This is a genomic window from Rhizobium sp. 16-488-2b (assembly GCF_017741815.1).
In the GTDB taxonomy this organism is placed as follows: Bacteria; Pseudomonadota; Alphaproteobacteria; order Rhizobiales; family Rhizobiaceae; genus Rhizobium.
This window is the reverse complement of sequence record NZ_JAGHMF010000007.1, coordinates 334,297-391,480: the sequence shown is the minus strand read 5'-3', so window position 1 is coordinate 391,480 and position 57,184 is coordinate 334,297. Positions and strand designations below refer to the sequence as shown.

At 61.6% G+C, this 57,184-nt stretch carries 54 protein-coding genes (2 of these 54 running past the window's edge); 17 read left to right on the top strand and 37 right to left on the bottom strand.

Annotated features, from left to right (window positions below; all coding sequences use genetic code 11):
- On the bottom strand, positions 1–802 hold the 5' portion of the coding sequence (gatB, locus tag J5286_RS08180; RefSeq protein ID WP_209189886.1) for an Asp-tRNA(Asn)/Glu-tRNA(Gln) amidotransferase subunit GatB. It extends 704 nt beyond the left edge of the window; only the first 802 of its 1,506 coding nucleotides appear in the window; the start codon lies at positions 800–802; the stop codon falls past the left edge of the window.
- Between the two features lie 147 nt (positions 803–949).
- Between gatB and J5286_RS08175 the strand changes: the two genes are divergently transcribed.
- On the top strand, positions 950–1,255 hold the full coding sequence (locus J5286_RS08175; protein WP_209189885.1) for a DUF1294 domain-containing protein: 306 nt from the start codon (positions 950–952) through the stop codon (positions 1,253–1,255).
- Here the strand turns inward: J5286_RS08175 and J5286_RS08170 are convergent.
- Positions 1,252–1,758, bottom strand: a complete 507-nt coding sequence (locus J5286_RS08170) for a GNAT family N-acetyltransferase (RefSeq protein ID WP_209189884.1) — start codon at positions 1,756–1,758, stop codon at positions 1,252–1,254. The genes J5286_RS08175 and J5286_RS08170 overlap by 4 nt on opposite strands.
- Positions 1,759–2,065: 307 nt before the next feature.
- On the opposite strand from J5286_RS08170, the gene J5286_RS08165 reads away from it, so the two are divergent.
- Positions 2,066–2,323 carry a YjhX family toxin gene (locus tag J5286_RS08165; RefSeq protein WP_209189883.1) on the top strand — a complete coding sequence of 86 codons (258 nt, stop codon included), beginning with the start codon at positions 2,066–2,068 and terminating at the stop codon, positions 2,321–2,323.
- A 40-nt stretch (positions 2,324–2,363) separates the two neighbouring features.
- On the opposite strand, the gene J5286_RS08160 is transcribed toward J5286_RS08165, so the two are convergent.
- From J5286_RS08160 to J5286_RS08135, 6 genes are all read right to left on the bottom strand, one after another.
- Positions 2,364–3,833 carry an ArnT family glycosyltransferase gene (locus tag J5286_RS08160; protein WP_209189882.1) on the bottom strand — a complete coding sequence of 490 codons (1,470 nt, stop codon included), beginning with the start codon at positions 3,831–3,833 and terminating at the stop codon, positions 2,364–2,366.
- 14 nt (positions 3,834–3,847) lie between these two features.
- Complete coding sequence (locus J5286_RS08155; RefSeq protein ID WP_348529247.1) at positions 3,848–4,942, bottom strand: glycosyltransferase; 1,095 nt, start codon at positions 4,940–4,942, stop codon at positions 3,848–3,850.
- A gap of 146 nt (positions 4,943–5,088) precedes the next feature.
- Positions 5,089–5,358 (bottom strand): hypothetical protein, encoded by a 270-nt coding sequence (locus tag J5286_RS08150; protein WP_209189880.1) that lies wholly within the window; start codon positions 5,356–5,358, stop codon positions 5,089–5,091.
- Between the two features lie 113 nt (positions 5,359–5,471).
- Positions 5,472–6,953 (bottom strand): Asp-tRNA(Asn)/Glu-tRNA(Gln) amidotransferase subunit GatA, encoded by a 1,482-nt coding sequence (gatA, locus tag J5286_RS08145; protein WP_209189879.1) that lies wholly within the window; start codon positions 6,951–6,953, stop codon positions 5,472–5,474.
- Between the two features lie 54 nt (positions 6,954–7,007).
- Positions 7,008–7,295, bottom strand: coding sequence for an Asp-tRNA(Asn)/Glu-tRNA(Gln) amidotransferase subunit GatC (gene gatC / locus J5286_RS08140; protein ID WP_018900164.1), 288 nt, complete (start codon positions 7,293–7,295; stop codon positions 7,008–7,010).
- 121 nt (positions 7,296–7,416) lie between these two features.
- A complete protein-coding gene (locus J5286_RS08135) occupies positions 7,417–8,121 on the bottom strand; it encodes a metal-dependent hydrolase (RefSeq protein ID WP_209189878.1) in 705 nt (234 codons plus the stop codon).
- 119 nt (positions 8,122–8,240) lie between these two features.
- Between J5286_RS08135 and ruvX the strand changes: the two genes are divergently transcribed.
- Positions 8,241–8,735, top strand: a complete 495-nt coding sequence (gene ruvX, locus J5286_RS08130) for a Holliday junction resolvase RuvX (protein ID WP_209189877.1) — start codon at positions 8,241–8,243, stop codon at positions 8,733–8,735.
- Here ruvX and J5286_RS08125 read toward each other — a convergent pair.
- The 5 genes from J5286_RS08125 to J5286_RS08105 all read right to left on the bottom strand — a co-directional run bounded on the left by J5286_RS08125 (position 8,672) and on the right by J5286_RS08105 (position 12,374).
- Complete coding sequence (locus J5286_RS08125; protein WP_018900167.1) at positions 8,672–9,004, bottom strand: DUF6105 family protein; 333 nt, start codon at positions 9,002–9,004, stop codon at positions 8,672–8,674. The two genes, ruvX and J5286_RS08125, sit on opposite strands and share 64 nt — an antisense overlap.
- Complete coding sequence (locus J5286_RS08120) at positions 9,001–9,150, bottom strand: hypothetical protein (protein WP_018900168.1); 150 nt, start codon at positions 9,148–9,150, stop codon at positions 9,001–9,003. The genes J5286_RS08125 and J5286_RS08120 overlap by 4 nt, the downstream gene beginning before the upstream one ends.
- 148 nt (positions 9,151–9,298) lie before the next feature.
- A complete protein-coding gene (locus tag J5286_RS08115) occupies positions 9,299–9,961 on the bottom strand; it encodes a TetR/AcrR family transcriptional regulator (protein WP_209189965.1) in 663 nt (220 codons plus the stop codon).
- Positions 9,962–10,104: 143 nt separating this feature from the next.
- Positions 10,105–10,725 carry a GNAT family N-acetyltransferase gene (locus J5286_RS08110; protein WP_209189876.1) on the bottom strand — a complete coding sequence of 207 codons (621 nt, stop codon included), beginning with the start codon at positions 10,723–10,725 and terminating at the stop codon, positions 10,105–10,107.
- Positions 10,725–12,374, bottom strand: a complete 1,650-nt coding sequence (locus J5286_RS08105; protein ID WP_112941525.1) for an acyl-CoA dehydrogenase family protein — start codon at positions 12,372–12,374, stop codon at positions 10,725–10,727. Before J5286_RS08105 ends, J5286_RS08110 begins: the two co-directional genes overlap by 1 nt.
- Positions 12,375–12,550: 176 nt before the next feature.
- Between J5286_RS08105 and J5286_RS08100 the strand changes: the two genes are divergently transcribed.
- From J5286_RS08100 to dprA, 4 genes are read left to right on the top strand one after another with little or no spacing between them, the layout of a single operon-like run.
- Entirely contained in the window at positions 12,551–13,507 is a 957-nt protein-coding gene (locus J5286_RS08100; protein WP_018900172.1) for an aspartate carbamoyltransferase catalytic subunit, read from the top strand.
- Positions 13,504–14,793: a dihydroorotase gene (locus J5286_RS08095; protein ID WP_113199608.1), complete on the top strand. Its 1,290-nt coding sequence runs from the start codon at positions 13,504–13,506 to the stop codon at positions 14,791–14,793. Before J5286_RS08100 ends, J5286_RS08095 begins: the two co-directional genes overlap by 4 nt.
- A gap of 18 nt (positions 14,794–14,811) precedes the next feature.
- Positions 14,812–15,432, top strand: coding sequence for a glycerol-3-phosphate 1-O-acyltransferase PlsY (gene plsY, locus J5286_RS08090; protein ID WP_112979534.1), 621 nt, complete (start codon positions 14,812–14,814; stop codon positions 15,430–15,432).
- 5 nt (positions 15,433–15,437) lie between these two features.
- Complete coding sequence (gene dprA / locus J5286_RS08085; protein WP_209189875.1) at positions 15,438–16,586, top strand: DNA-processing protein DprA; 1,149 nt, start codon at positions 15,438–15,440, stop codon at positions 16,584–16,586.
- A 4-nt stretch (positions 16,587–16,590) separates the two neighbouring features.
- On the opposite strand, the gene J5286_RS08080 is transcribed toward dprA, so the two are convergent.
- Positions 16,591–16,770 (bottom strand): hypothetical protein, encoded by a 180-nt coding sequence (locus J5286_RS08080; protein ID WP_018900176.1) that lies wholly within the window; start codon positions 16,768–16,770, stop codon positions 16,591–16,593.
- Positions 16,771–17,027: 257 nt separating this feature from the next.
- Between J5286_RS08080 and topA the strand changes: the two genes are divergently transcribed.
- The 5 genes from topA to rpmG all read left to right on the top strand — a co-directional run bounded on the left by topA (position 17,028) and on the right by rpmG (position 24,300).
- Positions 17,028–19,715, top strand: a complete 2,688-nt coding sequence (gene topA / locus J5286_RS08075) for a type I DNA topoisomerase (RefSeq protein ID WP_209189874.1) — start codon at positions 17,028–17,030, stop codon at positions 19,713–19,715.
- Positions 19,712–22,081 (top strand): ribonuclease R, encoded by a 2,370-nt coding sequence (rnr, locus tag J5286_RS08070; RefSeq protein WP_209189873.1) that lies wholly within the window; start codon positions 19,712–19,714, stop codon positions 22,079–22,081. The genes topA and rnr overlap by 4 nt, the downstream gene beginning before the upstream one ends.
- Positions 22,082–22,113: 32 nt before the next feature.
- Positions 22,114–22,575, top strand: coding sequence for a DUF983 domain-containing protein (locus J5286_RS08065; protein WP_018900179.1), 462 nt, complete (start codon positions 22,114–22,116; stop codon positions 22,573–22,575).
- Positions 22,576–22,854: 279 nt separating this feature from the next.
- Positions 22,855–24,039: an MFS transporter gene (locus J5286_RS08060; protein ID WP_047510008.1), complete on the top strand. Its 1,185-nt coding sequence runs from the start codon at positions 22,855–22,857 to the stop codon at positions 24,037–24,039.
- A 93-nt stretch (positions 24,040–24,132) separates the two neighbouring features.
- Positions 24,133–24,300 carry a 50S ribosomal protein L33 gene (gene rpmG / locus J5286_RS08055; protein WP_018900182.1) on the top strand — a complete coding sequence of 56 codons (168 nt, stop codon included), beginning with the start codon at positions 24,133–24,135 and terminating at the stop codon, positions 24,298–24,300.
- Positions 24,301–25,035: 735 nt separating this feature from the next.
- Here the strand turns inward: rpmG and J5286_RS08050 are convergent.
- Positions 25,036–26,403, bottom strand: a complete 1,368-nt coding sequence (locus J5286_RS08050) for a PleD family two-component system response regulator (RefSeq protein WP_112979529.1) — start codon at positions 26,401–26,403, stop codon at positions 25,036–25,038.
- Between the two features lie 18 nt (positions 26,404–26,421).
- Positions 26,422–26,793 (bottom strand): response regulator, encoded by a 372-nt coding sequence (locus tag J5286_RS08045; protein ID WP_018900184.1) that lies wholly within the window; start codon positions 26,791–26,793, stop codon positions 26,422–26,424.
- A 135-nt stretch (positions 26,794–26,928) separates the two neighbouring features.
- On the opposite strand from J5286_RS08045, the gene J5286_RS08040 reads away from it, so the two are divergent.
- From J5286_RS08040 to J5286_RS08025, 4 genes are all read left to right on the top strand, one after another.
- Positions 26,929–27,237, top strand: coding sequence for a DUF3572 domain-containing protein (locus tag J5286_RS08040; protein ID WP_209189872.1), 309 nt, complete (start codon positions 26,929–26,931; stop codon positions 27,235–27,237).
- 2 nt (positions 27,238–27,239) lie between these two features.
- A complete protein-coding gene (locus J5286_RS08035; protein ID WP_209189871.1) occupies positions 27,240–27,908 on the top strand; it encodes a hypothetical protein in 669 nt (222 codons plus the stop codon).
- A 70-nt stretch (positions 27,909–27,978) separates the two neighbouring features.
- Positions 27,979–29,268 carry a DNA polymerase IV gene (locus J5286_RS08030; protein WP_209189870.1) on the top strand — a complete coding sequence of 430 codons (1,290 nt, stop codon included), beginning with the start codon at positions 27,979–27,981 and terminating at the stop codon, positions 29,266–29,268.
- A 95-nt stretch (positions 29,269–29,363) separates the two neighbouring features.
- Entirely contained in the window at positions 29,364–30,599 is a 1,236-nt protein-coding gene (locus J5286_RS08025; RefSeq protein WP_209189869.1) for a L,D-transpeptidase family protein, read from the top strand.
- Positions 30,600–30,866: 267 nt separating this feature from the next.
- Here the strand turns inward: J5286_RS08025 and dnaE are convergent, their stop codons facing one another.
- Complete coding sequence (gene dnaE / locus J5286_RS08020) at positions 30,867–34,364, bottom strand: DNA polymerase III subunit alpha (protein WP_209189868.1); 3,498 nt, start codon at positions 34,362–34,364, stop codon at positions 30,867–30,869.
- Between the two features lie 302 nt (positions 34,365–34,666).
- Here dnaE and J5286_RS08015 point away from each other — a divergent pair, with 302 nt between their 5' ends.
- Positions 34,667–35,242 (top strand): hypothetical protein, encoded by a 576-nt coding sequence (locus tag J5286_RS08015; RefSeq protein WP_209189867.1) that lies wholly within the window; start codon positions 34,667–34,669, stop codon positions 35,240–35,242.
- Between the two features lie 26 nt (positions 35,243–35,268).
- Here the strand turns inward: J5286_RS08015 and J5286_RS08010 are convergent, their stop codons facing one another.
- The 20 genes from J5286_RS08010 to J5286_RS07915 all read right to left on the bottom strand — a co-directional run.
- Positions 35,269–35,952, bottom strand: a complete 684-nt coding sequence (locus J5286_RS08010; protein ID WP_209189866.1) for an ABC transporter ATP-binding protein — start codon at positions 35,950–35,952, stop codon at positions 35,269–35,271.
- Positions 35,953–35,966: 14 nt separating this feature from the next.
- Entirely contained in the window at positions 35,967–37,274 is a 1,308-nt protein-coding gene (locus J5286_RS08005) for a lipoprotein-releasing ABC transporter permease subunit (protein WP_113238568.1), read from the bottom strand.
- Positions 37,275–37,293: 19 nt separating this feature from the next.
- The gene (gene proS, locus J5286_RS08000) at positions 37,294–38,616 is read right to left on the bottom strand and encodes a proline--tRNA ligase (protein ID WP_018900194.1); all 1,323 of its coding nucleotides are present in this window, start codon (positions 38,614–38,616) and stop codon (positions 37,294–37,296) included.
- 576 nt (positions 38,617–39,192) lie between these two features.
- Complete coding sequence (locus J5286_RS07995; protein WP_018900195.1) at positions 39,193–39,474, bottom strand: DUF1467 family protein; 282 nt, start codon at positions 39,472–39,474, stop codon at positions 39,193–39,195.
- A 124-nt stretch (positions 39,475–39,598) separates the two neighbouring features.
- Positions 39,599–40,003 carry a methylmalonyl-CoA epimerase gene (mce, locus tag J5286_RS07990; protein WP_209189865.1) on the bottom strand — a complete coding sequence of 135 codons (405 nt, stop codon included), beginning with the start codon at positions 40,001–40,003 and terminating at the stop codon, positions 39,599–39,601.
- A gap of 4 nt (positions 40,004–40,007) precedes the next feature.
- Positions 40,008–41,678, bottom strand: a complete 1,671-nt coding sequence (locus tag J5286_RS07985) for a ribonuclease J (RefSeq protein ID WP_209189864.1) — start codon at positions 41,676–41,678, stop codon at positions 40,008–40,010.
- Between the two features lie 17 nt (positions 41,679–41,695).
- Positions 41,696–42,460, bottom strand: coding sequence for a biotin--[acetyl-CoA-carboxylase] ligase (locus J5286_RS07980; RefSeq protein ID WP_112941540.1), 765 nt, complete (start codon positions 42,458–42,460; stop codon positions 41,696–41,698).
- Entirely contained in the window at positions 42,460–43,905 is a 1,446-nt protein-coding gene (nuoN, locus tag J5286_RS07975; RefSeq protein WP_209189863.1) for an NADH-quinone oxidoreductase subunit NuoN, read from the bottom strand. Before nuoN ends, J5286_RS07980 begins: the two co-directional genes overlap by 1 nt.
- An 18-nt stretch (positions 43,906–43,923) precedes the next feature.
- Positions 43,924–45,435 (bottom strand): NADH-quinone oxidoreductase subunit M, encoded by a 1,512-nt coding sequence (locus tag J5286_RS07970; protein WP_209189862.1) that lies wholly within the window; start codon positions 45,433–45,435, stop codon positions 43,924–43,926.
- A complete protein-coding gene (nuoL, locus tag J5286_RS07965) occupies positions 45,435–47,429 on the bottom strand; it encodes an NADH-quinone oxidoreductase subunit L (protein WP_047509993.1) in 1,995 nt (664 codons plus the stop codon). Before nuoL ends, J5286_RS07970 begins: the two co-directional genes overlap by 1 nt.
- A 7-nt stretch (positions 47,430–47,436) precedes the next feature.
- Positions 47,437–47,745, bottom strand: a complete 309-nt coding sequence (nuoK, locus tag J5286_RS07960) for an NADH-quinone oxidoreductase subunit NuoK (protein ID WP_018900202.1) — start codon at positions 47,743–47,745, stop codon at positions 47,437–47,439.
- A gap of 29 nt (positions 47,746–47,774) precedes the next feature.
- On the bottom strand, positions 47,775–48,389 hold the full coding sequence (locus J5286_RS07955; protein WP_018900203.1) for an NADH-quinone oxidoreductase subunit J: 615 nt from the start codon (positions 48,387–48,389) through the stop codon (positions 47,775–47,777).
- Positions 48,390–48,525: 136 nt separating this feature from the next.
- Positions 48,526–49,017, bottom strand: coding sequence for an NADH-quinone oxidoreductase subunit NuoI (nuoI, locus tag J5286_RS07950; RefSeq protein ID WP_112973394.1), 492 nt, complete (start codon positions 49,015–49,017; stop codon positions 48,526–48,528).
- Between the two features lie 265 nt (positions 49,018–49,282).
- The gene (gene nuoH, locus J5286_RS07945; RefSeq protein WP_018900205.1) at positions 49,283–50,326 is read right to left on the bottom strand and encodes an NADH-quinone oxidoreductase subunit NuoH; all 1,044 of its coding nucleotides are present in this window, start codon (positions 50,324–50,326) and stop codon (positions 49,283–49,285) included.
- Positions 50,327–50,338: 12 nt separating this feature from the next.
- Positions 50,339–52,420 (bottom strand): NADH-quinone oxidoreductase subunit NuoG, encoded by a 2,082-nt coding sequence (gene nuoG / locus J5286_RS07940; protein ID WP_209189861.1) that lies wholly within the window; start codon positions 52,418–52,420, stop codon positions 50,339–50,341.
- Positions 52,421–52,646: 226 nt separating this feature from the next.
- Positions 52,647–53,288, bottom strand: a complete 642-nt coding sequence (locus tag J5286_RS07935) for a helix-hairpin-helix domain-containing protein (RefSeq protein WP_209189860.1) — start codon at positions 53,286–53,288, stop codon at positions 52,647–52,649.
- 4 nt (positions 53,289–53,292) lie between these two features.
- Positions 53,293–54,597, bottom strand: coding sequence for an NADH-quinone oxidoreductase subunit NuoF (gene nuoF, locus J5286_RS07930; protein ID WP_047509989.1), 1,305 nt, complete (start codon positions 54,595–54,597; stop codon positions 53,293–53,295).
- Between the two features lie 10 nt (positions 54,598–54,607).
- Positions 54,608–55,735 carry an NADH-quinone oxidoreductase subunit E gene (locus J5286_RS07925; protein ID WP_018900209.1) on the bottom strand — a complete coding sequence of 376 codons (1,128 nt, stop codon included), beginning with the start codon at positions 55,733–55,735 and terminating at the stop codon, positions 54,608–54,610.
- A gap of 16 nt (positions 55,736–55,751) precedes the next feature.
- Positions 55,752–56,027 carry a hypothetical protein gene (locus J5286_RS07920; protein WP_111561288.1) on the bottom strand — a complete coding sequence of 92 codons (276 nt, stop codon included), beginning with the start codon at positions 56,025–56,027 and terminating at the stop codon, positions 55,752–55,754.
- A protein-coding gene (locus tag J5286_RS07915; protein ID WP_018900211.1) for an NADH-quinone oxidoreductase subunit D crosses the window boundary here: on the bottom strand, positions 56,027–57,184 show its 3' portion. Its footprint extends 33 nt past the window's final position; only the last 1,158 of its 1,191 coding nucleotides appear in the window; its start codon lies beyond the right edge, outside the window; its stop codon occupies positions 56,027–56,029. Before J5286_RS07915 ends, J5286_RS07920 begins: the two co-directional genes overlap by 1 nt.

The following is a 57,184-nucleotide window of genomic DNA, read 5'->3' as shown; positions in this document are numbered from 1 at the left end:
CGATCACGCCGCCGTCCTCGAGGATGGCGATCTGGCGGCGGGCTTCGTATTCGATCGCCTGGCCGATGAAGCGGATGGAGTTGACGTTCTTGATCTCGCAACGCGTGCCGAAGCCCTCGCCCGGGCGGCGCACGGAGACGTTGACGTCGGCGCGCATGGAGCCTTCGTCCATGTTGCCGTCGCAGGTGCCGAGGTAGCGCACGATCGAGCGCAGCTTGGTCATGTAGGCCTTGGCCTCATCCGACGAACGCATGTCCGGCTTGGAGACGATTTCCATCAGGGCGACGCCCGAACGGTTGAGGTCGACATAGGACATGGTGGCGTGCTGGTCGTGCAGAGACTTGCCGGCGTCCTGTTCCAGGTGCAGGCGCTCGATGCCGATCTCGATATCCTCGAACTGGCCCTGGCGATCCGGGCCGAGCGAGATCACGATCTGGCCCTCGCCGACGATCGGATCCTTGAACTGCGAGATCTGATAGCCCTGCGGCAGGTCGGGATAGAAGTAGTTCTTGCGATCGAAGATCGAACGCTTGTTGATCTGCGCCTTCAGGCCGAGACCGGTGCGGACCGCCTGGGCGACGCATTCCTCGTTGATCACAGGCAGCATGCCGGGCATGGCGGCATCGACGAGCGAGACGTTGGAATTCTGCGGCTTGCCGAACTCGGTCGAAGCGCCGGAGAACAGCTTCGAATTGGACAGCACCTGCGCATGGACTTCCATGCCGATGATGACTTCCCAATCGCCAGTGGCGCCGGGAATGAAGCGTTTCGGATCAGGCGTGCGAACGTCGACAAGGGTCATGGAAATGCTCTTTTGAGGCTATCTTATTCAACTGGTGAGGTAACGGAAATGGCTTGCCGGTGCAAGGCTTTCGGCATGGTCCCGGGCATTGCGACCCGTGCAGCCGGCATTTTTCGGTTGTTAACGGGCCGCCGCTAAACTTCGCCAATGCTTCTCGCCGATATCGCCAAAATCATCGGACTGTTCACAGCCTGGAACGGGCTGGTGTTTACGATCTACTTCGTCGACAAGCAGGCCGCGCGCTATGGGCAGTGGCGCATCAGCGAAAAGACCCTCCTGACGCTTGCCTTCCTTGCCGGAAGCCCCGGCGCGGTGAGCGCCCAGCAACTGCTGCGCCACAAGACCCGCAAGGAGCCGTTTCGCTCGGACCTGATGGCGATATGCGGCTTTCATCTGTTTGCCGTGATCGCGCTCATAGCAGCAATCACGGCGAGGATGCTTGGGCTGATCTAGAAAGCTCCGTAAGGTCCCTCGCCCTGCGATGATACCGGCTTCGATAGTCCGACCGAGGGAACATCGCGGTCGAGCTTGGGATTATAGGCGACCGACAGCCAGTGAATTGAATAGCCGTTCTTCTTGAAGAAGGTGATCGCCTCGTTGTTTTCGGCGTGCGTCTGCATCATCACGCTGTCGAGTCCCTGCTCCGCCACTTCCTTTTCGATCGACTGCAGCAGAGCCGAGCCAAGGCCATGGCCGGTGAATGACGGATCGATCCAGAAGTCGGAGATCGTTTCGTCAAGATTTTCGCGCGCGGCCCATCCGGCCGTGTGGCCGTTCCATTCGATGACGGTGATGGTGAGCCAACGGGTCTCGGCGGAGTTCATGAAGGCGCTGCGGGCGGCCGACGCCATCGCATCCGCCTCGCCGATCGGCGCCATGGCCTTCTGCCAGGCGCGCAGGCCGATCTCGCTCAAAACCTCGGCTTCGCCCTCATGGGCATTGCGAATAGTGATCAATCAGAACCTCCGAAACACCGAGGAAAGTAAACCACCGAATCAGGCCATCTCAAAGCCTTCCGTAACGTCAGGCGAGCCTTGTCCTGCATTGCAGCAGACGGGGCTTGCTCGACGCCGACCTTGACGCCGACGGGGCCGAAGCCTATCAAACCCTCATGTTGAGATCGCAATCAGAGACCCGGTAAAGGCCCTGCCCGCAAGTTTTCTTGCGCGCATGGGCCCGACGAGAACGAAGCCCTGACGTCCAACGCGGACGCCAGATCGTTTTTGTGCGCCTTAAACGGCGCGAGACCGGATCAATATCTCCATGGATATTTCACGCGCGGAACAGCGCATCTTGCACTTGCTGGCCCAAGGCGGCCGCATCGAAATCGAACGCGACGACAAAAAGAAGATCGAAGCCGTCAACTGCCTCACCCGCGACGGCTGGCTCTACCCCGGCTTCGACCTCGAGCTCTTCCGAAGGCTCAAACGGCTGAAGGCGATCAGGTCGCAGACCGGACAGCCGTATCGGATCACCGAACGGGGGCTGCAGCTGGTGCGCTCGCAGCTGGACAACCGATGACAGGGAAACGGCGCCGCTCAGGTGGCGCCGTTTTATCGCCTCAGCGTTGAAGCAGGCGATATTTTGAAAGCTGGAGACCGGTGTCACTGTAACCGGTCACTTTACCGCTGCAGCTATCGTCCACCACGACATGATTGCCGGTGGCGGCGTCCATGGTCGCAAGGCTGATCTTATGCCGACGCTCCAGATAGCTGTAAAGCGCCCAGTCCTCGGCGCTGGCCCCGCAGGCGGTGATCGTACGTTCGCACGTTCCCGATGCCGGGCAAACGTGATCGGCAATGCGCCCAGCGTTGGCGATGGTATCCGCATCCGTCCCGGGGCGACCGATGTTGAAGCCGACGAGAGCGACGCTCAGCGCAAGTGCCACGGCCAAACCTAGCGACAGCCGCCGATATGACCGCGCATTCAGCGCCTGAAGCGCTCGAAGAACGATCGGTGCGCTCGCAATCGCGAATGCCGATGCGAAATAGGCGAGCGATGGATTGAAGTAGAAGCTGGCGACGCGCGGGCTGACGAGCAAGGGAAGCGAGGCGGAAAAACCGATGAGCGCCAGGAAGGTCGCGGTTCTTCGCCGCGCCCGGCTTACATCACGCGGTACTTCGGCACGGCTTCCCCAACGCCGATCGCAGAGCACGATGATGAGCGTGACGATCGCCGGATAGGCGTTGACACGTATGAAGGCACGCACGGCGTTCCAGTTGCCGCCACCGCTGCCGCGCTGACCAGTGAGGCTCGGCAGCAGCTGTATCGAGAGATAGCGCTGGATCGCCTCCCGGGCGTCGTCCAGCTGCCAGAGGACTGCAAAGAAGACGACAACTGTCGCCGTCATAACCACGGTGTCAGCGATGACGGAGATTAGGCTTCGACGACGAAATGCCAGCCACCATATTCCCGGCGTTGCAAGAGGGAACAGGCCGACCAAGCCTTTGGTCATCAGCGCCAACGCCACCAATATGCCTGCCGCGATCATCAGGATCGAACGCAACATGGCCTTCCCGCGATCTGCGCAATCATAGGCAACGATGACGCAATAGGCGGCAAGCGACGTGAAAACGATCAGCAGGTTTTCGAGCATACCGTTGGTGAAGCCCCAGCTGACACGTCCTGCGCCGAGTGCCATGGCCAAAGCCATCGGGCCCGCCAAACGAAGCTCCGGATCGCTCGCGTGAAGCCTTTGCCAAATCTTCAGCAGAATGAAGCCGCTGACGATCAGTGTCATCAGCGAGAAGCATTTCTCGACCGCGATCGTGTCTCCGAACACAAGAAAGCCAATCGCCTCAAGCCACATCATCAAGGGCGGATGTTCAGAGAAGACCGGGAACAGGGTCTCCGAAAACTGCAGCCGCCAAGGGGATCCAACGCCTTCAGCCAAATTGCGGGCGATGCTGGCGTAGATGGCGCCGTCAAAGAACATCGATTGATGCATGAGCTGACGCAGCACCAGCAGGGAGACGACGATGGCAAGAATGATCCAGAGAGGCTTTGCAGCATCCACGGTCTTGGACTGCATGGGGTGCGCCTCGCCTATTTCCAGATGAACTTGTTGGCGATCACGAACTTCCAGACCGTATCGATCGCGATGCCCGCGAGCGTGGCAAGGAAGACAACGTGCACCAGCCGTTCATAGGCAAGGGTTGCGGCCGAAACATTGGCGACGATCCCGACGGAAGACACAAACAGGAACTTCAGATAGCCCCAAAACTTGTTCATGCCGCGCAGCCGGCGATCCTGGAAGGTCAGCAAGTTGTTGAGCAGGAAGTTGCTGGTTGCAGCCACCAGCGTGGCCACTGTCTGTGACGCCATGAAGGGCACGGAAAGCGCCAATGCGCTGTAGAGAACCGCCAAGTGAACGAAGAGGCCCGACCCTCCTACGAACAGGAAGGAGATCAGGTTCGCTGGTACGATGCCGCGGGTCATCTTGCTAAGAAGGAAGGTGACGAATTTCCAGATAACATAGCTGTCGAGCTTGGATTCGCCGCTAAGCCGCGCCTGGAAATCAAAAGGCACTTCGGCGTGGCGCAGTTCCTTGTGTGAATAGAGGATATCGAGAAGCAGTTTGAAGCCTGCGTCTCCAAGCTCCGGTGCCACACGCAGAAACACCTCACGCCTGATAACGAAGAAGCCGGTCAACGGATCGACCAGTCGGCGCCCCAAAACGAAGCTACTCAGCCAGTTGCCAACCTTCGACAAGGTATTGCGCACCGGCGACAAGGCATCCGCCTGACGCTCATCGTCCAATCTGCGGGCGGCGCTGACGATGTGCAGATCATCCTGGTTCAGTCGATCGACCAGTTCCTTGACCACCTCAGGATCATGCTGACCATCGACGTCCATCACGCAGAGCAGTCCGCCCTTTGCGGACAGCATGCCCTGAATGCTCGACTTTGCGAGGCCTCTATCCTTGAGGCGTGTGATTATGCGTATCCTTGGATCATCCGCAGCATAGTCGAATACCTTCTGCGCCGTACCATCGGCGGAGTTATCATCGACGAAGATGATCTCCCAATCCTTGTCACGGAGGGCGACTTTCGTACGCTCGATGAAAGGAATGACGTTTCCCGACTCATTGTATGTCGGCGCGATAATAGAAATACGACTTGCAGGCAAAGCGTGATCCACCAATAGAAAGCAACCGCACCTAGCAGGTCGTTAAGCAAAAATAAAGCGAGATACATCGATGATCGGCGTCGGCAATTTGGATACTTTCGACACCTGTAAAATCGCGGTGGATAACCACTTCGAGGAACGCCGCTGAGGCGCCGTTTTCACCTGGCCAGCAACGCTTGGCGCATGGCGGTCCATTCATCGCCGAACGAACCCCTAGCAACCGGCTGGCCCGCCAGCCGATACCAGTAACCGGCATTCCAGGTATCGCCTTCGATGCGGTGACAAAGTGCGTGGCCCCAATCGAAAGGCTGCTCGCCTTCGTGGGCCTGGCTGATGTCATGCACGGCCTTCCATTCGGCTCCCATCACAAAATCCGCGGCGGCCAGGCGGTCGAAAGCCTCAATGAGTGCTGCAATCTGCGATGCCATAAGCTTCTCCTCCACTTGGCGCATCTAAGAGGCGTGAGACTTCCCTGCCGCAAAACCGACTTCGCCGACCAGCATGTGGTCGGCGATCGTCATGTCTCTGATGTTCAGTCCGCTTACCACCACTTGGCGGGGGTGAAGCGGCCGGCGGCTTGTTCGATGACGTGGGCCGTCTTGAACAGGGTTTCTTCCTCGAACGGCTTGCCGATCAGCTGCAGGCCGAGCGGCAGGCCTTTGTGGTCGAGGCCGGCGGGGACCGCGATGCCGGGAAGGCCGGCCATGTTGACGGTGACGGTGAAGATGTCGTTCAGGTACATCTTGACCGGATCCGATGCCAGGTCCTCATCCGCGATGCCGAAGGCGGACGACGGGGTGGCGGGCGTCAGGATGGCATCGACGCCAGCGTGGAAGGCGAGGTCGAAGTCGCGCTTGATCAGCGTGCGGACCTTCTGGGCCTGGATGTAGTAGGCGTCGTAGTAGCCGGCCGAGAGAACGTATGTGCCGATCATGATGCGGCGCTTGACTTCCTGGCCGAAGCCGGCGGCGCGGGTCTTCTCGTACATGTCGGCAATATCCTTGCCATCGACGCGCAGGCCGTAGCGCACGCCGTCGTAGCGCGCGAGGTTCGAAGACGCCTCGGCAGGTGCCACGATGTAATAGGCCGGCAGCGCGTACTTCGTGTGCGGCAGCGAGATGTTGACGATCTCGGCGCCGGCATCCTTCAGCCATGCGATACCCTGCTGCCAAAGCGTTTCGATTTCTTCCGGCATGCCGGCGACGCGGTATTCGTTCGGAATGCCGATCTTCATGCCCTTGAGCGACTGGCCGAGCACGGCTTCGTAATCGGGAACAGGCAAATCGACCGAGGTCGTGTCCTTGGCATCGACCGAGGCCATGGACTTCAGGAGGATGGCGGCGTCGCGGACGTCGCGGGCGATCGGGCCGGCCTGGTCGAGCGACGAAGCGAAGGCAACCGTGCCCCAGCGCGAGCAGCGGCCGTAGGTCGGCTTGATGCCGACGGTGCCGGTGAAGGCGGCCGGCTGGCGGATCGAGCCGCCGGTGTCGGTGGCTGTGGCGCCGGCGCAAAGATGGGCTGCAACGGCAGCGGCCGAGCCGCCCGAGGAGCCGCCGGGAACCAGCTGCTGGTTCGAGCCTTCAGCGCGCCAGGGGTTGATGACCGCGCCGTAATGCGAGGTCTCGTTGGAAGAGCCCATGGCGAACTCGTCCATGTTCAGCTTGCCGAGCATGACGGCGCCGTCGTCCCACAGGTTCTGCGTGGCGGTCGATTCGTAATGCGGCTTGAAGCCGTCGAGGATATGGCTGCAGGCCTGGGTGTGGATGCCTTCGGTGGCGAAGAGATCCTTGATGCCGAGCGGAATGCCCTCGAGCTCGCCACCCTTGCCGCTGGCAAGACGGGCATCAGAGGCTTCGGCCATCTGCAGCGCCTTCTCAGGCGTCACCTTGATATAGGCGTTGAGCTTGTCGTTGGCCGCCTCGATCGCCGAGATATAGGCCTCGGTGAGTTCGGTCGCTTTGATTTCCTTGGCGCGCAGCTTGGTGCGGGCTTCGGCAATGGTCAGGCTGGTGAGTTCGCTCATGATGGTTCGCTTCAAATCTTGAATGGCAACGAGGTCGGAAAGCGGCGGAAGGCCTTATTCGACGACTTTGGGCACCAGGAAGAAATTCTGATCGGTAACGGGCGCGTTGGAAACGATATCGGCGGCCTTGTTGCCGTCGGTGACGTCGTCGGTGCGCTTCTTCATCAGCATCGGCGTGACCGAGGTCATCGCTTCGACGCCTTCGACATTGACTTCGGAGAGCTGCTCGACGAAGCCCAGGATCCCATTCAACTCGCCGACCATGCGGTTTGCCTCATCTTCGGAGACGGCAATACGGGCAAGGCGCGCAACGCGCTTAACGGTGGCTAGGTCGACGGACATCATATTCTCCGGATGGGATTTTCCCACACGCTATAAAGGCCATGCCCGCTGTGTGCAACGGGCATGGCCTTTCGTTCATTCAGATTTCCGCCCTTTCAAGTCGGGGCGAAGTGCGATTGCGTCAGAGAACGACGCTCTCGCTCGGCTTGATCGCCTTTACCTCGGTCTTCGATCCTTCCATGCCGGCGACGAACTTTTCCGGTGTCTGGTCGATGATCGGGAAGGTGCCGTAGTGGCAGGGGATCGCGGTCTTGAAGTTGAAGTAGCGCTGGCAGGCGAGTGCCGCCACGGCACCACCCATGGTGAAGCGGTCGCCGACCGGGACGAGGCCGATGTCGGGCTGGTGCAACTCGTTGATCAGTGCCATGTCGGAGAAGATGTCGGTGTCGCCCATGGCGAAGATCGAGGCTTCGTCGTCGAAGTGCAGCATCAGGCCGTTGGCACTGCCGAGCGCGTGGGAAACACCGTCCTCGGTGATCTGGGCGGAGGAGTGCAGCGCGTTGGTGAAGGTGGCCGAGAAGCCGCCGAGCGGAACCGTGCCGCCAGTGTTGCCCATCTCGATCTTCGAAACGCCCTTGGTGCCGAGCCAGGAGGCGAGATCGGCATTGGCGAGAACGACGGCACCGGTTTCCTTGGCGATGGCGACGGTGTCGCCGACGTGGTCGCCGTGGCCGTGGGTCAGCAGGATATGGGTGACGCCAGCGGTCACGTCCTTGATGTCCTGGCCGGCGAACGAGCCGTTATGCGTCAGGAATGGGTCGAGAAGGATGGTTGCCTTCGCGGTCTCGATGCGAAAGGCGGAATGGCCTAGCCAAGTGATCTTCATGAAATCTGTCCTTTTATTAAGTGATGCAAAAGCTTGTTTCGATGGGTATGGAGATAACCGATACCGCCGCAAAGAAAAGCGGTCGAGGCTTCAATTTCTTTTGACGGGATGAAACGACGATGACGGTGCTGACGATCGAGGAACTGGCGGCCGCACTTCAGCCGGGACAGGCAATTGCCGGTCTCGACCTCGGCACCAAGACGATCGGGCTTTCGATGTCGGATCTCGGCCGGCGATTCTCGACGCCGCGCCCGGTCATCAAGCGCGAAAAGTTCACCATCGATGCCGAGGTGCTTCTGGGCTTTGCCCAGAAGGAAAAAGTCGCGGCCTTCGTCATCGGCCTGCCTGTCAATATGGACGGATCGGCGGGACCGCGGGTCCAGGCCACGCGCGCCTTCGTGCGCAACATGGAGCAGAAGACGGCCCTGCCCTTCGTCTACTGGGATGAGCGGCTGTCGACGGTTGCCGCCGAGCGGGCGCTGCTGGAAATGGACGTGTCACGCGCCAAGCGGGCTGAACGCATCGATTCGGCGGCCGCGAGCTTCATTCTTCAGGGCGCTCTGGACAGGCTGTCCTTGCTTGGAAGGGCGGCGCTCGAAGAACCGGACGCCTGACGTCCCCGCCACCAGGCGGCGATCTTCTTGCGCCTGCGGAAGGCCATGATGGCGAACACCACGAGGCTATCGACAACGACGGCGCGGGCGACTAGCGGCGGGATGGTTTCGGCCGGAATGCCGAGGATATTGGCGTAGACCTGGAAGGTCAGGTCATGGGCCTGACGCGTGAGCATGAAGATGCCGAAGCTCATGTCGTAGTAGGATAGCCAGTACCAGCCCGCCAGAAACACGATCGGACCGGCCCAGAAGATCAGGAACCACTTCATGCGGTCGCCCCTCTTTGTCGCTTTGCGAATGGCAGATCAAGCGAGACCAGCCATGTCGATAATGCCATCAAACCCAGCACCAGGGCCGGCACCGCGATATCGAGCGCGAGCACGGCAAAGAACATCATCGCGGCAACGAGGAACATGATTCTCGCGATTTTGGTTCGCATGGTTCCAGACAACTCAAACTTTGAAACTGTCTGGTAGCCTGACTTCTTAAACACTCCGGCGCAACGTAAACCATTTGTTAAGGTTAACAGCCAAGCGGGAGGCTGTGGGAAAGTTTCGGCCCAATCAGCCGTAAACGCCGCGAACGATGCGTTTGAGGGCCTGCTCCGCCTTCTCCCAATCCTTCGACGCCTTCAGCGCCAGACCGGCGCACTGCCCGCCGGCCGATGCCGAGAGGACGATGTGCTGGATGGCGGCGATGAGAACCGCGTTGACGGCGACTGCGTCGACGCCCTTGGGCGGTGTAAGCGAGCCGCGCATGCGCTCCAGCCAAGCGGCCAGCGCCTTGGAACGTGCTTCGGAGAGGCGGCGAACCTGCTCGGTGTTTTCGGAGACCTCCCAGGCGACGATTCGGCGCATCAGCGGGTCGTCGCGCAGCGCCTGGAGGAAGAGCAGCGACAGGCGTTCCATCAGGTCGCCATAGGTCAGCAGGAACATGCCGCCTGTGTCCTCGGGAATACGGTCCTTCACCCAAGTGCCGAGATCGGCGCCGATCGCGTCGACAAGGCCATTCAGGCCGCCGTAGTAGCGATAGATCAGCTGCTTGTCACAGCCGGCCTTGCGGGCCACGGCGTTGATGCCGAAGTTCTGGAACCCCTCTTCCGCGAGCAGCGCCTTGGCGGCGTTGAGGATCGCCTTTTCAGTCGCGCCACGGTCACGCACACGCTTTTCCGGTTCGGCCTGCGGTGCGCTCGCGATGGGGGTCAAAGGCATGGGGTCATTCAGCATCAGGGACTCGGGTTTCATGTGTCACTCATCGGTGAGTAACAACACCGCCCCAAACCGGCAACGGCGAACCCCTTGAAAGATTGTGGATTGTTTTCAGGCCATGCGAGCCCCGGCAGCGCAATGTCGCCGATCGGCGACATTGATCAGAGCGTCTGACCGAACCAGACGGTGCGCTCGGATGGTTCGACAAGCGGCGGTCCGAGGCGCGTAAAGCCGCGAGAGCCCCAGAAGCCGATGCCGGCAGCATTCGTTGCGCTGGCGCCGAGATGGACGGATTTCACGCCGGCATCTCTTGCCTGCGAGAGCCACATGTCGAGCAGCTTCGTTCCCATCCCCTGCCCGCGCAGACGCGACAGCAGGTTCATATGGATATGAGCGGGGAAGGCCTCGATGATGGCCGCTGGCGCCGACGAGGGATGATGGATCGCGGCGATGCGTTTCTCGTCGGCATTCCAGAGGTCGGGGTCTCCTTGCGGGTCCGGGTAGGCGCTGCGCAGCGCCGGCCACCAGTCGCGCTCAAGCTGCGCCTGAAAGGCAAGCGTATCGTAGACACCGACGATATAGCCGGCGACGCCTTCGGCATCCTCGGCCACGAAGGCCGTTTCAGGGCTGAGCGTCACGTAAGGCGCGGAATAGATGTGGCCGATGAGCTTGTCGTCACCATGCAGTGACGTTGCGTCCTTGCCCGCGTCGCCGGTAACCAGCGAGATGTTGTAGATCTGATCGAGATCGTCGAACCGTGCACGGCGCAGCGTTGTCGTCATCAGGATGCCGGCGGATAGAGGAGATCGACGATGTAGCTGGCATCGAAACGGCTATCGAGCATGCCGTAGGTGGAGCGCCAGCCGCCGGCGAGACGGGTTTCGATGAAGGCATCGGCGATGCGCCCTGCCCCCAGACGATAGAGTTCGGCAGCGCCGGCTGCGAGCGCCAGCTGCTCGACGAGCAGGCGGGCAGCACCCTCGTCGCGCTCGCAAAGCGCCATGGCGGCGCGGAGCACATCGATGGTCTTCTTGCCGGCCGGGCCGAGATCCCTCGCAAGGCCCGCGAAGACGGTCTCGAAGAGATCCTTGCCGCGGTTCAGGATACGCAAGACATCGAGCGCCATGACGTTGCCCGAGCCTTCCCAGATCGCATTCACCGGCGCTTCGCGGTAGTGGCGGGCGATCGGGCGTTCTTCGATATAGCCGCTGCCGCCGATGCACTCCATCGCTTCATAGATGAGCGCAGGCGCAATCTTGCAGCACCAGTATTTGGCAACCGGCGTCATGACGCGGGCATAGGCCGCCTCTTCGGCGCTGCCGCGCGCGCGGTCGAAGGCGTCGGCGAGGCGGAAGGAGAGCGCTGTGGCGGCGGCGACGTCGAGCGCCATGTCCGCAAGCACGCGTGTCATGATCGGCTGGCTGACCAGCATCTTGCCGAAGACGCTGCGGCCACGGGTGTGGTGCACGGCCTCGGCAAGCGAGGCGCGCATGATGCCAGAGGATGCCAGCGCGCAATCGAGGCGCGTCAGCGTGACCATGTCGAGAATGGTGCGCACACCGGCATCCGGGCCGCCGAGCAGGAAGCCGAAGGTATCGCTGAACTCGACCTCGGACGAGGCATTCGAGCGGTTGCCGACCTTGTCCTTCAGGCGCTGGAACTGCAGACCGTTGGCCGATCCGTCTTCCAGCAGGCGCGGCACCAGGAAGCAGCCCATGCCCTCCTTGGTCTGCGCCAGCATGATGAAGGCGTCGCTCATCGGCGCCGACATGAACCACTTGTGGCCAGACAGGCGGTAGATGCCCTCGCTGACCTTTTCGGCCGACGTCGTGTTCGAGCGGACATCGGTGCCGCCCTGCTTTTCGGTCATGCCCATGCCGATGGTCACGGCGGATTTCTGCATGGCCGGCTTGTTCGCCGAATCGTATTTGCGCGACAGGATCCTCGGCGCCCAGTCCTTCTGGACGGCGGGCGACGCGGAGAGAGCGGCAACGGATGCGCTCGTCATGGTGATCGGGCAGAGATGGCCAGTCTCGAGCTGCGACGACAGATAGAAACGGGCGGCGCGGATCTTGTGGGCCTGATCCTTCGCCTCTGCATCCGCCTGCGGGTCCCAGACGGACGAATGAAGACCGACGGACATCGAGCGGCGCATCAGCGCGTGCCAGGCCGGGTGAAATTCCACGACATCGAGCCGTTCGCCGCGAGGGCCATGGGTGCGCAGCTGCGGCACGCCCTGGTTTGCCATGCGCGCCAGTTCCTGCGCTTCCGGCGAGGTGACGTAGCGACCCATATTGTCGAGATCATCGCGAATGCCGCGCGGCAACGCACCAGTGAGGTCGACGATCAGCGGATCGGACCTGTAGGCGTTGATGCCGGACCAAAGGCTCGGCTGGTTGAGTTCGGCGAGTTTTTCTTCAGCGGATGTCATGAATCGCTTCTAGAGTATGAGGCGGGCAAAGGGAAACCGGAAGTTTGGCACTCCTTGTGCTTTAGCCCAATTGCGACAAAATTGCAGGGGGAGAGCGCGGTTTGCCCACAGCGCATGCTTGCCGCCGCCGCACGCACTCTTTATAGAGCCGCTGACGACAGCATAGAGGCAGGTTCATGGTCTTCTTTCCCCACCGCCACCTCATCGGTATCAAAGGGCTCACAGAGCAGGATATCACCTTTCTCCTCGACAAGGCCGACGAGGCCGTCAAGATCAGTCGACAGCGAGAGAAAAAGACGTCGACCCTTAGAGGTTTGACGCAGATCAATCTGTTTTTCGAAGCATCCACCCGCACGCAGGCCTCGTTCGAGCTCGCCGGCAAGCGCCTCGGCGCCGACGTGATGAACATGTCGGTCGGCAATTCCTCGGTGAAGAAGGGCGAAACGCTGATCGACACGGCGATGACGCTGAACGCGATGCGCCCCGACGTGCTGGTCATCCGCCACTCGAGCGCCGGCGCCGCCGCCCTTCTTGCGCAGAAGGTCTCCTGCTCCGTGGTCAATGCCGGCGACGGCCAGCACGAGCATCCGACGCAGGCGCTGCTCGACGCGCTGACGATCCGCCGCGCCAAGGGCAAGCTCTCGCGCATTATCGTCGCCATCTGCGGCGACGTGCTGCACTCTCGCGTGGCGCGCTCCAACATCCTGCTTCTCAATGCTATGGGTGCCAGGGTTCGCGTCGTGGCGCCGGCGACGCTGCTTCCGGCTGGGATCGCCGACATGGGCGTCGAGGTCTTCCATTCGATGAAGGAGGGCCTGAAGGACGCCGACGTCGTGATGATGCTCCGCCTGCAGCGCGAGCGCATGTCCGGCGCCTTCGTGCCGTCGGTGCGTGAATATTTCCACTTCTACGGCCTCGACGCGGAAACGCTGAAGGCGGCGAAGGAGGATGCGCTGGTCATGCACCCTGGGCCGATGAACCGAGGAGTTGAAATCGCCTCCGAGGTCGCGGACGGGCCGCAGAGCGTGATCGCCGAACAGGTCGAAATGGGTGTCGCCGTACGCATGGCTGTCATGGAAACGCTGCTGATCTCGCAGAACCAGGGTCCCCGCAGCGAAGGAGCCGGCGCATGAGCAACTCGATCGTCTTCAAGAACGTTCGCATCATCGACCCCTCGCGCAATCTCGACGAGGTCGGCGCGATCATCGTCAAGGACGGCGTGATCGTTGCTTCCGGCAAGGATGCGCTGAACGAGGCCGTGCCTGCGGGTGCCACGGTGCGCGACTGCAATGGACTTGTCGCGGCACCCGGTCTCGTGGATGCGCGCGTCCATATCGGCGAACCTGGAGCCGAGCATCGCGAGACGATCGAATCGGCCAGCCGGGCTGCGGCCGCAGGCGGCGTGACCTCGATCATCATGATGCCCGACACAGATCCCGTGATCGACGACATCGCGCTGGTCGAATTCGTGAAGAAGACCGCGCGCGACAAGGCGCTGGTCAATGTCTATCCGGCAGCGGCGATCACCAAGGGTCTCGCCGGCGAAGAGATGAGCGAGATCGGCATGCTGATGGAAGCGGGCGCGGTCGCCTTCACCGACGGCCGCTCCAGCATTCACGATGCGCAGGTTCTGCGCCGGGTGATGACCTATGCGCGCGAATTCGGCGCGGTAATTTCCTGCGAGACGCGCGACCAGCATCTGGCCGCCGGCGGCGTGATGAACGAGGGGCTGTTCGCAAGCTGGCTTGGCCTCAGCGGCATCCCGCGCGAGACCGAACTGATCCCACTGGAGCGTGACCTGCGCATCGCCAAGCTGACGCGCGGCAAGTACCACGCGGCGATGATCTCGGTGCCCGAATCCGTCGAGGCGATCGAACTGGCGAAGAGCCGTGGCGCGACGGTTACCTGCGGCATCTCGATCAACAATCTGGCGCTCAACGAAAACGACATCGGCGAGTACCGCACCTTCTTCAAGCTCTATCCGCCGCTGCGCTCAGAAGACGACCGCGTGGCGATGGTGGATGCGCTGGCGCGCGGAGCGATCGACATCATCGTGTCCTCGCACGACCCGCAGGACGTCGACACCAAGCGCCTGCCCTTCGGCGAGGCTGCCGACGGTGCCGTCGGTCTCGAAACCATGCTGGCGGCAGCCCTTCGTCTGCACCACAGCGGGCATGTGACGCTGATGCGCCTGATCGATGCCATGTCGACGCGTCCGGCGCAGATCTTCGGTCTCGATGCCGGTACGCTGAAGCCCGGCGCCAAGGCGGATATCGTGCTGATCGATCTCGAAGAGCCTTGGATTGTCGCCAAGGACATGCTTCTCTCGCGCTCGAAGAACACGCCGTTCGAAGACGCGCGCTTCAGCGGACGTGCGGTCGCGACCTACGTCGCCGGCCAGTGCGTACATACATTATAAGAAGACAAGTGGGGGAACATGGGCGCTGATCTCATGACGTGGCAGATCACCTGGCAAATCGCGCTGGCGGCCGCCGCTATCGGCTATCTGCTGGGATCCATTCCGTTCGGGCTGATCCTGACGCGTGCCGCCGGTCTCGGCGACGTGCGCAGCATCGGTTCGGGCAATATCGGCGCGACCAACGTTCTGCGGACCGGCAACAAGAAGCTGGCGGCCGCGACGCTGCTCCTCGATGCGCTGAAGGCATCGGCGGCGGCGTGGATCGTCTCCTACTTCTTCGGCCCGGAAGCCGCCGTCATCGCCGGCTTCTTCGCCTTCATCGGCCACCTCTTCCCGGTCTGGATCGGGTTCAAGGGCGGCAAGGGTGTCGCGACCTATATCGGCACGCTGCTTGGCGTCGCACCGCTGATGGTTCTTGGCTTCGCGGCGGTCTGGCTCGGCGTTGCTTTCTTGACCCGTTACTCTTCTCTTTCCGCACTGGTTGCAATGCTTGTCATTCCGGTTGCATTGTGGATACTGGGTGCAGAGAAGGTTGCAGCGATCATGGCGATCATGACCGCGATCTCCTACTGGAAGCACAAGGCCAATATCAGCCGCCTCATCAGCGGCACTGAAAGCAAGATCGGGGCAAAGGGATAGGATAGATGGACGCACGCAGCGCAAGGCCAAAGGGAATTGCGCTGACGGACAGGCAAAGGATTGCCTGGTTGCGTCTCATCCGCTCCGACAATGTCGGCCCGGCCACCTTTCGCGATCTCATCAATCATTTCGGTTCGGCGGAAGCAGCGCTTGCCGCCCTGCCCGGCCTTTCGGCACGCGGCGGCGCAACGCGCGCAATCCGGATCGCCACCGAGAGCGAAGCGCTGAAGGAGCTCGACGCGGCGCAGCGGTTCGGTGCGCGCTTCGTCGGCATCGGTGAGCCGGAATATCCGCAGGCGCTGAAGCAGATCGACGGGGCGCCGCCACTGCTCGCGGTGAAAGGCAATCTCGCGGCAACCGCCCAGCCCGCCGTCGGCATCGTCGGCTCGCGCAATGCCTCGATATCAGGCGCGAAGTTCGCGGCGATGATCGCGAGGGAATGCGGGCGCGTCGGATACGCTGTTATCTCCGGCCTTGCGCGCGGCATCGATACCGCCGCCCACCGCGCCAGCCTCGACACCGGCACGATCGCCGCCATGGCCGGCGGGCTGGACCAGCCCTACCCTCCCGAGAACGCCGGACTGCTCGAGGAAATCTGGGACGGCAACGGCCTCGCCGTCAGCGAAATGCCGTTCGGCTGGGAGCCGCGAGCGCGTGATTTTCCGAGACGCAACAGGCTGATCGCCGGGATTTCGCTTGGGACGGTGGTGGTGGAAGCGGCGACACGATCGGGCTCACTGATCACGGCACGGCTCGCCGGCGAGTTCGGCAGGCTGGTCTTCGCGGTTCCCGGCTCGCCGCTCGATCCACGCTGCCACGGCACCAATGGGTTGCTGAAGGATGGCGCGATGATCGTTACCGCGCCCGACGACGTGATCAGCGCGCTTGCGCCGCTATCGCAGCTCGACCTGTTTACGGCACCGCTTGCCGAGGAGCCGGAACGCGGCGGCGGATCGTCGCTGCTGCCGCCTGACGAGACCGACAGGGCGCGCATCGTCGATGCGCTCGGACCGACGCCCGTGGAGATCGACGACATCATCCGGCACACGGGGCTCAGCGCCTCGGCCGTCTATCTCGTGCTGTTGGAGCTCGACATCGCCGGGCGGCTGCACCGGCACCCCGGCGGGATGGTGTCCATTGCAATGGAGGTGTGACGACTTACATACGAGCCTGGAGATCGCCGGCTTCGACATATGCCATCTCGATCAGATAGCAGAGCATGTCGGCCTTTTCCTTTTCCGCCACCTGACGCAACTCGGCGAGCATCTGGCGGATGAAGGCAATGTTCTCGCGGGAGCCGGATCTGCCGGTATCCTTCTTTGCGTACTTAGCCGTCATGAAAGCACTCGCGCCCCAATTGGGAAGGGTTGATCGTCGCAGCCTGAACCACACGCGAAAAACGATATCGCAATAATCAGAAATTGCAATATGCGGTATATCGTCTTTTGGTTGCAACGCGTTGCAATGCGTAAAAATGCACTCAAAGTACTTGACCGAAACGAATTCCCTGTCCATGTCGGAGAACCGGCGACCGTGACACGGCAGGTCCTCTGTCCTGATATAGGCCGGCTGGCATCCATTTTTAGAGAATCATCATGAATGTTGTAGTGGTGGAATCGCCCTCGAAGGCCAAGACGATCAACAAGTATCTGGGACCCGGATACAAGGTGCTCGCTTCCTTTGGCCACGTCCGCGATCTCCCCGCCAAGGACGGCTCCGTGCTGCCCGACCAGGATTTCGAAATGCTGTGGGAGGTCGATGGGGCCTCGGCCAAGCGTATGAAGGACATCGCCGACGCGGTGAAGTCCTCCGACGGCCTGTTCCTCGCAACCGACCCTGATCGCGAAGGCGAAGCGATCTCCTGGCATGTGCTCGATATGCTAAACAAGAAGCGCGTGCTCGGCGGCAAGACCGTCAAGCGCGTCGTCTTCAACGCGATCACCAAGAAGGCTGTGCTCGACGCGATGGCAGAGCCGCGCGATATCGACGTGCCGCTGGTCGACGCCTATCTGGCGCGCCGCGCTCTCGACTATCTCGTCGGCTTCAATCTTTCGCCGGTGCTGTGGCGCAAGCTGCCCGGCGCCCGCTCGGCTGGTCGTGTCCAGTCGGTGGCGTTGCGGCTGGTCTGCGACCGCGAATCCGAGATCGAGCGTTTCGTCTCCGAGGAATACTGGAACATCTCGGCGCTGCTGAAGACACCGCGCGGTGACGAGTTCGAAGCCAAGCTGGTTGCGGCGAATGGCAAGCGGTTGCAGGCGCGCGCGATCGGCAACGGCGACGAGGCCGGCAAGCTGAAGGCGCTGCTCGAAGGCGCGTCCTATGTCGTCGACACCGTCGAGGCGAAGCCCGTCAAGCGCAACCCGGGACCACCCTTCACAACCTCCACGCTGCAGCAGGCCGCTTCCTCGAAGCTCGGTTTCTCGGCATCGCGCACCATGCAGGTGGCGCAGAAGCTCTATGAAGGCTTCGACATCGGCGGCGAGACGGTCGGTCTGATCACCTATATGCGTACCGACGGCGTACAGATGGCGCCAGAGGCGATCGATGCGGCGCGTGGCGCCATCGTCGACCAATTCGGCCAGCGCTACCTGCCGGAGAAGGCACGCTTCTATTCGACCAAGGCGAAGAACGCCCAGGAAGCGCACGAAGCCATCCGCCCGACAGACTTCAACCGCTCGCCGGACAAGGTTCGCCAGTATCTCGACGCCGACCAGATCAAGCTCTACGACCTGATCTGGAAGCGCGGCATCGCGAGCCAGATGGCGTCCGCCGAGATCGAGCGCACGACCGCCGAGATCATCGCCGACAACGACGGCGAGAAGGCCGGACTGCGGGCCGTCGGTTCCGTCATCCGCTTCGACGGCTTCATTGCCGCCTATACGGACCAGAAGGAAGACGGCGAACAGAGCGACGACGGCGACGAGGATGGCCGCCTGCCGGAGATCAATGCGCGCGAAAACCTCGCAAAGCAGAAGATCAATTCGAGCCAGCACTTCACCGAACCGCCACCGCGCTATTCGGAAGCATCGCTGATCAAGAAGATGGAAGAGCTCGGCATCGGCCGCCCCTCCACCTATGCGGCGACGCTCGCGACCCTTCGCGACCGCGAATATGTGATCATCGACAAGCGCAAGCTGATCCCGCACTCCAAGGGTCGGCTGGTGACGGCCTTCCTCGAAGGCTTCTTCACCAAGTATGTCGAGTACGATTTCACGGCCGACCTGGAAGAGAAGCTCGACCGGATTTCCGCCGGCGAGCTGAACTGGAAGCAGGTGCTGCGCGACTTCTGGAAGGATTTCTTCGCGCAGATCGAAGACACCAAGGAACTGCGCGTCACCAACGTGCTCGATTCGCTGAACGAGTCGCTCGCGCCGCTGGTGTTTCCGAAGCGCGAGGACGGCAGCGATCCCCGCATCTGCCAGGTCTGCGGTACGGGCAACCTGTCGCTGAAGCTCGGCAAGTACGGCGCCTTCGTCGGCTGCTCGAACTACCCCGAGTGCAATTACACGCGCCAGCTTTCTTCTGAAGGCGGCGCGGAGGCGGAGGGTGCTGCGCTGAACGAGCCGAAGGCGCTCGGCACCGATCCCGTCACCGGCGAGGAGCTGACGCTGCGCTCCGGCCGCTTCGGGCCTTACGTCCAGCGTGGCGACGGCAAGGAGGCGAAGCGCTCCTCTCTGCCGAAGGGCTGGAAGCCCGAGGATATCGATTACGAAAAGGCGATGGCGCTGATTTCGCTCCCGCGCGATATCGGCAAGCATCCGGAATCGGGCAAGATGATCTCGGCCGGCATCGGCCGCTACGGACCCTTCCTGCTGCATGATGGCGGTTACGCCAATCTCGAGACCGTCGAGGACGTCTTCAGCATCGGCCTCAACCGCGCGGTCACCGTGATCGCCGAGAAGGCCGCGAAGGGTCCGGGCGGACGCGGTCGCACGGCAGCGGCAGCGCTCAAGGAGCTCGGCGAGCATCCCGATGGCGGCGGCGCGATCACCGTGCGCGACGGCAAGTACGGCCCCTACGTCAACTGGGGCAAAGTCAACGCGACGCTGCCCAAGGGCACGGATCCACAGGCGCTAACCGTCGAGGAAGCCTTGGCCCTGATCACGGCCAAGGCTGGCAAGGCCCCGACCGCCAAGAGCAAGGCGAAGCCGAAAGCGAAGGCCAAGGCTGCGGCGAGCGATGACGAGAAGCCTGCGAAGGCAGCCGCCAAGCCGAAGGCAAAAGCCAAGGCGCCCGCCAAAAAAGCTGCGGCACCCGCAAAGAAGAAAAAGAGCGAAGAGTGACCAGAATTCCGCGGGAACCAAAGGGCATGGGCAAGCGTCCCGACAAGACGGGACGCTCCAGCAGGGCGCCCGCCGTCGAGCCACTCAACATTCAGCACGGCGCGCTTCCGTCGCGCGAAGTGATCCTGCGCTTCATCGCCGATCATCCGCAGAAGGCTTCCAAGCGCGAGCTTGCCAAGGCCTTTGGACTGAAGGGGGACAGCCGCGTCGAGCTCAAGCACCTGCTACGCGATCTCGAGCAGGAAGGCATGCTGCAGAAGACGCGGAAGTCGCTGATCCGTCCCGGCGCGCTGCCGCCGGTCACCGTGCTCGACATCACCACCCGCGACAAGGACGGCGGACTGATCGGCCGTCCGGCGGAATGGTCGGACGAGATGGGCGTGGCGCCTGCCGTCTCCATCCGGCAGTCCTCCTCGCCAGCCGGCCGCAACGGCAAGGGCAAGGCGCCGGTCGCCGGCATGGGCGACCGTATTCTCGCGAAGATCTTTGCCGCGACCGATCGCGGCGGCCCGGCCTATACGGCGCGCATCATCAAGATCCTCGACAAGCGTCGCGGCGCGCTGCTCGGCGTCTTCAAGGATGCGCTTGGCGGCGGCGGGCGGCTGTTGCCGATCGAACGGCGCGGCGAAGAAATGCTGATCGACCCGGATGACAAGGGCGACGCCAAGGACGGCGATCTGGTCGAGGTCGAAGTCGCGCGCCTGCGCAGCTTCGGACTGCCGCGCGCCAAGGTTCTTTCGATCGTCGGTTCGGTCGCTTCGGAAAAGGCGATCTCGATGATCGCCATCCACGCCCATGGCATCCCCTATATCTTCCCGCCGGCCGTGGTTGCAGAGGCGGACGACGCCAAGCCGGCGACCATGTCGCACCGCGAGGACTGGCGCGACTTACCGCTGATCACCATCGACCCTGCTGATGCCAAGGACCATGACGACGCCGTCTATGCCGAGCACGACCCCTCGCCCGACAACGAAGGCGGCGTCATCGTTACCGTGGCGATCGCCGACGTCTCCTACTATGTGCGCCCGAACTCGCCGCTCGATCGCGAGGCGCTGAAGCGCGGCAACTCGGTCTACTTCCCCGACCGCGTCGTTCCCATGCTGCCGGAGCGGATTTCCAACGATCTCTGCTCGCTGCGCGAAGGACAGGACCGGCCGGCGCTGGCCGTGCGCATGACTTTCTCCAAGGAAGGCCGCAAGGCGGGGCATACCTTCCATCGCGTGATGATGAAGAGCGCTGCCAAGCTCTCCTACCAGCAGGCGCAGGCCGCGATCGACGGCAATCCCGACGACAAGGCCGGGCCGCTGTTGGAGCCGATCCTGAAGCCGCTGTGGCATGCCTATGAGGTGATGAAACGTGGCCGTGAGCGCCGGCAGCCGCTGGAACTCGACATGCCCGAGCGCAAGATCCAGCTGAAGCCCGACGGCACCGTCGACCGCGTCGTCGTGCCGCCGCGTCTCGATGCGCACAAGCTGATCGAAGAGATGATGATCCAGGCCAACGTCGCGGCAGCCGAGACGCTGGAAAAGAAGAAGCAACCGCTGATCTACCGCGTGCACGACGGCCCGTCGCTCTCCAAGCAGGAAATCCTGCGCGAGTTCCTGGCGACGCTCGGCATTTCGCTCGCCAAGGGCGGCAACATGCGCGCCAACAACTTCAACGGCATTCTTGCCAAGGCCGAGGATACCCCGCACCAGACGATGGTCAACGAGATGGTGCTGCGCTCGCAGAGCCAGGCGATCTACAGCCCCGAGAATATCGGGCACTTCGGCCTGAACCTGATGAAGTATGCGCACTTCACCTCGCCGATCCGCCGCTATGCCGACTTGATCGTGCATCGCGCGCTCGTCGGCTCGCTCGGCTTCGGCGAAGGCGGGATCACGCCGGATGAGGAAGCGGCGTTCGACGATGTCGCGGCCGAGATCTCCACCTTCGAGCGCCGCGCCATGGCCGCCGAACGCGAGACCGTCGACCGCCTCATCGCACATCACCTTGCCGGCCGTATCGGCGAGGAATTCGATGGACGCGTGGGAGGTGTGACGAAATCGGGACTATTTGTCGCCCTGCCGGACTATGGAGCGGACGGCTTCATTCCTATATCTACACTGGGAATGGACTACTTCATCTATGATGAGGCGCATCAGGCATTGTCCGGTGAGAAAACCGGCCTCGGCTACCGCCTTGGAGACAGTATCAAGGTCAAGCTGGTGGAAGCCATTCCGCTGGCCGGTGCGCTTCGGTTCGAGATGGTAAGCGAGGGGCGCAAGATGCCCACCGCCGTGCGTTCATTCCACAAGGGCGGCCGCCGCGACGCAAGCCGCGCGCGCAAGCAGGCCGGGACAAGACCCCCGAGAGGGCGTCGATAGGCGTTTTGGGACGCCGGGAAGGAAGTGCAGTCATGACGACCACCTCAAACGGCCAGGCGATCCAATACGGCGATGTCGACGAAGCCAAGCGCCCGCTCGGTCAATCGATCAAGCGCGGCCTTCTCGGCCGTTGCCCGGCTTGTGGCAGCGGTAAGCTGTTCCGTGCCTATCTAAAGCCGGTGGACAATTGTGCCGCCTGTGGCGAAGCCATGCACCACCATCGCGCCGATGACCTGCCGCCCTACATCACCATCGTCATCGTCGGCCACGTGATCATCGCGGGCTACATGATGACCGATCTGATCTGGCCGATGCCGCTCTGGCTCACCTTCGCCATCTGGACGCCGCTGACGCTGCTTGCCACGCTGTTGATCATCCAGCCGATCAAAGGCGGGGTCATCGGGCTGCAATGGGCGCTGAAGATGCATGGTTTCGGCGGGCACAGCGACGAGCAGGATCAGTACGAGATCCCCGGCCGCCGGCATCAAGGCTGAAGACTTTCCTTGAACCTTCACCATCACGACATATTTGGCGTGTAGCAGCGCCGGATGTGCTGCGAACTCTGTTTCAGGCACGATGTCAACTTGCGCGATGGTAGGCTTATTTGACTGAATCTCGTCCACCGCAATCAGATCATTGCAGCCAACCTTGTTCATCTAGTAAAGCACACACGTCATCTGGGTCTGGCCCGTCATCTGAGGCTGGCATGACCATGGGGGCAGATGTGGCTTTCGAGTCGCGTTTGTGCGCAGCAGTTCTGTAGGGGTGGATATATGTCTCAGCCGCGAAACGGCACACCGGGCGATGTCGAAGAAATCCATTGGCCATCTCTGGTAGCCGCCGTTTCGTCGATCTCCGCCGTTGGCATCGCCATCGGGCTGGGATTGCCGTTGCTCAGCATCATCCTTGAGAAGCGCGGCATCCCTTCGACCCTGATCGGCCTCAATACGGCGATGGCCGGCGTCGCGGCGATGGTGGCCGCGCCGATCACGACAAAGCTCGCCCATGCCTATGGCGTGGCGCAGACGATGCTCTGGGCGGTGGTGGTCTCGGCAATCAGTGCCGTGAGCTTCTACTATGCGCAGGACTTCTGGATGTGGTTCCCGCTGCGCTTCGCCTTCCATGGCGCCACGACCACGCTGTTCATTCTATCCGAGTTCTGGATCAACGCCGCATCGCCGCCATCCAAACGCGGCTTCGTGCTCGGGATCTATGCGACCGTGCTGTCGCTCGGCTTCGCGGCGGGTCCCCTGCTCTTCTCGGTTCTCGGCAGCGACGGCATCCTGCCCTTTGCCGTCGGCGCCTGCGCCATCCTGATGGCGGCGATCCCGATATTTGTCGCGCGCCATGAAAGCCCGGTGCTCGAAGAGAAGCCGGAGCTGCATTTTATGCGCTATGTCTTCCTGGTGCCGAGCGCCACGGCGGCCGTCTTCATCTTCGGTGCGGTGGAAGCCGGCGGGCTGGCACTGTTTCCGATCTACGCGGTGCGCGCCGCCTTCACCGAGACTCAAGCCGCCCTGCTGCTGACGGTCATGGGGATCGGCAACATGATCTTCCAGATCCCGGTGGGGATGCTGTCTGACAAGATGAAGGACAAGCGCCCCCTCCTCGCCGGCATGGCCTTCATGGGCCTGATCGGCTCGCTGATGCTGCCCGTGCTCTCCCACAGCTGGCTGCTGATGGCGGGCGTTCTGCTCTTCTGGGGTGGCTGCGTGGCCGGGCTCTATACCGTCGGGTTGAGCCATCTCGGCTCGCGCCTCACCGGCTCGGACCTTGCCGCCGCCAATGCCGCCTTCGTCTTCTGTTATGCCGTCGGTACCGTTGCGGGTCCGCAAGTCATCGGCGCGGCCATCGATGTGGCCGGAAACAACGGCTTTGCCTGGGCGATTGCGGGCTTCTTCGGCGTTTATGCAGTGCTTTCGGCGGGCAGACTGCTTTTCATTCGAAAGCGGGGTTGACTTTTCAAGCTAGATTCGTAGTTTCGCGCCAGAATTAGCCGAGGCGCCTAGACGGATTCCAACGGCTTTCATTTCATTAAAGGCAGGACGACCATGGCCAAGGCTACAACAATCAAGATCAAGCTGCTGTCGACAGCCGACACAGGTTCTTTCTACGTCACGACGAAGAACAGCCGTACGATGACGGACAAGATGACGAAGACGAAGTACGACCCGATTGCTCGCAAGCACGTCGAGTTCAAGGAAACCAAGATCAAGTAATTTCTTGATCCTGTAGACCACTTAGAAGCGCGCGCCACCAGGCTGCGCGCTTTTTTGTTGCCTGCGATACGGCCGCAGCCAGTTCGACTAGAGAGCACAAATGAAAACGCCGCCCTGCCCGTTTCAACGGAGAGGACGGCGTTTTACGAAAGGGGGTCGGCCAACAGGCAACGCGGCACGAGGAACCGCAAGTGTTGCTTGCCGACCGACCGACCCCACGACCCAGGAGATGCGGCGGACCTGAGCATCATGGGGTATCAGCGCACCCCGCATAGGGAGTGCTTATTTCTATGTATTGATCATTCGCGCGAAAATGAAAGAAAATCAACAAATTCTTAATGATGAGATTTATTAGCTTGATTTTATGGTTAAAAGTCCCGATTTGGGACGCCGTTTCGCATAATTTTCGGCCAGCTCGCGCTAGAATAAGATCCGGCAGCAAGAATAGACGGCCAATATAAGCGAGTAGTCTTCGCGCTTGCAGACCGACGAAACAGCCTGAAAACCATCAAAATCCGCCGACCAGGCCAAGCAAAGTGATGGTTCCTCACATTTTCTTCTGATGTCGACAACGCCTGTGCTGGCCTAGATCGGCCGTCGCGGCCAGTGCCGAGGTTAAAACCCAGCACTACTACTTGCGGCTAATCCGCGCACAGGGCCGGACCGGCCCCGTTCAACTTTCTGTGGATGATCAATGCGCTGCGGGTTCTGGGCGCTAAACGGCCGATGCCAAAATCAGGCTGCGGCGACGACTCGGTTGCGACCGCCGTTCTTCGCTTCATAAAGCGCAACGTCGGCCTGCTTCAGCAGATGGCCCGGCGTGATGACCTGCGGCGTGCGCGAGGCGATGCCGAAGGATGCCGTCACCTGCAGCTCCTGGCCTGTGCCCTTCACTACGAAAGGTACGCTTTCGATGACGCCGCGCAGACGCTCGGCCACCGAGGCCGCGATCTCCGGCGAGGTGTCGGGCATGACGACGACGAACTCCTCGCCACCGTAACGGCAGGCGAGATCGGCGCCGCGAACCGTGGAGCGGACGCGATTGGCGAACTCGCGCAGGATATCGTCGCCGGCATCGTGGCCGTGGGTGTCGTTGATCTGCTTGAAGCGATCGATATCGGCGATCAGCACCGACAGCGGGCGACCGCGCGCCATCGAGCGGTTGAAGAGCGTGCTGATGTGATTGTCGAGATAGCGTCGATTGCTCAGGCCGGTCAGCGGATCGGTGACCGCGAGTTCGATCGTCTGCTGCACGTTGGCGCGCAGGCGGTCATTGTAGTTCTTGCGGCGGATCTGCGTGAGGCTACGGGCGACCAGTTCGTTCGGATCGACGGGGCGGACGATGTAGTCGTTGACGCCAAGATCGAGCGCGCGCACCACCATCTCGTCATCGCCCTGCTCGGTGATGATCAGGATCGGCAGGAAACGGGTGCGCTCCAGCGAGCGGAGCTGCGAGCAAAGCCTGAGCGGGTCGTAGTCGTCGATATTGGAATTGACGATCACGAGGTCGAACGGATTTTCCGATGCTTCGAAGATGGCGGCCTGGGCATCCGAAATGGCAAACACGTTACCGATCGGCTTCAGCGCCTTGATGATCCGCTCCTGCGAATTGGCGCGGCCATCCACCAGCATGATCTGGCCGCCCTCCTCGCCGCGCTGATCGGCGCGCAGCAATTCGTCGATGCCCATCGTGTGCGCCGTCTGGGCGCGGATGCGCAATTCGTCGCTCAGCGTCTTCAGCCGCAGCAGGCTCTTGACGCGTGCGATCAGCTGCAAATCGTTGACCGGCTTGGTCAGGAAGTCGTCGGCGCCGGCCTTCAGGCCACGCACGCGGTCGGCAGGCTGATCGAGCGCGGTCACCATGACGACGGGAATATGGGATGTCTTCGGGTTGGACTTCAGCCGCTCGCAGACTTCGAAGCCGTCCATGCCCGGCATCATGATATCGAGCAGGATGAGATCGACCTGGTTGCGTTCGCAGATCGCCAGAGCCTGATAGCCGTCGGACGCCGTCAGCACGTCGAAATATTCGGCGATCAGCCGCGCTTCGAGCAGCTTCACGTTTGCCGGGATATCATCAACGACGAGAATGCGCGCGGTCATAAGCTTCTTTCCGATCTATCAGGCGTCGCCCAGGTAGGTCTTGATCGTCTCGATGAACTTCGGAACGGAGATCGGCTTCGAGACATAAGCCTCGCAGCCGCCCTGGCGAATGCGTTCCTCATCACCCTTCATCGCGAAGGCGGTGACGGCGATGACGGGAATGACGTGGAGTTCGTCGTCCTCTTTCAGCCACTTGGTGACTTCGAGCCCGGAAACTTCAGGAAGCTGGATATCCATGAGGATCAGATCGGGGCGATGCTTGCGGGCAAGATCCAGCGCTTCCATACCGTTGCGGGTCTGGATGGTCCTGTAGCCGGACGCCTCTATGAGGTCGCGAAAGAGCTTCATGTTGAGCTCGTTATCCTCTACAATCATCACTTGTTTGGGCATCGAACGCGATCCTAAGTCCGTCATGAAAACCGTTTCGCCGTGCGGAAATGAACCCGCTAGCGCACCGGCCGCCATGAAACCGATTGCGGCACGCTATCGGTATTTGGTTGAAAAATAGGTAATTTACCGCAAGAAATGCAGAGCAACTTCAAGACTTCAAAGCAACGCGCCGCCGACCCGCAAGAGACGGCCATCGCAGTTCTCGCCTGGCTCGCAAACGAACCTGATCTGTTTGGCCGTTTCCTGGCGCTGACGGGGGTCGAGCCGGCACAGGTTCGCAACGCGGTGAACGATCCGGGGTTCCTCTCGGGCATGATGGACTTCCTGATGCAGCATGAGCCGACGGCGCTGGCGTTTTGCCAGGCGAGCGGTACGCCGCCGGAGGTGCTCAATGCCGCCTGGCAGCATTTCTCGCCTGCCGGCCTCGGCTCGGGCGAGTATTGATCATGAGCGTGGTCACCGATCCCTCTCAGGTACGCCTCGGTGATCGCCCGCTGATCGTCTGCGACATCGACGAAGTGGTGCTGGAATTTCTCTCGCCCCTCACCCGCTTCCTGCGCTCGCATGATTACGATCTCCTGCCGCGCTCCTTCCGGCTGCACGGCAATATCGTCTCGCGTCTTGACGGCGCAGAGATGGAGCGGGAGGCGTTCGACCGCTTCCACGAGATATTCTTTGCGACCCAGGACCTGTGGCAGGAGCCGGCGGAGCTTGCCGTCGAAACGCTGCATGCGCTGGCCGCCGATGCCGACATCGTCTTTCTCACAGCGATGCCGCCGCGCCACCACGAGGTGCGCCGCAAGCTTCTCGACCGGTTCGATCTGTGCTTCGACATGATCGCCTCGGAACAGCCGAAGGGGCCGATCGTGGCTGCGCTGCACGACCGCCGGGAGCTGCCCGTCGCCTTTATCGACGATATTCAACGCAACCTCCTTTCCGTTGCCGACCATGTGCCGGATTGCCTGCTGCTCAACATGATGGCGAATGCCGATTTCAAGCCATTCGCGCCGCCGCCCACCGGCACAATCGTACAGGCGTCCGATTGGACGCATGCGGCCGAGTTGATGCGGCGGCATTTCTCGACCACGACGACGCTGGGTAAAACCAGCGCATAAGCGCCGACATCCTCTTGAGACTCTGGAACTTAGAGCGTAATGTCGCGATGTTCAACCTTTGTTCCCGTCGATGACCGCCAATCCTGCCAAGACACCGGGCTTCTGTCGCGACTGCCTTGCCGAGCAGAAGGCGGAGGGACGACGTTGCGCTGCCTGCGGCAGCCCTCGCCTCGTGCGCCACGACGAGCTCTACGGCCTGACGCTCGCGCACATCGACTGCGATGCCTTCTATGCCTCGGTGGAGAAGCGCGACAATCCCGAGCTGGCCGACAAGCCCGTGATCATCGGTGGCGGCAAGCGAGGCGTGGTGTCGACGGCCTGCTATGTCGCGCGGATCTACGGCGTGCGCTCCGCCATGCCGATGTTCAAGGCGCTGGAGGCCTGCCCGCAGGCGGTGGTGATCCCTCCCAACATGGAGAAATACGTCAAGGTCGGCCGCGAGGTGCGGGCGATGATGCAGGAGCTGACGCCGCTCGTTCAGCCGCTGTCGATCGACGAGGCGTTTCTGGAGCTTGGCGGCACGGAGCGGCTGCACAACGACCCGCCGGCGCGCACGCTGGCGAAATTCGCCCGCCGCGTCGAGAAGGAGATCGGTATCACCGTTTCGATCGGGCTTTCCTACTGCAAGTTCCTGGCCAAGGTGGCCTCCGACCTGCAGAAACCGCGCGGATTCTCGGTGATCGGCCGCGAAGAGGCGGTTTCGTTTCTGGCGCCGCGTCCGGTGACGACGATCTGGGGCGTGGGAAAGGCCTTCGCCGCGACGCTGGAGGCCGACGGCATCCGCACCATCGGCCAGTTGCAGACCATGAACGAGACAGACCTGATGCGCCGCTATGGCACCATGGGGCAGCGGCTGTCGCGGCTGTCGCGCGGGATCGATGACCGCGATGTGCATCTCAACGATCCCGCCAAGAGCGTTTCGGCCGAGACGACCTTCTTCGACGACATTTCGCGATATGAGGAGCTCGTTCCAGTGTTGCGTAATCTCTCCGAGAAGGTCGCCTGGCGCCTGAAGAAGGGCGACATTGCTGGCCACACGGTCGTCCTGAAGATGAAGACGGCGGACTTCAAGTCGCGCACGCGCAACCGCAAGCTGGAGGACCCGACGCAGCTTGCCGACCGTATTTTCCGCACCGGCATCGAACTGCTGCAGAAGGAGACGGACGGAACCAAGTTCCGATTAATCGGCATCGGCGTGACCGACCTTTGCGACCCCACGCGCGCCGATCCGCCCGACCTGATCGACGTTCAATCCGGGCGACGGGCCGCGGCCGAAGCCGCCATGGACAAGCTGCGTGACAAGTTCGGCAAGGGCACGGTCGAGACCGGCTATACGTTCGGAAGCAAGCGCAATCAATAATATGTGAGCCCTACTCGGGATCGCTCATTTCAAATCTTCCTTAAGTTTCGAGCATTACGCTCCGGCACGTAGTATTGCGTATCGGTTGGGTTCAAATGTTCTCGCGTCTCGTCTTCGGGCTCAGCTTGCTGTCGGCCACCGCTCTCGTGCACCCCGCGTTCGCCACGGACGCGCGGGCGCTGCAGATCTTCGTTTCCAAGAGCAAGCAATCGCTGACCGTCTATGATGGCGCCGATGTCATCGTCACGTCGAAAATATCGAGCGGGAAATCCGGCCACACCACGCCGAGCGGCATCTTCTCGGTGATCGAGAAGCAGACCTACCACGAGTCAAACATCTATTCGGGCGCGCCGATGCCGTTCATGCAGCGGCTGACATGGTCGGGCATCGCGCTCCACCAGTCGAATTCCGTGCCGCGCTATCCCGCCTCGCACGGATGCGTGCGCATGCCCGACGCGTTCGCGAAGCAGCTCTACAAGATGACCGAGATGGGCGTGCCCGTTATCATCACCGACGCGCAGCTTGCGCCGGAGCCGGTCGATCACCCGACGCTGTTCAGCCCGCACGCGCCGCCACCGGCGCCGCTTTTGTCCGACGTCGAACTCCGGCCGGCGATCGGCTCGCTGCCGGTGCAGGTAGCGATGAACGAGGTGGCGATGCCGCGGCTGCAGGTGCAGCCGATCGTGGCGCCCGTCAACGACCAGCCGGTGAAGATCCTGATCACCCGCCGGGCGCAGCGCGAAACCATCATCGACCTGCAGACCTATCTCGCCGAGCTTGGATTTGCTGTCGGCAACGCCGACGGCTACCTCGGGCCGGCGACGGTGCAGGCGATCGGCGAGTTCAAGAAGCAGCATCCGATGAACCCCGATGCCGCCAAGTCACTCATCAGTGACGATCTGCTGCGCGCAGTCTACAGCGCCGCCGGCAAGGGCGAGCCGCCAAATGGCGTGATCATGGTGCGGCAGGGATTCCAGCAGGTGTTCGAGGCGCCGGTGACGATCGCCCAACCGGAACTGGCGCTCGGGACCCATTTCTTCAGCGCGCACGAGGTGAACTTCGAAGACGGCACCACCGAGTGGCTGGGCGTGACGCTGCCCAACACCTTGACCAGCCAGACAATGAAGCGGCTTGGGATCAGCACGATGGAAAGCTCGATCATCTCGGGCACGCCGATCCTTAACGCGCTCGGCCGGATCACCATTCCCGATGACACCAGGCAACGGATCGACTCCATGCTGACGTCGGGATCGACGCTGACGATCTCCGACACCGGCGTCGGCCCGGAGACCGGTCAGGGCACCGACTTCATCACGCTAACGCGCGGTTAGAGCCTTTCCTGGTTAGATTGAAGCATTCTGTTGGCTCAAACGGAGTTGGATGGTCGTCCGGCCGGCGCGCGTCGTAGCCAACGCATACGGCCAAGCCGGCCGGACGATCAGGCGGCCCGTTTCAGCCAACCCCGCAGGGGCCGGGCATCTTTCCGCCAAGGCAAAGGCGATCGGCTCGACCGTACCCGAGGTATGCCCTTCGCCAATCGCCTTTGCCCTGACGAAAACCTGCTCCGGCAGAATGCTTCAATCTAACCAGGAAAGGCTCTAAACCAGCTCGACGTCGATCACGCCGGGTGCCGAGCGCATGGCGGCGGCGATTTCGGGCGTGATCCTGTATTTCTGCGCCAGCTCCACCTCGATCTCGCGTTTGCCATCTTCCTTGATGACGATGAAGGAGACGAGGCCGTCGCCCCTGGCGTTGAGGTGGGCGGCAACGGCGCGTAGCGGGCCGGAATCGCGGACATAGACGCGCAGCGCCTTCTGCATCTGCAGCGACTTTTCCTCCAGCGACTGGATCGTCTGGATGCGCAGACCGATGCCCTCGGGCCGCTCTTCGCCGGTCGCGGTGATGACGAAGGATTTTCCCGATTCCAGCATGTCGCGATACTGGTTCAGCATCTCCGAGAAGAGCACCGCTTCGAACTGGCCTGATGAATCCGAAAAGACGATGATGCCCATCTTGTTGCCGGTGCGCGTCTTGCGCTCCTGCTTGGAAATGACGGTCCCGGCAAGACGCGCATTGCTGGCCCCCTGCTTTACGGCTGCCGCGAAATCGCCGAAGGTCTGGACGCGCATCTTTTCCAGGACGCTGCTGTAACTGTCGAGCGGATGGGCCGTCAGGTAGAAGCCGAGAACCTGGAACTCCTTGAGCAGGCGCTCAGAGGGCAGCCAAGGCGAGAAAGGCGGCATCGAGATCTTTTCCGGGCCCGATGACAACACGCCGCCAAAGATATCCGACTGGCCGCTCAGCTTGTTTTCCTGGGCGCGCTGGGCATAGCCCATGATGCGATCTATGCCGCCCGAAAGCTGGGCGCGATCGAGCTCGAAGCAATCGAAGGCGCCGGCGAAGATCAGGCTTTCCAGCACGCGCCGGTTCACCTGCTTCGGATCGATGCGCAGGCAGAAATCCTCGAGACTGGCGAACGGCGTGTCGCCTCGCACCTCGACGATATGATCGACGGCCGATTCGCCGACACCCTTCAGCGCCGCCAGCGCGTAGTAGATGCGGTTGTCGCCGGTCTGGAAGTGGCGGAACGAGGTCTGCACGGAGGGCGCGATCACCTCGATACCGAGGCGTTTGGCATCCTGGCGGAAGTCGTTGACCTTTTCAGTGTTCGACATGTCGAGCGTCATCGAGGCGGCGAGGAACTCGACCGGATAATGCGCCTTCATGTAGGCCGTCTGGTAGGAGACGATGGCGTAGGCTGCGGCGTGCGACTTGTTGAAGCCGTAGTTGGCAAACTTCGCCAGAAGCTCGAAAATGTTATCGGCCTGCGGCTTCGACACGCCATTCTTGACGGCGCCGACGACGAAGCGCTCGCGCTGCTGGTCCATCTCCGCCTTGATCTTCTTACCCATGGCGCGGCGCAGAAGATCGGCCTCGCCGAGCGAATAGCCCGAGAGCACCTGAGCGATCTGCATGACCTGCTCCTGGTAGACGATAACGCCCTGCGTTTCCTTCAGCAGATAATCGATGGTCGGATGGATCGATTCGAGCTCTTCCTCGCCATGCTTGCGGGCATTGTAGGTCGGGATGTTTTCCATCGGACCCGGACGATATAGCGCCACGAGCGCGATGATGTCCTCGATGCAGTCGGGCCGCATGCCGATCAGCGCCTTGCGCATGCCAGCACTTTCCACCTGGAACACGCCGACCGTTTCGCCGCGCGAGAGCATCTCGTAGGTCAGCTTGTCATTCAGCGGGATGGCGGCGAGATCAACCTTGATGCCGCGCTTGGCGACGAAGTCGACGGCGACCTTCAGCGTGGTCAGCGTCTTCAGGCCGAGGAAGTCGAACTTGACGAGACCGGCCTGCTCGACCCATTTCATGTTGAACTGGGTGACCGGCATGTCGGAGCGCGGATCTCGGTACATGGGCACGAGCTTCGACAGCGGGCGGTCGCCGATGACGATACCGGCGGCGTGGGTCGAGGCGTGACGGTAGAGGCCTTCGATCTTCTGCGCGATATCCAGCAGCCGGGCGACGACGGGCTCCTTGTCGGCCTCTTCCTGCAGCTTCGGCTCTTCCTCGATCGCCTTCGACAGCGGTGTCGGGTTGGCCGGATTGTTCGGCACCAGCTTGCAGATCTTGTCGACCTGGCCGTAGGGCATTTCAAGCACGCGACCGACGTCGCGGAGGGCGGCGCGCGCCTGCAGCGAACCGAAGGTTATGATCTGCGCCACCTGCTCGCGGCCATACTTCTTCTGCACATAGCGGATCACCTCTTCGCGGCGATCCTGGCAGAAGTCGATATCGAAGTCGGGCATCGAGACGCGTTCCGGATTGAGGAAGCGTTCGAAGAGCAGCGAGAAGCGCAGCGGATCGACATCGGTGATAGTCAGCGCATAAGCGACCAGCGAGCCCGCGCCGGATCCACGGCCTGGGCCGACGGGAATATCCTGCAGCTTGGCCCACTTGATGAAGTCGGCAACGATCAGGAAGTAACCCGGGAATTTCATGCGCTCGATAACGCTGAGCTCGAACTCCAGGCGATCGCGGTAATCCTTCTCCTCATAGCCCGCCGACATGCCGAGCGTTGCGAGGCGCATGTCGAGACCTTCGACCGCCTGACGGCGAAGCTCCAGCGATTCGGCACGCTCGGCCTCTTCCGGATCCGCGGTGGCGCCGGTGAAGCGCGGCAGGATCGGCTTGCGGGTCTTCAGGACGAAGGAGCAGCGGCGGGCGATCTCCACCGTATTTTCCAGCGCCTCGGGCAGATCGGCGAAGAGCTTCACCATCTCGGCGCGGCTCTTCAGATAGTGATCCGGCGTCAGGCGAAAACGCGTGTCGTCGGAGACGATGGCATTGTGCGCCACGGCCATCAGCGCGTCGTGTGCGTCATAATCGTCGCGCGTCGGGAAGAAGGCTTCGTTGGTCGCGACCAGCGGGATCTCGTGTTCATAGGCAAGGCCGATCACCCGTTGCTCATGGCGCTTGTCGTAGGTGCCCTGGCGCTGAAGCTCCATGTAGAGCCGGTCGCCGAACTTGTCCTTCAGCGACAGCAAGCGCGCGGTCCCCGGCGCGATGTGCCCCTCTTTCAGTGGCATATCGATCGGACCGGTCGATGCGCCGGTGAGCGCGATCAGCCCCTCGGTGCCGAGCTCGTCCAGCCACGACGCCTTGATGTGGACCGCCTGCCCGCCTCCCTCGCCGCCGAGATAGGCGCGGCTGACGAGATCCACCAGCCGTTCATAGCCGGCGTCGGTGGCCGACAGAAGCACGATCGACGGCAGTTTCGCCAGCTGCTGCTGGCCGCCGCGGCGCTCGGTCTCAAGCCCGTCTTCCATATCGATGGAGACCTGGCAGCCGATGATCGGCTGCAGGCCTTCGTCCATCGACTTCTGCGCAAATTCCAGTGCGACGAACAGATTGTTGGTATCGGTGATGGCGATCGCCGGCTGGCTATCGCCCGATGCCTTGTAGAGAATCTTCTTGAGCGGCAACGCCCCCTCAAGCAGCGAGAAGGCGGAGTGCACACGCAGGTGAACGAAGCCCGGCGTACCGCCGATGAAGTCGCTCGCGCCGTTTTCAGTGCCCGCCATGATATGCCTTTCCGCGCATCCGTATGAATCGGATGCATTGTCGGATTTGGGGACGTCGATGTCCAGAGAGGCGGGTACCATCGGACCGCATGACAGCCATGCGGTCCCCGTTATTCTTACATTGCCATGCAGATCAAAGAGAAGCTGGCAATGAACATTGCGATGGAGGTGAATGCTGCGATATCGCGGATCATGTCAGTCATTTGGCTCTCCTGTGCTCTTATGTTTTTATTTTGTTCCGCTCTTGTTCCGTTGTCAACAGGATTGTTTTCTGTTTGGTTAACGGCAAACGGGAGGCGAGCATGCGTCGATTCATCTTTGTGGCAGTCCTGCTTTCAGCCAACGCGGCCTTCGCCGCGGATCCTGATCCGGCGCGCATCGTCGATGTGGCGGTCGGCGACTGGAACGGCGATGGCAAACCGGATCTGGCATTGCTCGCCGAGGCTCCCGATGATGCCGCCGACGACCAGCTCGGCGTCTACATCTATCTGCGGGACGACCACGACCTGTTGCGGCTCGCGACCAGCGCACCCGGCAAGATCTGGGGAACCACGGTGGCTGAGGGGATTTATGGCCAGGAGCCGTCGATCAAGGCGGCCGGCAAGAGCTCGATCGCCATCCATTCGCAGAACAGCGCCATCGGCCGCGACCGCTGGGAGCAGACGCTGACGCTTGCCTACCGCAACAACCAGTTCGTCGTCGCCGGCTACACCTACAGCCATTACGACACGCTAAATCCGGATGGCGGCGGCTCGTGCGACTACAATGCGCTCACCGGCAAGCTGCAGCGCGACGGCAAGGATGCGAAGGCCGAGGCACGCACCATCACGATTGCCGACTGGAAGGACGAAACCGGACGGTCAATCTGCGGCGGCTAGATTGGTCCTGACCCGACAGTGAAATCTCAAAAATCCACGACCTTGCCGTCGGCAATGGTGACACGGCGGTCCATGCGGGCCGCGAGTTCGTGGTTGTGGGTGGCGATCAGGGCCGCGAGGCCGGACTGGCGTACCAATGCCTCCAGGGCTTCGAAGACGTAGCTGGCGGTCTCGGGGTCGAGATTGCCTGTTGGTTCGTCGGCGAGCAGAAGGCTCGGCGCGTTGGCGACGGCGCGGGCGATCGCCACGCGCTGCTGTTCACCGCCAGAGAGTTCCCCCGGACGATGGGCGCCGCGGTGGCCGATGCGCATATAGTCGAGCAGCTGCCCTGCCCGCACCTTGGCTTCTTTGCGCGGCAGACCAGCGATCATCTGCGGCATCATGATGTTTTCGAGCGCCGAGAATTCGGGAAGCAGGTGGTGGAACTGGTAGACGAAGCCGATCTCGCTGCGGCGGATCGCGGTGCGCTTGTCGTCGGAGAGGCCATTGCAGGCGTTGCCGCTGATGGTGACTTCGCCGCCGTCTGGATGTTCGAGCAGGCCCGCCAAATGCAGCAGGGTCGACTTGCCGGTGCCTGATGGAGCCACAAGCGCGACGATCTCGCCGCTATTGATGGTCAGGTCGGCCTTCTTCAGGATCGAAAGCTGGGTCTCTCCCTGGCCATAGTGACGCTCGACGCCGGAAAGCTTGAGAACGGTATTCCGCTTCATGTAATCAGCATTCCTTATTCGTAGCGCAGGGCCTGCACGGGATCGAGCTTGGAAGCACGCCATGCGGGGAAGATTGTCGCGAAGAAAGACAGCGTCAGCGCCATGACGACGACGGAGACCGTTTCGCCGACCTCCATCTTGGCCGGCAGCTGGCTGAGGAAGTAGAGCTGCGGGTCGAACAGCACCGTGCCCGATAGCCAGGAGAAGAACGCGCGGATCTTCTCGATATTGATGCAGACGATGACGCCGAGCAGTACGCCGGCGAAGGTGCCGACCAGGCCGATCGCCGCACCCGTCATGAAGAAGATGCGCATGATGGCGCCGGAGCTCGCGCCCATGGTTCTCAGGATCGCGATATCGCTGCCCTTGTCCTTCACCAGCATGATGAGGCCGGAGATGATATTCAGCGCGGCAACAAGAACGATCAGCGTCAGGATCATGAACATGACGTTGCGCTCGACCTGTAGGGCCGAGAAGAACGTCTGGTTGCGCTGGCGCCAGTCGGTGATCGCGATCTGGCGGCCAGCGGCGGCCTCCACCTTGGGGCGCAGCTCGTCGATATTGTCGGGATTGTCGACATAGAGCTCGATCGATTGTACCAGCCCTTCGGCGTTGAAATAGAGCTGCGCTTCCTCGAGCGGCATATAGATGATCGTCGCGTCGTATTCCGACATGCCGATCTCGAAGATGCCCGAGACCTTGTAGGATTTGACGCGAGGATTGATGCCCATTGGCGTCACATCACCTTCCGGTGATATCAGCGTAATATTGTCGCCCGCCTGCAGGCCGAGCTGGTCGGCCATGCGCGAGCCTATCAGAACGCCCTGGCCCGCCGCAAAGCCGACGAGGTCGCCGGACTTGATGTTGTCGGAGACGGTTTTAACCTTGCTCAGGTCTTCGGCACGAATGCCGCGAACCAGAGCACCGGTGCCGGCACCGCCGGCACCCGAGGCCAGCGTCTGGCCTTCCACGAGCGGCAGCGCCACCTTGATGCCGGGCACGGCGCCCAGGCGATCGGTCAGCGCCGGATAATCCGTGAACGGACCATCGACCGGCTGCACGATCATGTGGCCGTTGATGCCAAGGATGCGCGAAATCAGTTCGGTTCGGAAACCGTTCATCACGGCCATGACGATGATCAGCGTCGCGACGCCGAGCATAATGCCGATGAAGGAGAAGCCGGCGATCACCGAGATGAAGGCTTCCTTGCGGCGTGCGCGCAGATAGCGCCACGCCACAAGTCGCTCGAAAGCGGAAAATGGCCTGCTGGCCGCAGCCGAGCCGGATTTGGATCCCTGCTGGCTCACCGCTGCGTCTGCCATTTCGCCTCCCGCCTTCTTCTTAGCCCAAGAGCTTATTGATTGCCGCGTCGATGGTCATCGTTTCGCGGGCACCGGTCTTGCGGTCCTTGACTTCCACTTCGCCGTTCGCGACCGCGCGCGGGCCGGCGATGATCTGTACGGGCACGCCGATCAGGTCCGCGGTTGCGAACTTGGTGCCGGCGCGATCGTCGGTATCGTCATAGAGAACATCGACGCCGGCCTTGGAGAGCTCCGCGTAGATCTTCTCGCAGGCAGCGTCGCAAGCGGCGTCGCCGGCCTTCATGTTGATCACGACGACATCGAAAGGCGCGACCGAGGCCGGCCAGATGATTCCGTTCTCGTCATGCGATGCTTCGATGATGGCGGGAACAAGGCGTGTCGGGCCGATACCGTAAGAACCCATGTGGACGGCGTGTTCCTTGCCATCCGGTCCCTGCACCTTGGCGCCCATCGGCTCGGAATATTTCGTGCCGAAGTAGAAGATATGACCGACTTCAATTCCGCGCGCGGAAAGGCGATCGCTCTCGGGGATAGCGTCGAAGGCAGCTTCGTCGTGCATCTCGGAGGTGGCGGCGTAGACCGAGGTCCACTTCTTGAAGATCGCGTCCAGGCCGGCGACGTCGTCGAAGTTGGTGTCGACCGAGGGGATATCGAAATTCACGAAATCCTTGTGGCTGTAGACCTCCGATTCACCGGTGTCGGCAAGGATGATGAACTCGTGGCTGAGATCGCCGCCGATCGGGCCGGTGTCGGCGCGCATGGGAATGGCGCGCAGGCCGAGACGATCGAAGGTGCGCAGATAGGCCGCGAACATCTTCTTGTAGGAATGCTCGGCGCCTTCGCGGGTCATGTCGAAGGAATAGGCATCCTTCATCATGAATTCGCGCGAGCGCATGGTGCCGAAGCGCGGACGGATTTCGTCGCGGAACTTCAGCTGGATGTGATAGAGGTTCAGCGGCAAGTCCTTGTAAGACTTGACCGAAGACCGGAAAATATCGGTGACCATTTCTTCGTTGGTCGGGCCGTACAGCATCGGACGGTCCTGGCGGTCCTTGATGCGCAGCATCTCCTTGCCGTAGGCGTCATAGCGCCCGCTTTCCTGCCAGAGCTCGGCCGACTGCAGGGTCGGCATCGACAGCTCGATGGCGCCGGAGCGGTTCTGCTCCTCGCGGATGATGTTGTTGACCTTGTCGAGCACGCGCTTGCCCAGCGGCAGCCAGGAGTAGATCCCCTGCGACTGCTGCCGGATCATGCCGGCGCGCAGCATCAACCGGTGGGAGACGATTTCTGCCTCCTTGGGGTTTTCCTTGAGGATGGGCATGAAGTAGCGAGACAGACGCATGGCGAATTCCAGAGCTGTTGAGACGCCGCCAAATAGCGGAATCGAAGGCAATCACAATGTTGGCAGCGTTCATAACCGCTTCGCGGCAGGAAGGAAACCCGCGAGGGATTTCCACAGGCTTCTCTTAGAGCAAGTTGGAGCCCGCAAACCGAAGAAACCAAGAAAGCGGCGAAATTATAATGACTTGCGCGAAACTCTTATCAACAGAAAAAATTTACTCGAGTGTAGCAAAAATGCAAAAAAATCTGATGACAAAGCACAATCTTTGAGCTAGCTTTAGCCCACAAAACAGGCAGGGAGTTCAAATCCCTACCATTTTCGCGGTCAAGTCTTGGGAGGATCAGATCTTAGGCGCGCTTGTCGCAGCCCCGGTAACGGTTAAGGATCACGCGATACTTAAAACAAGGCTTTTAGCCTTGTTTTTTTTTGGCTTTTCGACACTGCGTCCCTCGCTCGAAACGCCCATCTTCCGCAACGTAATCTGCCCATTCCGTTACGGCACCTCCATGCCGCAACTTGATGACACGCGTATGACGCACCTTCTCTCGCATCTGCTCAATTGCTGAGCAAACGCCCTTAGACGTTAGAGAATGACGGGCCGATCTGCGGAAGGGCATCGAAGCCCCAGCCGAAATAGGTCGAAGAGACATACCAGAGGGTGTAGATGACGGCGGAGACCAGCGTCGTCAGCGAGAAGGTGAAGAGCGGCCGAAAACGCGTTGGCGCGCTGTGCACGGTGCCGAGCACGATATCGTCGTCCTCCGCCTGCGTCCGCAAGCCGATCGGCAAGACGGCAAAGAGCGTCATCCACCATACGATGAAGTAGACGGCAAAGCCCTGTAGAAATGTCTGCAGCATAAGATCTCCCACCCAAGCGGCCGCATCGGGCCACCGCCCTTATAAGACGGAACAGCGACGATACAAAGCGGTGTTGAGAGGCTTGTGCGTTCTCTGCGGCGTTTGGGTCACTCTGCCGCAGCGATCAGACCTGCTCGAGCTCGATCAAGGTGCCGAAAAAATCCTTGGGGTGCAGGAAGAGCACTGGCTTGCCGTGGGCGCCGATCTTTGGCTCGCCATTGCCAAGCACCCTCGCCCCGGCGGCCAGCATCTGGTCGCGGGCTGCGATGATATCAGCCACCTCATAGCAGATGTGATGCATGCCACCGGACGGGTTCTTCTCCAGGAAGGCCGTTATCGGGGATTGCGGGCCGAGCGGTTCAAGCAGTTCGACCTTGGTATTCGGCAGTTCGACGAAGACGACGGTGACGCCGTGCTCAGGCAATGCCTCGGCCGCCAATACCGTGGCGCCCAGCGTATCCCGATAGGCGGCCGTGGCGGCTGCGAGATCGGGAACGGCTATGGCGACGTGGTTGACGCGGCCGAGCATCGGATCAGACCTTGGTGACGAACACGGTGACCAGCGGCTTCTTGCCCCAGATCTGGTTGGCGGTCGAGCGAACCGCGCGACGCATCGATTCCTGCAGCAGATCGAGATCCTTGCGGCGTGCGCGCGGAATGCTTTCGAAGGCGCTCAGCGCGGCGTCATAGAGCGTGTCTTCGAACTCGTCGCCTTCATCGTCATAGACAGGCAGGCCGATCGCCACCATGTCGGGTTCGCCGATGATATCGAAGCGAGCGTCAATCACGACGTTCAGCGCGACATGGCCGACATAGGAGAGCTTCTTGCGGTCGCCGATGCCCATTTCGTCGAAATCGCCGATCAGCGTGCCGTCCTTGAAGATGCGGCCATGCGGGGCTTCGTCGATCACTTCCACCGTACCGGGCGCCAGGCGCAGGACATCGCCGTTGCGCACGCGCGGAACGGTGGAGATGCCGGATTGCTCCGCGAGCTCCTTGTGGGCGGTCAGATGCGTGGCTTCGCCGTGAACCGGAACGACGATGGTCGGCCGCGTCAGTTCGTACATCTTCTGCAGCTCGTTGCGGCGCGGGTGGCCGGAGACGTGAACGAGCGCTTCGCTATCGGTGATGATGTGAACGCCCTGCTCGACGAGGCCGTTCTTGATGTCCTGGATGGCCTTCTCGTTGCCGGGGATGGCACGCGAGGAAAAGACGACCGTGTCGCCCGCTGCCAGCGCCACGTTGCGCATCTCGTCACGCGAGAGCTTGGCAAGCGCTGCGCGCGGCTCGCCCTGGCTGCCAGTCAGGATGACGACGACGTTTTCGCGCGGAATATAGCCGTATTCCTCTTCGGCGATGAACGGCTTGATGCCATCGAGCAGGCCGAGATCGCGGGAGACGTTGACGACGCGCTTCAGCGAGCTGCCAAGCAGCAGGACTTCGCGCCCGGCGGCTTCGGCGGCTTCAGCCACGGTGCGGATACGGCCAACGTTCGAGGAGAAGGTGGTGATCGCGACGCGACCTTCGGCATTCTCGATAATCTTGCGCAGGCTTTCCGAAACGTCCTTTTCGGACGGCGAGACGCCGTCGCGGAGCGCATTGGTCGAATCGCACATCAGGGCGAGCACGCCTTCATCGCCAAGCTGGCGGAAGCGTGCTTCATCGGTCAACGGACCGAGCGACGGTTCGTGGTCGATCTTCCAGTCGCCGGTGTGGATGACGTTGCCCAAGGGCGTGCGGATCATCAGCGACATCGGCTCGGGGATCGAGTGGTTTACGGCCACGCCCTCGACGCTGAAGGGGCCGACATTGACCACAGTGCCGGCCGTGAACGGCGTGATCGGGATTTCGACCATCGTCGATTTTTCGTAGTTGCGCTTGGCTTCTAGGAGCCCGGCCGTGAAGCCTGACGCGTAGACAGGCACATTGAGGCCCGGCCACAGATCGGCCAGCGCGCCATAGTGATCCTCATGCGCGTGGGTGATGAAGATCGCCTTCAGGTTCTTGCGTTCCTTGGCGAGGAAGCGGATATCGGGCAGAACCAGATCGACACCCGGCAAATCTGGACCCGGGAAGGTCACGCCGCAGTCGACCATGATCCACTGGCGATGCGCGGACGGGCCATAGCCGTAAAGGGCGAGATTCATACCGATCTCGCCAACGCCGCCCAAAGGCAGAAATACCAGTTCGTCCTGCTTCGCCATACTGCTTGTTTTTCCAATCATCCAAAGAAGACGTCGCCGGCGGCGATCGTCATCATCCTGCCTGCCCCCGTATCGAGCAGCAACAGGCCATTATCATCAATTCCGCTGAAGTGGCCGGAAATCGAACGGTCCGGCAGATTCACGGTTATCTTTTCGCCAATACCGCAAGCGACATCGCGCCAGCGGGCGGTGATATCGCGAATACCGCGGCCGCGGTCCCACGCTGATAGCACATCGGCCATGGATGCGAACAGGTGCGCGAAGAGTTCCTGTGGAGAGGCGGAACTTCCCTGCTCTCGCAGGCAGGTCACGGGATAGAGCGGATTGTCGGGCATGAATGCGACGTTGATGCCGATGCCGATGACAAGGGCATAGCGCCCATCGGCCAAGGCCTCGCCTTCCATCAGGATGCCGCATGTCTTCTTGCGGCCGATCAGGATGTCGTTGGGCCATTTGACCTCGAGCGGCTCGGCGCTCGGCGGCAGCACCATCCGCACCGCCTCGTGCACGGCAACCGCAATCGCCAGCGGCAGGGACGAGATGCGCTCCATCGGCGCGGGATCGATCAAGAGAAGAGAGGCGTAGAGGTTGCCGGGTTCGGAGACCCAGGGACGACCACGGCGGCCGCGGCCGCCGGTCTGTCTTTCCGCGGTCACCCAGAGGCGACCTGCGTCCCCTGCCCGGGCCCGGGCAAGGCATTCGCTATTGGTGGACAATGTCTCCGACAGAGCCTCGTGCCTGAAGTCATCGAGCGACTTCAGGCGCCGTGGGTCGAAGCTCATCAGAACAGCGTCGCAGCTGCGAGTTCAGCCGCACCGCCGATCGGACCGCCGATGAGGACATAGGCGAGAACGAACAGGCCGGAGACGCCGAAGACGAGGCGCAGCGAGCCGGAGACGCGGGCGAATTCGCCGGTGGCTTCATCGAACCACATCAGCTTGATGACGCGCAGATAGTAGTAGGCGCCGACAACCGATGCGAGGACGCCGATGATGGCAAGCGCATAGAGCTTGGCTTCAATGGCGGCGACGAAGACGAAGTACTTCCCGAAGAAGCCTGCCAGCGGCGGAATACCGGCCAGCGAGAACATCAGGATGGTGAGTACCGTCGCCATCATCGGATTGGTGGTCGAAAGGCCCGCGAGATCGGCCACGTTTTCGACGACGGTGCCATCCTTGCGGCGCATCGACATGATGATCGCGAAGGAGCCCAACGTCATGACCATGTAGATAAGCATGTAGAGCATGACGCCCGAGACGCCCGTCTGCGAGCCGGCGGCAAGACCGACCAGCGCGTAGCCCATGTGACCGATCGACGAATAGGCCATCAGCCGCTTGATGTTCTTCTGGCCGATCGCGGCGAACGAGCCGAGCAGCATCGAGGCGATCGAGATGAAGACCACGACCTGCTGCCAGTCGGCGATGACCGGCTGGAAGGCGGTGATGACGATACGCGTCATCATGGCCATGGCGGCAATCTTCGGCGCGCTTGCCAGGAAGGCAGTGACCGGGGTCGGCGCACCCTCGTAAACGTCCGGCGTCCACATGTGGAACGGAACGGCCGAGATCTTGAAGGCAATACCGGCGAGGATGAAGACCAGACCGAAGATCAGGCCGAGCGAGCGCGCACCATCCACCGTCAGCGCCTGGGCGATATCGGCGAAGTGGGTGTGGCCGGTGAAGCCATAGACCAGCGACATGCCGTAGAGCAGCATGCCTGAGGAGAGAGCGCCGAGCACGAAGTACTTGAGGCCGGCTTCGGTCGACTTGACGCTGTCGCGGTTGATCGCGGCAATGACGTAGATCGCGAGCGACTGCAGCTCGAGGCCGAGGTAGAGCGAGATCAGGTCGTTGGCCGAGATCATCAGCAGGATGCCGAGGGTGCAGAGCACGATCAGAACCGGGAATTCGAACTTGTCGAGCTGATTTTCCTTGGCAAGGCCGAGCGACATGAACAGCGCCACGATGGAGCCGACCAGCGCCGTCACCTTCATGAAGCGGCCGAAGCCATCAGCCAGGAAGACGCCGCCATAGGCCAGGCCTTCGCTCGGAGCGAAGACCAGCCAGAGGGCTGCGACCGCCAACAGGATGATCGCGAGAACGCTGACCATGCGGCCGGAGCGCTCTCCCGAGAATACGCCGATCATCAGCAGGACCAGAGAGCCGATCGCAAGGATCAGTTCCGGTATCGAAAGATGCAGGCTTGCGAGTAGTGTTTCAGAGGTCATATCACAAAAGTCCCGTCATCATTTCATCGACAGCGCGACGTCATGCGCTGCCTGGACTGCGGCCGAATAGCTGTTGATCAGATGGTCGACGGAGGCAGCGGTCACATCGAAGACCGGAGCCGGATAGACGCCGAAGAAGATCGTCAGAGCAATCAGCGGGTAGAGGATCAACTGCTCGCGCGGCGACAGGTCGAGGAGAGCCTTGAGCTTCTCCTTGTCCAGCGTGCCGAAGATCACCCGGCGATAGAGCCAGAGCGCGTAAGCGGCCGAGAGGATGACGCCGGTGGCGGCAAAGAGAGCAACCCAGCTGTTGACCCGGAAGACACCGATCAGCGTCAGGAATTCGCCGATGAAGCCCGAGGTGCCGGGAAGACCGACGTTCGCCATGGTGAAGACCATCATCGCAACAGCATATTTCGGCATGTTGTTGACGAGGCCGCCATAGGCCGCGATCTCGCGGGTGTGAGTACGGTCATAGACCACGCCGACGCAGAGGAAGAGCGCGCCCGAGACGATACCATGCGACAGCATCTGGAAGATCGAGCCCTGCAGACCCTGGGCGTTGGCCGCGAAGATACCCATCGTCACGTAGCCCATGTGGGCAACCGAGGAGTAGGCGATCAGCTTCTTGATGTCTTCCTGCATCAGCGCCACCAGCGAGGTGTAGATGATGGCGATGACGGACATGGCAAAGACCATGGGCGCGAAGAAATCGGAAGCAACAGGGAACATGCCGAGCGAGAAGCGGATGAGGCCGTAGCCGCCGAGCTTCAGGAGAACGCCTGCCAGGATGACGGAACCTGCCGTCGGCGCCTGAACGTGGGCGTCGGGAAGCCAGGTGTGGACCGGCCACATCGGCATCTTCACCGCGAAGGACGCGAAGAAGGCCAGCCATAGCCAGGTCTGCATGTGCGGCGGGAACTTGTAATCGAGCAGCGCCGAGATATCGGTCGTGCCGGCCTGCCAGTACATGGCCATGATGGCGAGCAGCATCAGCACGGAGCCGAGCAGCGTGTAGAGGAAGAACTTGTAGCTGGCGTAGACGCGATCCTTGCCACCCCAGACGCCGATGATAAGGAACATCGGGATCAGGCCGGCTTCGAAGAACACGTAGAAGAGAACGATATCGAGCGACACGAAGACGCCGACCATCATCACTTCCAGCATCAGGAAGGCGATCATGTATTCCTTCAGGCGCTTCTCCACCGAGAACCAGCTGGCGAGCACGCAGAAGGGCATGAGGAAGGTCGAGAGGATGACGAACAGCATCGAAATGCCATCGACGCCGAGATGATAGCTGATGCCCGTGCCGAGCCAGCCGTGCTTCTCGATCATCTGGAAGCCCGGGTTCGCATTGTCGAAACCGATCCAGATGAAGAGCGACAGGATGAAGGTCACGACGGTCGTCAACAGGGCAATGTTGAGGACGTTGCGGCGGCCGTTCGGGCCGTTCTCATTCATCAAAAGCAGGAGCACCACGCCGACGAACGGCAGGAAGGTGACCGTGGAAAGAATAGGCCAATCGGTCATCAGAGGGCACTCCCGAGCATCATCCAGGTAACGAGCGCTGCAACGCCGATCAGCATGGCGAACGCGTAGTGATAGAGGTAACCGCTCTGCAGGCGCACGACGCGGTTGGTGACATCGACGACGCGGGCGGCGATGCCGTTCGGGCCGTAGGTGTCGATGACGCCGACGTCACCCTTCTTCCACAGGAACCGGCCAAGGGCCTTTGCCGAACGGACGAAGAGGAAGTCGTAGAGCTCGTCGAAGTACCACTTGTTCAAGAGGAACTGGTAGAGCACCCGATGCTGACGTGCGAGCACGGCCGGCGTCGACGGCGACTTGATATACATGTACCAGGCGGTCACGAAACCGATCACCATGGCGATGAAGGGGCTGAGAGCAACCAACGCCGGAACGTGGTGGAACTCGTGGACCAGCTCGTTGTGCTCCGAGGTGAAGAGCGCGCCCTTCCAGAACTCGGCATATTCCTCGCCGTAGAAGTGTCCTTCGAAGAACCAGCCCGCGAAGACAGCGCCGATCGCCAGCAGATAGAGCGGGATCAGCATGACCTGCGGCGATTCGTGCACGTGGTGCATGACCTCGTGCGAAGCGCGCGGCTTGTTGAAGAAGGTGAGGAACATCAGGCGCCAGGAATAGAAGCTCGTGAACAGAGCCGCGATAACCAGCATGGCGAAGGCGAAGCCAGCGACCGGCGAATGCGATGCATAGGTCGCCTCGATGATCACGTCCTTCGAGAAGAAGCCGGCGAAGCCGAACGGCGTGAACGGAATGCCGACGCCGGTGATGGCGAGCGTGCCGATCAGCATCATCAGGAACGTGACCTTGATGTGCGGACGCAGGCCACCCATGTTTCTCATGTCTTGCTCACCATCGACGGCGTGGATGACCGAGCCGGCGCAAAGGAAGAGCAGTGCCTTGAAGAAAGCGTGCGTGAACAGGTGGAAGATGGCCGCGCCATAGGCGCCGACACCGAGAGCGACGAACATGTAGCCGAGCTGCGAGCAGGTCGAGTAGGCGATGACGCGCTTGATGTCGTTCTGCACGAGGCCGACGGTCGCCGCGAAGAAGGCGGTGATCGCACCGATGATGGTGACGACGGTCAGCGCATCCGGAGACAGTTCGAACAGCGGCGACATGCGGGCGACGAGGAAGACGCCGGCGGTGACCATGGTCGCGGCATGGATGAGCGCCGACACAGGCGTCGGGCCTTCCATGGCGTCGGGAAGCCAGGTGTGCAGCAGGAACTGCGCCGACTTACCCATCGCGCCCATGAACAAGAGCAGGCAGGCGCCGGTCAGCGCGTGTGCCTTGTCGAGGTGCATGCCGAAGAGGTTCAGAACCACTTCGCCGCCCTCGCCGCCTTCATGCGCGAAGCTCGCGGCATTGGCGAAGATGGTGTCGAAGTTGATGGCGCCGAAGAGAACGAAAACGCTCGAGATGCCGAGGATGAAGCCGAAGTCGCCAACGCGGTTGACGATGAAGGCCTTCATGGCGGCGGCGTTCGCCGACGGCTTCTTGAACCAGAAGCCGATCAGCAGGTAGGACGCCAGACCCACGCCTTCCCAGCCGAAGAACATCTGGGCAAGGTTGTCGGAGGTGATCAGCATCAACATCGCAAAGGTGAAGAGCGACAGATAGGCGAAGAAGCGCGGGCGATGCGGGTCATGATGCATGTACCCGATCGAATAGAGATGGACGAGCGTTGAGACCGAGTTGACGACGATCAGCATGACCGAGGTCAGCGTGTCGATGCGCAGCGACCAGGAGACGTCGATGCCACCGGACTGGATCCAGCGCAGGACTTCAACCTTGATCGGGCCGCCTTCGACATGGCCCATGCCGACGGTGATGAAGACGTACCACGACAGGACCGCCGCGATGATCATCAGACCCGTGGTGACGAATTCCGACGCCTTGGCGCCGATCGCGCGGCCGAAAAGGCCGGCTATGATCGCGCCGATCAGGGGAAGAAAGACGATAGCCTTATATAAAAACATAGCCTTATCAGCCCTTCATCATATTGACGTCTTCCACGGCGATGGAGCCGCGGTTGCGGTAGAAGACGACGAGAATTGCGAGACCGATGGCCGCTTCAGCAGCAGCGACGGTCAGAATGAACAATGCAAAGACCTGGCCGACGATGTCGTTCAGGAACGACGAGAAGGCGACCATGTTGATGTTGACGGCGAGCAGAATGAGCTCGATCGACATCAGGATGACGATGATGTTCTTCCGGTTGAGGAAGATGCCGAAGACGCCGAGCGTGAAGAGGATGGCGCTGACCGTCAGGTAATGGGAAAGTCCGATGACCATTGTGTTGTTTCCTTAAGCTCGCGCCTGCCTCAAAGCCCCTGCCCCGGCTTCACCGAGATCACCTCGACGGCGGTCTTCGGGTTGCGGGCAACCTGGTTTGCGATGTTCTGACGCTTGACCGTCGTGCGATGCTTGAGCGTGAGCACGATTGCCCCGATCATCGCGACCAGCAGGACGAGAGCGGCGATTTCGAAGAAGTAGACGTAATTCGTATAGAGCACGTCGCCGAGGGCGGCGGTGTTGGTGCGCTCGGTGATCGCGGGGATCGGCATGGCGACCGTCTTGGCGATCTCCGGCGAGATCACGCTGCCGCCGACCACGACAATCAGCTCGGCCGCGAGGATCACCCCGATCAGCGCGCCGATCGGCGCATATTCGAGAACGCCCGCGCGCAGCTCCGTGAAGTCGATGTCGAGCATCATGACCACGAAGAGGAAGAGAACCGCCACGGCGCCGACATAAACGACGAGCAGGATCATCGCGAGGAATTCAGCCCCGAGCAGCAGGAAGAGACCGGCCGCGTTGAAGAAAACCAGGATCAGGAACAGAACCGAGTGAACCGGGTTCTTCGACCAGATGACCATGAACGCCGACGCTATCGCGATAAAGGCGAAAATATAGAAAAATAGAGCCTGCAGACCCATGTTCGTGCCTTCTTCATCTTCCCACGGGCTGCCGGGTACTCCCCCCGCCCGATGAAGCTTCGCATTGGTTGCCGCGAAGCTCTGGTGCATGTTGACTGGGCGACGCTTCAAGCACCGCCCGGCATTTCAATTTCAATCAACGGTACGGAGCGTCGAGAGCGAGGTTGCGAGCGATTTCACGCTCCCAACGGTCGCCGTTCTCGAGGAGCTTCTGCTTGTCGAAGTAGAGCTCTTCGCGCGTTTCCGTCGCAAATTCGAAATTCGGGCCCTCGACGATCGCATCGACCGGGCAAGCCTCCTGGCAGAAGCCGCAATAGATGCACTTCACCATGTCGATATCGTAACGGACCGTACGGCGGGTGCCATCGTTGCGGCGCGGGCCGGCTTCGATGGTGATCGCCTGAGCAGGACAGATAGCCTCACACAGCTTGCAGGCGATGCAACGCTCTTCGCCGTTGGGATAACGACGGAGCGCATGTTCGCCACGGAAGCGCGGGCTGACCGGTCCCTTTTCGAACGGATAGTTCACCGTTGCCTTCTGCTTGAAAATGTAACGGAACGTCAGCCAGAAAGCGCTGATGAATTCCCTGAGGAACAACGAACTGACGGCGTTTGACAAGCCTGCCATTATCTAACTCCATTCGCCTGGCTGGTTACGATGTAACCAGCGGCCGCAAGAACTACCGTGAAAACGACTGGCATCCAAAACCGGTATATAAACCGAGTGTGCTTTTCGAGCACCTCCAAGTTCCATCCGGTTATCGGCATTTGCCAATCATCACCCAATTTTTCGCGCTGTTGCCGAAGTGCCTTCGGCAAAGCAAAGATATTTGCGCCAAACGCCAGAGCCATCCCAATGAGGCCGCCTCCGACAGTTGCCGCGATCTGAAGCATTAGGCCCCCGCCGTCAGCTTCAGGACAAATGCAACAATGATGACCATGGCGAGCGACAGCGGAAGGAAGACCTTCCAGCCGAGGCGCATCAGCTGGTCGTACCGGTAGCGCGGCACGAATGCCTTGACCATCGCGAACATGAAGAACACCAGGCACGACTTCAGCATGAACCAGATGATGCCGGGAACCCAATTGAGGAACCAGACGTCGACCGGCGGCAGCCAGCCTCCGAGGAACAGGATCGTCGTCAGCGAGCACATCAGGACGATGGCCGCGTATTCGCCGAGCATGAACATCATGTAGAGGGCCGAACCATACTCGACCATGAAGCCGGCGACGAGTTCGGATTCAGCTTCCGGAAGGTCGAAGGGCGGACGGTTGGTTTCAGCCAGTGCCGAGATGAAGAAGATGATGAACATCGGGAACAGGGCCAGCCAATGCCAGTCCAGGAAGGACGACGGCATGCCGAGACGCGTACCGATGCCGCTCTGCTGCGCGTGAACGATGTCCGTCAGATTCAGCGAACCCACGCACAGCAGGACGGTGACGATGACGAAGCCGATCGAGACTTCGTAGGACACCATCTGCGCCGCCGAACGCAGCGCGCCGAGGAACGGATACTTCGAGTTCGAAGCCCAGCCGCCCATGATGACGCCGTACACTTCAAGCGACGAGATCGCGAAGATGTAGAGGATGCCGACGTTGATGTTGGCGATGACCCAGCCATCCGCGAACGGAACCACGGCCCAGGTCGACAGCGCCAGAAGCACGGTGACCAGCGGAGCCAGAAGGAAGACCGCCTTGTCGGCGCCAGCCGGAATGATCGGCTCCTTGAAGACGAACTTCAAAAGGTCGGCGAAGGACTGGAAAAGGCCGAAAGGACCCACCACATTCGGTCCCCGGCGCAGCTGTACGGCCGCCCAGATCTTGCGGTCGGCCAACAGGATGTAGGCGATGAAGACGAGCAAGCAGACGAGGACGAGAAGCGACTGACCGACCATGAGGAGGCCTGGCCAGACATATGTTGAAAGAAACGATTCCATAGTCCCCTGCCCTTACTCTGCCGCGACTTTGAAGTTGTTGCGGGCCAATGCCGAGCATTCAGCCATGACAGCCGACGCACGCGCGATTGGGTTCGTCAAATAGAAGTCTTTCACCGGCGATGCGAAGCCGGCCTTGTTCATCTTGCCGGCTTTCTTGGCGACGGCAGCAATCTTGGCGCTGTCGCTTTCGGCAATCTCGTCGGCCGCCGCGAAGTGCGGGAACACCTGGTAAAGCTTGGCGCGCAGCTGGCTCAACGAGTCGAACGGCAGCTTCTTGCCGAGAACGTCGGAGAGCGCGCGGATGATCGCCCAGTCCTCACGGGCATCGCCCGGTGCGAAGCCTGCGCGGTTGCCGATCTGAACGCGGCCCTCGGTGTTGACCCAGGTGCCCGACTTTTCAGTGTAAGCGGCGGCCGGCAGGATGACGTCGGCGTTCTGTGCGCCCTGATCGCCATGCGAACCGATGTAGACGGTGAACTTGGCCTTCTTCGCTTCGAAGTTCATTTCGTCGGCGCCGAGCAGGAAGAGAACGTCCATCGAGCTCAGCATGTCAGCGGCATTGACGCCCTTGGCGCCCGGCACGAAGCCGAGATCGAGACCGCCGACGCGGGCAGCAGCCGTGTGCAGGACGGCGAAACCGTTCCAGCCATCGACCACAGCACCGACAGTGCCGGCGAGCTTGGCAGCGCTGGCGAGAACGCCTGCGCCATCAGCGCGCGAGAGAGCGCCCTGGCCGATGATGATCAGCGGCTTCTTGGCGTCGGTCAGAACCTTGGCGAAGCTGTGCGTGCCGTCGACCAGATCCTTCAGCGTGTCCGGGCCGGAGCCGAGATATTCGTAGTCGTAACGCAGTTCGCCGGCTTCGCCGATCACGCCGATCGGGAAGTTGCCACGGCGCCAGCGCTTGCGGATGCGGGCGTTGAGAACTGCGGCTTCGAAGCGCGGGTTGGCGCCGATGATGAGCAGCGCGTCGGCCTGTTCGATGCCTTCGATCGTCGGGTTGAAGAGGTAGCTTGCGCGGCCGAACGACGGATCAAGTGCCGTCCCATCCTGGCGGCAGTCAAGGTTCTCGGAACCGAGCGACTTTACCAGCTCAGACAGAGCGTACATTTCTTCGACGGAAGCGAGGTCGCCGGCGATGGCGCCGATCTTGTCGCCGGAAGTCGAGGCGACAGCCGACTTGATCGCTGCGAACGCATCCGGCCAGCTTGCGACCTGCAGGCGGCCGTCCTTGCGAACGTAAGGCTTGTCGAGGCGCTGCGTCTTCAGGCCGTCCCAGATGAAGCGGCTCTTGTCGGAGATCCACTCTTCGTTGATCTGGTCGTTGACGCGCGGCATGACGCGCATGACTTCGCGGCCACGGGTATCGACGCGGATTGCCGAGCCGAGCGCGTCCATGACGTCGATCGTTTCGGTCTTGTTCAGTTCCCACGGACGGGCCGTGAAGGCGAAGGGCTTAGAGGTCAGCGCGCCGACCGGGCAGAGGTCAACGACGTTGCCCTGCAGCTCGGAGGTCATCGCCTGCTCAAGATAGGTGGTGATCTCGGCGTCTTCGCCACGACCGATCAGACCGAGCTCGGCAATGCCGGCGACCTCGGTGGTGAAGCGAACGCAGCGCGTGCAGTGAATGCAGCGGTTCATGACCGTCTTGACGAGCGGTCCGATGTACTTGTCCTCGACGGCGCGCTTGTCTTCCTGATAGCGCGAGCCGGCGATACCGAAGGCCATGGCCTGGTCCTGCAGGTCGCATTCGCCACCCTGGTCGCAGATCGGGCAATCCAGCGGATGGTTGATCAGCAGGAATTCCATCACGCCTTCACGGGCCTTCTTGACCATCGGCGTGTTGGTGAAGACCTCAGGCAGTTCGCCATTCGGACCGCCGCGGATATCGCGCACGCCCATGGCGCAAGATGCCTGCGGCTTCGGCGGGCCACCCTTGACCTCGACGAGGCACATGCGGCAGTTGCCGGCAACCGAAAGGCGTTCGTGGAAGCAGAAGCGCGGAACTTCAGCACCAGCTTCCTCACACGCCTGAATGAGGGTGTAATGATCCGGGACCTCGATCTCGTTACCGTCAATCTTCAGTTTTGCCATCGTCACTCAGTCCTGTTTCCCGTTCACCGGAAGCCGGTAAACAAACCTATTCTGCAACGCTTCCACTGCCAGGCCGGATTTTTATCCCGCTGACACTGGTGTCGTCCAAATTTTCGTCTCCGCCCCCCGAGGCCCGGGAACCGGCCTGCGACATCGCGGCATTGGGACCCTCCCCGCGCCGCTCAGTCTTGTCTCTCCTCCGATCGCGATCCGCGACCGGACATCATCACGTCCGCTTCCGGCCCTTTGCCGTCAGCGCCTTGGCCTGCGCCACCCAGCCATCGCGGGCGATACGGCCGTCAAAGCCGAGCTCCGCGTCAAGGCGGGCGACATCGGCATCAGACCAGGCGGCGATCTCGCTGAGCGTGCGAATACCCCTAGCGTTCAGCACCTGCTCGAGCTTCGGGCCGACGCCGGAGATCTGCTTGAGATCATCCGCCTTCTTGCCCCGTGCCGCCGGCTTAGCGGCTGTAGTCGTCTTCGCCTTAGCCACCGGCTCGGCCTTGTCGGCGACCACGGCCAGCTTCACGCGGGCCGTCGTCTTCTTCGGCGCTGCCGGGCGAATGTTTTCCGGCTTCACGTCGATCTCAGGCTTCGGCTCTTCCGGCGGCGTCTCGTCGAGAACCGCCGCCAGTTTGTTCGATGCTTCCATCGCGCCCTGGAGAGCGCCGAAGAAGGCGCCGGCCATCTGCGTGGAGAAGCCGAAACCGATTGCAGTCGCAGCAGCCATGGCGGCTGCCGGATTGACCATCATCGGCGCGATCGGCAAGGCGCGGGCATTTTCCAGCATCTCGGCAGCAAGACGGCCGAAGTCAGCCGAGAAATCGGCGACCCCTTCCTTGTTCTTGCCGTCGGATGCGTTTGCCATCGTCTTACTCAGCAGCCTCGAGAACCGCGCCATGATCCATGGCGTTTGCCGTATACTGATCGATGCGCGCTTCGATCTCATGACGGAAGTTGCGGATCAGACCCTGCACCGGCCATGCGGCAGCATCGCCAAGCGCACAGATGGTGTGGCCTTCGATCTGCTTGGTGACGGCGAAGAGCATGTCGATTTCGCGCTTTTGGGCATTGCCCTTGGCCATGCGCTCCATGACGCGCCACATCCAGCCGGTGCCTTCGCGGCACGGCGTGCACTGACCGCAGCTCTCATGCTTGAAGAAGGCCGAGATACGGGCGATCGCCTTGATGACGTCGGTGGACTTGTCCATGACGATCGAGGCTGCCGTACCGAAGGAGGAGCCAACCGAACGCAGACCGTCGAAGTCCATCGGCACGTCGATCATGTCCTTGGCGGGAACGATCGGGCACGATGCACCGCCCGGAATGACGGCGAGCAGGTTGTCCCAGCCGCCGCGGATACCGCCGGCGTGCTTGTCGACGAGCTCACGGAAGGTGATGCCCATTTCTTCTTCGACGGTGCACGGCTTGTTGACGTGACCGGAGAGCATGAACAGCTTGGTGCCGACGTTGTTCGGACGGCCGAGTGCGGAGAACCAGCCGGCGCCGCGACGGAGAATCGTCGGAGCAACGGCGATCGACTCGACGTTGTTGACCGTGGTCGGGCAGCCGTAGAGGCCCATGTTGGCCGGGAATGGCGGCTTCAGGCGCGGCTGGCCCTTCTTGCCTTCCAGGCTTTCGAGCAATGCGGTTTCTTCACCGCAGATGTATGCGCCGGCGCCGTGGTGGACGAAGATGTCCATCGGGTAGCCGAGCTTGTTGTTCTTGCCGAGCAGACCGAAATCGTAGCACTCGTCGATCGCAGCCTGCAGCGCCTCGCGCTCGCGGATGTATTCGCCACGGACGTAGATATAGGCGGTGTTGGCGCCCATGGCGAAGCTAGCGATAACGCAGCCTTCGATCAGCGTATGCGGATCGTGACGCATGATGTCACGGTCCTTGCAGGTGCCGGGTTCGGATTCGTCGGCGTTGACGACCAGATAATGCGGCCGACCGTCGTTTTCCTTCGGCATGAAGGACCACTTGAGGCCCGTCGGGAAGCCGGCGCCGCCACGACCGCGAAGACCGGAGGCCTTCATCTCGTTGATGATCCAGTCTCGACCCTTTTCGAGGATCTGCTTGGTGCCGTCCCAGTGGCCGCGGCTCATCGCGCCCTTCAGGGACTTGTCCTTGAGGCCGTAGATATTGGTAAAGATGCGATCTTTATCTTGTAACATGCTTCACCTCTTACCGCGGCTTCTTGCCGAAGACTTTAATGTATTCGGCTTCGCCGCCCTTGGCGAGCGCCTTGGCCTGCTTGACCCAGTCGTCGCGATCGATGCGGCCCTTGAAATTCAGGTATCCATCGACCCACTCGCGCTCAGCCTTCTTCCAGCCCGCGACCTGCGCGAAAGTGAAGATGCCCAGCTCGTGCAGCGTGCCTTCGATCTTCGGACCAACGCCCGAGATCAGCTTCAGATCATCAGGGGTCGCAGGCTTTTCGATGCCGGCCGGACGGTTCTTGTCTGTCAGCGACGGCTTTGCCGTTGCCGGAACCGGTGCGGCGACGCCCGGCTGTTCTTCAACGGCCTTGGCGTTTTTTGCAGCGGCCTTCGGAGCCGTTACCGGCGTCTTCAGAGCGGCGTTGGTCTCTGCGTCCGTGCTCTTGGCGCGGGCTGCTTCCGACGGGGGAACCGGTGCGGCGTCGACCGTTGCGGTCGCGGCGTCGGCGACGACCTTCTTGGCGGAGGCCTTCTTCTTCGGCTCTTCGTCGGTCAGCGACGTCGGGCCGCCTTCCGGAGAGGAGAAGTGACGGTCGATCTGCGGTCCGGGCGTGACGCTTGCGCCGTTGCCGGCATCGAAGGTGTCGATGATCTCGGCCAGGCGCTCCGGCGTCAGGTCTTCGTAGGTATCCTTGCCGATCATGACCATGGGCGCGTTGACGCAAGCCCCGAGACATTCGACCTCTTCCCAGGACAGCGTGCCTTCGGCATTACGCTCGAACGGATGGTGATGGATCTTGCTCTTGCAGACCGACATCAGGCCTTCCGAACCGCGCAGCATGCAAGGCGTCGTGCCGCACACCTGGATGTGGGCGCGCGTACCGACTGGGCCGAGCTGGAACTGCGTGTAGAAGGTCGCGACCTCGAGAACGCGGATGTAGGCCATGTCCAGCATGTTGGCGACCTTTTCGATCGCCGCGCGCGTGACCCAGCCGTCCTGTTCCTGCGCTCGCATCAACAGCGGAATGACCGCGGATTGCTGACGGCCCGCAGGGTATTTCTGGATCGTCTTATCCGCCCAGGCCGCGTTCTCGTCATTGAAGGCGAACGCGGCAGGCTGGAATTGATCTTCGGCTAATCGACGAACGGACATTCTTCCTCACGCCTTGTCAGTTTAGGGCGCCACACTGCGACGAGGTCAGAGACTTCATCTCGCAAGCGTAGGCCGACTGGTCTTTCTGCAGGAACACAACGAAGAACTTTCCACCGTTGGGGACTGCAGCCTTGATTTGATAGCCCCTGGACAAAAGCTCGCCCATGGACGCCTTGTTTGCCGGCGGCGCTACGTCTTCCTGGCCCAGCTTGGGGCCAAGTCCACCGGCTTCCTGCGCGTAAGCGCCAGAAGCCAGGAGAAGAACGACGGTAACGAGCGACGGCAGTTTCATTAGCGGTCGACCTCGCCGAAGACGATGTCGAGCGAACCGAGAACGGCGGTCACGTCAGCAAGCATGTGGCCCTTGCAGAGGAAGTCCATCGCCTGCAGGTGGGCATAGCCCGGGGCGCGGATCTTGCAACGGTAGGGCTTGTTGCTGCCGTCGGCGACGACGTAGACGCCGAACTCGCCCTTCGGCGCTTCGACGGCCGCGTAAACTTCGCCGGCCGGAACGTGGTAGCCTTCGGTGTAAAGCTTGAAGTGGTGGATCAGCGCTTCCATCGAGCGCTTCATCTCGCCACGCTTCGGCGGAACGACCTTGCCGTCGATCGAGGACACCGGGCCGACCTTGGCATCGCCAAGCAGGCGGTTGACGCACTGCTTCATGATGCGGACGGACTGGCGCATTTCGATCATGCGGATCAGATAGCGATCGTAGCAGTCGCCGTTCTTGCCAATGGCGATGTCGAATTCAAGATCGTTGTAGCACTCGTAGGGCTGCGAGCGGCGCAGGTCCCAGGCAGCGCCAGAACCGCGAACCATGACGCCCGAGAAACCCCAGGACCATGCGTCTTCCAGCGAGACGACGCCGATATCAACGTTACGCTGCTTGAAGATGCGGTTGTCGGTCAGGAGGCCTTCGATATCATCGAGAACCTTGAGGAACGGATCGCACCACTTGCCGATATCCTCGACCAGTTCCTGCGGAATGTCCTGGTGGACGCCGCCCGGACGGAAGTAGGCCGAGTGCATACGGGCGCCACAGGCGCGCTCGTAAAACACCATCAGCTTTTCGCGCTCTTCGAAGCCCCAGACCGGCGGCGTCATCGCGCCAACGTCCATGGCCTGCGTCGTCACGTTCATGATGTGCGACAAGATTCGGCCAATTTCGGAGTAGAGAACACGGATGAGCTGACCGCGAATCGGAATTTCCAGCTTCAGCATCTTTTCGACGGCGAGCGCGAAAGCATGCTCCTGGTTCATCGGCGCGACGTAGTCGAGACGATCGAAATATGGAACGGCCTGAAGATAGGTCTTCGATTCGATCAGCTTTTCGGTGCCGCGGTGCAAGAGGCCGATATGCGGATCGACGCGCTCGATGATTTCGCCATCGAGCTCAAGCACGAGACGCAGAACGCCGTGCGCGGACGGGTGCTCCGGTCCGAAGTT

Bases quoted from the DNA above. Each gene is read 5' to 3' on its own strand.
- J5286_RS07925 (WP_018900209.1), bottom strand. From the start codon at position 55,735: ATGTCCGTTCGTCGATTAGCCGAAGATCAATTCCAGCCTGCCGCGTTC.
- mce (WP_209189865.1), bottom strand. From the start codon at position 40,003: ATGCTCGGCCGCGTCAACCACGTCGCCATAGCCGTTCCCGATCTCGCA.
- J5286_RS08010 (WP_209189866.1), bottom strand. From the start codon at position 35,952: ATGAAGCGGAATACCGTTCTCAAGCTTTCCGGCGTCGAGCGTCACTAT.
- gatA (WP_209189879.1), bottom strand. From the start codon at position 6,953: ATGAGCGAACTCACCAGCCTGACCATTGCCGAAGCCCGCACCAAGCTG.
- dprA (WP_209189875.1), top strand. From the start codon at position 15,438: ATGGACGCACGCAGCGCAAGGCCAAAGGGAATTGCGCTGACGGACAGG.
- J5286_RS08045 (WP_018900184.1), bottom strand. From the start codon at position 26,793: ATGCCCAAACAAGTGATGATTGTAGAGGATAACGAGCTCAACATGAAG.
- ruvX (WP_209189877.1), top strand. From the start codon at position 8,241: ATGACGGTGCTGACGATCGAGGAACTGGCGGCCGCACTTCAGCCGGGA.
- J5286_RS07935 (WP_209189860.1), bottom strand. From the start codon at position 53,288: ATGGCAAACGCATCCGACGGCAAGAACAAGGAAGGGGTCGCCGATTTC.
- dnaE (WP_209189868.1), bottom strand. From the start codon at position 34,364: ATGGCGGGCACTGAAAACGGCGCGAGCGACTTCATCGGCGGTACGCCG.
- J5286_RS07980 (WP_112941540.1), bottom strand. From the start codon at position 42,460: ATGAGCTTCGACCCACGGCGCCTGAAGTCGCTCGATGACTTCAGGCAC.
- J5286_RS08035 (WP_209189871.1), top strand. From the start codon at position 27,240: ATGAGCGTGGTCACCGATCCCTCTCAGGTACGCCTCGGTGATCGCCCG.
- nuoF (WP_047509989.1), bottom strand. From the start codon at position 54,597: ATGTTACAAGATAAAGATCGCATCTTTACCAATATCTACGGCCTCAAG.
- J5286_RS08040 (WP_209189872.1), top strand. From the start codon at position 26,929: ATGCAGAGCAACTTCAAGACTTCAAAGCAACGCGCCGCCGACCCGCAA.
- J5286_RS07970 (WP_209189862.1), bottom strand. From the start codon at position 45,435: ATGACCGATTGGCCTATTCTTTCCACGGTCACCTTCCTGCCGTTCGTC.
- gatC (WP_018900164.1), bottom strand. From the start codon at position 7,295: ATGTCCGTCGACCTAGCCACCGTTAAGCGCGTTGCGCGCCTTGCCCGT.
- J5286_RS08025 (WP_209189869.1), top strand. From the start codon at position 29,364: ATGTTCTCGCGTCTCGTCTTCGGGCTCAGCTTGCTGTCGGCCACCGCT.
- J5286_RS08050 (WP_112979529.1), bottom strand. From the start codon at position 26,403: ATGACCGCGCGCATTCTCGTCGTTGATGATATCCCGGCAAACGTGAAG.
- J5286_RS08105 (WP_112941525.1), bottom strand. From the start codon at position 12,374: ATGACATCCGCTGAAGAAAAACTCGCCGAACTCAACCAGCCGAGCCTT.
- J5286_RS07955 (WP_018900203.1), bottom strand. From the start codon at position 48,389: ATGGGTCTGCAGGCTCTATTTTTCTATATTTTCGCCTTTATCGCGATA.
- J5286_RS08080 (WP_018900176.1), bottom strand. From the start codon at position 16,770: ATGACGGCTAAGTACGCAAAGAAGGATACCGGCAGATCCGGCTCCCGC.
- nuoK (WP_018900202.1), bottom strand. From the start codon at position 47,745: ATGGTCATCGGACTTTCCCATTACCTGACGGTCAGCGCCATCCTCTTC.
- J5286_RS08120 (WP_018900168.1), bottom strand. From the start codon at position 9,150: ATGTTCCTCGTTGCCGCGATGATGTTCTTTGCCGTGCTCGCGCTCGAT.
- nuoH (WP_018900205.1), bottom strand. From the start codon at position 50,326: ATGGAATCGTTTCTTTCAACATATGTCTGGCCAGGCCTCCTCATGGTC.
- nuoI (WP_112973394.1), bottom strand. From the start codon at position 49,017: ATGGCAGGCTTGTCAAACGCCGTCAGTTCGTTGTTCCTCAGGGAATTC.
- nuoN (WP_209189863.1), bottom strand. From the start codon at position 43,905: ATGACCTCTGAAACACTACTCGCAAGCCTGCATCTTTCGATACCGGAA.
- J5286_RS08060 (WP_047510008.1), top strand. From the start codon at position 22,855: ATGTCTCAGCCGCGAAACGGCACACCGGGCGATGTCGAAGAAATCCAT.
- J5286_RS07985 (WP_209189864.1), bottom strand. From the start codon at position 41,678: ATGGCGAAGCAGGACGAACTGGTATTTCTGCCTTTGGGCGGCGTTGGC.
- nuoL (WP_047509993.1), bottom strand. From the start codon at position 47,429: ATGTTTTTATATAAGGCTATCGTCTTTCTTCCCCTGATCGGCGCGATC.
- J5286_RS07920 (WP_111561288.1), bottom strand. From the start codon at position 56,027: ATGAAACTGCCGTCGCTCGTTACCGTCGTTCTTCTCCTGGCTTCTGGC.
- J5286_RS08065 (WP_018900179.1), top strand. From the start codon at position 22,114: ATGACGACCACCTCAAACGGCCAGGCGATCCAATACGGCGATGTCGAC.
- nuoG (WP_209189861.1), bottom strand. From the start codon at position 52,420: ATGGCAAAACTGAAGATTGACGGTAACGAGATCGAGGTCCCGGATCAT.
- J5286_RS07995 (WP_018900195.1), bottom strand. From the start codon at position 39,474: ATGCTGCAGACATTTCTACAGGGCTTTGCCGTCTACTTCATCGTATGG.
- J5286_RS08095 (WP_113199608.1), top strand. From the start codon at position 13,504: ATGAGCAACTCGATCGTCTTCAAGAACGTTCGCATCATCGACCCCTCG.
- plsY (WP_112979534.1), top strand. From the start codon at position 14,812: ATGGGCGCTGATCTCATGACGTGGCAGATCACCTGGCAAATCGCGCTG.
- J5286_RS08175 (WP_209189885.1), top strand. From the start codon at position 950: ATGCTTCTCGCCGATATCGCCAAAATCATCGGACTGTTCACAGCCTGG.
- J5286_RS08150 (WP_209189880.1), bottom strand. From the start codon at position 5,358: ATGGCATCGCAGATTGCAGCACTCATTGAGGCTTTCGACCGCCTGGCC.
- J5286_RS08030 (WP_209189870.1), top strand. From the start codon at position 27,979: ATGACCGCCAATCCTGCCAAGACACCGGGCTTCTGTCGCGACTGCCTT.
- J5286_RS08115 (WP_209189965.1), bottom strand. From the start codon at position 9,961: ATGCTGAATGACCCCATGCCTTTGACCCCCATCGCGAGCGCACCGCAG.
- proS (WP_018900194.1), bottom strand. From the start codon at position 38,616: ATGCGTCTGTCTCGCTACTTCATGCCCATCCTCAAGGAAAACCCCAAG.
- J5286_RS08165 (WP_209189883.1), top strand. From the start codon at position 2,066: ATGGATATTTCACGCGCGGAACAGCGCATCTTGCACTTGCTGGCCCAA.
- J5286_RS08015 (WP_209189867.1), top strand. From the start codon at position 34,667: ATGCGTCGATTCATCTTTGTGGCAGTCCTGCTTTCAGCCAACGCGGCC.
- J5286_RS08125 (WP_018900167.1), bottom strand. From the start codon at position 9,004: ATGAAGTGGTTCCTGATCTTCTGGGCCGGTCCGATCGTGTTTCTGGCG.
- topA (WP_209189874.1), top strand. From the start codon at position 17,028: ATGAATGTTGTAGTGGTGGAATCGCCCTCGAAGGCCAAGACGATCAAC.
- J5286_RS08160 (WP_209189882.1), bottom strand. From the start codon at position 3,833: ATGCAGTCCAAGACCGTGGATGCTGCAAAGCCTCTCTGGATCATTCTT.
- J5286_RS08135 (WP_209189878.1), bottom strand. From the start codon at position 8,121: ATGAAGATCACTTGGCTAGGCCATTCCGCCTTTCGCATCGAGACCGCG.
- J5286_RS08100 (WP_018900172.1), top strand. From the start codon at position 12,551: ATGGTCTTCTTTCCCCACCGCCACCTCATCGGTATCAAAGGGCTCACA.
- J5286_RS08110 (WP_209189876.1), bottom strand. From the start codon at position 10,725: ATGACGACAACGCTGCGCCGTGCACGGTTCGACGATCTCGATCAGATC.
- J5286_RS08005 (WP_113238568.1), bottom strand. From the start codon at position 37,274: ATGGCAGACGCAGCGGTGAGCCAGCAGGGATCCAAATCCGGCTCGGCT.
- rpmG (WP_018900182.1), top strand. From the start codon at position 24,133: ATGGCCAAGGCTACAACAATCAAGATCAAGCTGCTGTCGACAGCCGAC.